The sequence below is a fragment of the Oceanobacillus aidingensis genome, assembly GCF_042654105.1.
GTDB lineage: Bacteria > Bacillota > Bacilli > Bacillales > Amphibacillaceae > Oceanobacillus > Oceanobacillus oncorhynchi.
This window is the reverse complement of sequence record NZ_JBHSFT010000001.1, coordinates 1-57,671: the sequence shown is the minus strand read 5'-3', so window position 1 is coordinate 57,671 and position 57,671 is coordinate 1. Positions and strand designations below refer to the sequence as shown.

General features: G+C 38.4%; 51 protein-coding genes, 1 riboswitch and 1 other annotated feature (1 of these 53 running past the window's edge). Of the genes, 37 read left to right on the top strand and 14 right to left on the bottom strand.

All coding sequences use genetic code 11. From position 1 onward, the window contains the following. From ACFO3P_RS00255 to ACFO3P_RS00160, 20 genes are all read left to right on the top strand, one after another. A protein-coding gene (locus tag ACFO3P_RS00255) for an aldehyde dehydrogenase family protein (RefSeq protein WP_379542135.1) crosses the window boundary here: on the top strand, positions 1 to 219 show its 3' portion. 1,206 nt of this gene lie to the left of the window's left edge; the window shows 219 of its 1,425 coding nt (coding positions 1,207-1,425); its start codon lies off the left edge, out of view; it ends in the stop codon at positions 217 to 219. A gap of 83 nt (positions 220 to 302) precedes the next feature. Beyond that, positions 303 to 1,568, top strand: a complete 1,266-nt coding sequence (locus ACFO3P_RS00250; protein ID WP_379542005.1) for an ester cyclase — start codon at positions 303 to 305, stop codon at positions 1,566 to 1,568. A 68-nt stretch (positions 1,569 to 1,636) separates the two neighbouring features. Further along, positions 1,637 to 2,932 (top strand): ABC transporter substrate-binding protein, encoded by a 1,296-nt coding sequence (locus tag ACFO3P_RS00245; protein ID WP_379542004.1) that lies wholly within the window; start codon positions 1,637 to 1,639, stop codon positions 2,930 to 2,932. 56 nt (positions 2,933 to 2,988) lie between these two features. After that, the gene (locus ACFO3P_RS00240; protein WP_379542003.1) at positions 2,989 to 3,867 is read left to right on the top strand and encodes a carbohydrate ABC transporter permease; all 879 of its coding nucleotides are present in this window, start codon (positions 2,989 to 2,991) and stop codon (positions 3,865 to 3,867) included. After that, positions 3,867 to 4,697: a carbohydrate ABC transporter permease gene (locus tag ACFO3P_RS00235; protein ID WP_379542002.1), complete on the top strand. Its 831-nt coding sequence runs from the start codon at positions 3,867 to 3,869 to the stop codon at positions 4,695 to 4,697. Before ACFO3P_RS00240 ends, ACFO3P_RS00235 begins: the two co-directional genes overlap by 1 nt. A 53-nt stretch (positions 4,698 to 4,750) precedes the next feature. Continuing rightward, on the top strand, positions 4,751 to 6,010 hold the full coding sequence (hisD, locus tag ACFO3P_RS00230; protein ID WP_379542001.1) for a histidinol dehydrogenase: 1,260 nt from the start codon (positions 4,751 to 4,753) through the stop codon (positions 6,008 to 6,010). Between the two features lie 58 nt (positions 6,011 to 6,068). Then, positions 6,069 to 6,680 (top strand): cupin domain-containing protein, encoded by a 612-nt coding sequence (locus ACFO3P_RS00225; protein WP_256705342.1) that lies wholly within the window; start codon positions 6,069 to 6,071, stop codon positions 6,678 to 6,680. A gap of 115 nt (positions 6,681 to 6,795) precedes the next feature. Beyond that, positions 6,796 to 7,524 (top strand): alpha/beta fold hydrolase, encoded by a 729-nt coding sequence (locus ACFO3P_RS00220; protein WP_256705341.1) that lies wholly within the window; start codon positions 6,796 to 6,798, stop codon positions 7,522 to 7,524. Positions 7,525 to 7,547: 23 nt separating this feature from the next. Further along, positions 7,548 to 8,300 (top strand): HpcH/HpaI aldolase family protein, encoded by a 753-nt coding sequence (locus ACFO3P_RS00215; RefSeq protein ID WP_256705340.1) that lies wholly within the window; start codon positions 7,548 to 7,550, stop codon positions 8,298 to 8,300. A gap of 168 nt (positions 8,301 to 8,468) precedes the next feature. Next, complete coding sequence (locus ACFO3P_RS00210; protein WP_332094041.1) at positions 8,469 to 9,803, top strand: amidase; 1,335 nt, start codon at positions 8,469 to 8,471, stop codon at positions 9,801 to 9,803. Positions 9,804 to 10,203: 400 nt separating this feature from the next. Continuing rightward, the gene (locus tag ACFO3P_RS00205; protein WP_256705338.1) at positions 10,204 to 11,205 is read left to right on the top strand and encodes a LacI family DNA-binding transcriptional regulator; all 1,002 of its coding nucleotides are present in this window, start codon (positions 10,204 to 10,206) and stop codon (positions 11,203 to 11,205) included. 172 nt (positions 11,206 to 11,377) lie between these two features. Continuing rightward, positions 11,378 to 12,283: a dihydrodipicolinate synthase family protein gene (locus ACFO3P_RS00200; protein WP_256705337.1), complete on the top strand. Its 906-nt coding sequence runs from the start codon at positions 11,378 to 11,380 to the stop codon at positions 12,281 to 12,283. A gap of 26 nt (positions 12,284 to 12,309) precedes the next feature. Next, positions 12,310 to 13,338 carry a TRAP transporter substrate-binding protein gene (locus ACFO3P_RS00195; RefSeq protein ID WP_256705336.1) on the top strand — a complete coding sequence of 343 codons (1,029 nt, stop codon included), beginning with the start codon at positions 12,310 to 12,312 and terminating at the stop codon, positions 13,336 to 13,338. A gap of 223 nt (positions 13,339 to 13,561) precedes the next feature. Beyond that, on the top strand, positions 13,562 to 14,080 hold the full coding sequence (locus tag ACFO3P_RS00190) for a TRAP transporter small permease (RefSeq protein ID WP_256705335.1): 519 nt from the start codon (positions 13,562 to 13,564) through the stop codon (positions 14,078 to 14,080). Further along, entirely contained in the window at positions 14,077 to 15,345 is a 1,269-nt protein-coding gene (locus ACFO3P_RS00185; protein WP_256705334.1) for a TRAP transporter large permease, read from the top strand. The genes ACFO3P_RS00190 and ACFO3P_RS00185 overlap by 4 nt, the downstream gene beginning before the upstream one ends. Before the next feature lie 23 nt (positions 15,346 to 15,368). Next, on the top strand, positions 15,369 to 16,331 hold the full coding sequence (locus ACFO3P_RS00180; protein ID WP_256705333.1) for a phosphoglycerate dehydrogenase: 963 nt from the start codon (positions 15,369 to 15,371) through the stop codon (positions 16,329 to 16,331). 47 nt (positions 16,332 to 16,378) lie between these two features. After that, positions 16,379 to 17,278: a ribokinase gene (rbsK, locus tag ACFO3P_RS00175; protein ID WP_341173410.1), complete on the top strand. Its 900-nt coding sequence runs from the start codon at positions 16,379 to 16,381 to the stop codon at positions 17,276 to 17,278. A gap of 167 nt (positions 17,279 to 17,445) precedes the next feature. Next, complete coding sequence (locus ACFO3P_RS00170) at positions 17,446 to 18,714, top strand: nickel pincer cofactor-dependent isomerase, group 22 (protein ID WP_256705330.1); 1,269 nt, start codon at positions 17,446 to 17,448, stop codon at positions 18,712 to 18,714. Between the two features lie 47 nt (positions 18,715 to 18,761). Further along, positions 18,762 to 20,573 carry an L-fucose isomerase gene (locus tag ACFO3P_RS00165; protein ID WP_332094045.1) on the top strand — a complete coding sequence of 604 codons (1,812 nt, stop codon included), beginning with the start codon at positions 18,762 to 18,764 and terminating at the stop codon, positions 20,571 to 20,573. Positions 20,574 to 20,620: 47 nt separating this feature from the next. After that, entirely contained in the window at positions 20,621 to 22,282 is a 1,662-nt protein-coding gene (locus ACFO3P_RS00160; RefSeq protein ID WP_379542000.1) for a ribulokinase, read from the top strand. Between the two features lie 268 nt (positions 22,283 to 22,550). Here the strand turns inward: ACFO3P_RS00160 and ACFO3P_RS00155 are convergent, their stop codons facing one another. From ACFO3P_RS00155 to ACFO3P_RS00140, 4 genes are all read right to left on the bottom strand, one after another. Then, positions 22,551 to 23,327 carry a sulfite exporter TauE/SafE family protein gene (locus tag ACFO3P_RS00155; protein ID WP_379541999.1) on the bottom strand — a complete coding sequence of 259 codons (777 nt, stop codon included), beginning with the start codon at positions 23,325 to 23,327 and terminating at the stop codon, positions 22,551 to 22,553. A 124-nt stretch (positions 23,328 to 23,451) separates the two neighbouring features. Beyond that, entirely contained in the window at positions 23,452 to 24,780 is a 1,329-nt protein-coding gene (locus tag ACFO3P_RS00150) for an amidohydrolase family protein (RefSeq protein WP_379541998.1), read from the bottom strand. A 99-nt stretch (positions 24,781 to 24,879) separates the two neighbouring features. Beyond that, positions 24,880 to 25,329: a hypothetical protein gene (locus ACFO3P_RS00145; RefSeq protein ID WP_332094047.1), complete on the bottom strand. Its 450-nt coding sequence runs from the start codon at positions 25,327 to 25,329 to the stop codon at positions 24,880 to 24,882. Beyond that, entirely contained in the window at positions 25,326 to 26,189 is an 864-nt protein-coding gene (locus tag ACFO3P_RS00140) for a DUF3100 domain-containing protein (protein WP_332094048.1), read from the bottom strand. Before ACFO3P_RS00140 ends, ACFO3P_RS00145 begins: the two co-directional genes overlap by 4 nt. 255 nt (positions 26,190 to 26,444) lie before the next feature. Beyond that, a riboswitch (purine riboswitch) is annotated at positions 26,445 to 26,546 on the bottom strand. Between the two features lie 217 nt (positions 26,547 to 26,763). Here ACFO3P_RS00140 and ACFO3P_RS00135 point away from each other — a divergent pair. The 4 genes from ACFO3P_RS00135 to ACFO3P_RS00120 all read left to right on the top strand — a co-directional run bounded on the left by ACFO3P_RS00135 (position 26,764) and on the right by ACFO3P_RS00120 (position 30,784). Further along, positions 26,764 to 27,444, top strand: coding sequence for a sigma factor-like helix-turn-helix DNA-binding protein (locus ACFO3P_RS00135; protein ID WP_256705323.1), 681 nt, complete (start codon positions 26,764 to 26,766; stop codon positions 27,442 to 27,444). A gap of 36 nt (positions 27,445 to 27,480) precedes the next feature. Beyond that, positions 27,481 to 28,053 (top strand): ATP-dependent Clp endopeptidase proteolytic subunit ClpP, encoded by a 573-nt coding sequence (clpP, locus tag ACFO3P_RS00130; RefSeq protein ID WP_332094049.1) that lies wholly within the window; start codon positions 27,481 to 27,483, stop codon positions 28,051 to 28,053. Between the two features lie 358 nt (positions 28,054 to 28,411). Then, positions 28,412 to 29,308 (top strand): macrolide 2'-phosphotransferase, encoded by an 897-nt coding sequence (locus tag ACFO3P_RS00125; RefSeq protein WP_379541997.1) that lies wholly within the window; start codon positions 28,412 to 28,414, stop codon positions 29,306 to 29,308. A 633-nt stretch (positions 29,309 to 29,941) separates the two neighbouring features. Further along, positions 29,942 to 30,784 carry an aldo/keto reductase gene (locus tag ACFO3P_RS00120; protein ID WP_193064444.1) on the top strand — a complete coding sequence of 281 codons (843 nt, stop codon included), beginning with the start codon at positions 29,942 to 29,944 and terminating at the stop codon, positions 30,782 to 30,784. 90 nt (positions 30,785 to 30,874) lie between these two features. Here ACFO3P_RS00120 and ACFO3P_RS00115 read toward each other — a convergent pair whose 3' ends face one another. Continuing rightward, positions 30,875 to 32,302 (bottom strand): amidohydrolase family protein, encoded by a 1,428-nt coding sequence (locus tag ACFO3P_RS00115; RefSeq protein WP_212929212.1) that lies wholly within the window; start codon positions 32,300 to 32,302, stop codon positions 30,875 to 30,877. Positions 32,303 to 32,336: 34 nt separating this feature from the next. Continuing rightward, positions 32,337 to 33,887 carry a Na+/H+ antiporter NhaC family protein gene (locus ACFO3P_RS00110; protein ID WP_193064446.1) on the bottom strand — a complete coding sequence of 517 codons (1,551 nt, stop codon included), beginning with the start codon at positions 33,885 to 33,887 and terminating at the stop codon, positions 32,337 to 32,339. 713 nt (positions 33,888 to 34,600) lie between these two features. On the opposite strand from ACFO3P_RS00110, the gene ACFO3P_RS00105 reads away from it, so the two are divergent. Further along, positions 34,601 to 34,933: a YflT domain-containing protein gene (locus ACFO3P_RS00105; protein ID WP_289584507.1), complete on the top strand. Its 333-nt coding sequence runs from the start codon at positions 34,601 to 34,603 to the stop codon at positions 34,931 to 34,933. 119 nt (positions 34,934 to 35,052) lie between these two features. Here the strand turns inward: ACFO3P_RS00105 and ACFO3P_RS00100 are convergent, their stop codons facing one another. Next, positions 35,053 to 35,484, bottom strand: coding sequence for a pyridoxamine 5'-phosphate oxidase family protein (locus ACFO3P_RS00100; RefSeq protein WP_289584506.1), 432 nt, complete (start codon positions 35,482 to 35,484; stop codon positions 35,053 to 35,055). A 527-nt stretch (positions 35,485 to 36,011) separates the two neighbouring features. Between ACFO3P_RS00100 and ACFO3P_RS00095 the strand changes: the two genes are divergently transcribed. The 8 genes from ACFO3P_RS00095 (at position 36,012) to ACFO3P_RS00060 (ending at position 44,376) form a co-directional block, all read left to right on the top strand. Then, the gene (locus ACFO3P_RS00095; protein ID WP_289584505.1) at positions 36,012 to 37,247 is read left to right on the top strand and encodes an ROK family transcriptional regulator; all 1,236 of its coding nucleotides are present in this window, start codon (positions 36,012 to 36,014) and stop codon (positions 37,245 to 37,247) included. 10 nt (positions 37,248 to 37,257) lie between these two features. Beyond that, on the top strand, positions 37,258 to 38,082 hold the full coding sequence (locus ACFO3P_RS00090; protein ID WP_289584504.1) for a sugar phosphate isomerase/epimerase family protein: 825 nt from the start codon (positions 37,258 to 37,260) through the stop codon (positions 38,080 to 38,082). Positions 38,083 to 38,091: 9 nt separating this feature from the next. Beyond that, positions 38,092 to 39,075 carry a Gfo/Idh/MocA family protein gene (locus ACFO3P_RS00085; RefSeq protein ID WP_289584503.1) on the top strand — a complete coding sequence of 328 codons (984 nt, stop codon included), beginning with the start codon at positions 38,092 to 38,094 and terminating at the stop codon, positions 39,073 to 39,075. Between the two features lie 247 nt (positions 39,076 to 39,322). Continuing rightward, a complete protein-coding gene (locus tag ACFO3P_RS00080) occupies positions 39,323 to 40,585 on the top strand; it encodes an ABC transporter substrate-binding protein (protein WP_289584502.1) in 1,263 nt (420 codons plus the stop codon). A 32-nt stretch (positions 40,586 to 40,617) separates the two neighbouring features. Continuing rightward, positions 40,618 to 41,538: a carbohydrate ABC transporter permease gene (locus tag ACFO3P_RS00075; RefSeq protein ID WP_289584501.1), complete on the top strand. Its 921-nt coding sequence runs from the start codon at positions 40,618 to 40,620 to the stop codon at positions 41,536 to 41,538. A 14-nt stretch (positions 41,539 to 41,552) separates the two neighbouring features. Then, positions 41,553 to 42,365 (top strand): carbohydrate ABC transporter permease, encoded by an 813-nt coding sequence (locus ACFO3P_RS00070; protein ID WP_212929197.1) that lies wholly within the window; start codon positions 41,553 to 41,555, stop codon positions 42,363 to 42,365. Between the two features lie 23 nt (positions 42,366 to 42,388). After that, positions 42,389 to 43,402 (top strand): Gfo/Idh/MocA family protein, encoded by a 1,014-nt coding sequence (locus tag ACFO3P_RS00065; RefSeq protein WP_042529007.1) that lies wholly within the window; start codon positions 42,389 to 42,391, stop codon positions 43,400 to 43,402. Next, positions 43,399 to 44,376 (top strand): Gfo/Idh/MocA family protein, encoded by a 978-nt coding sequence (locus tag ACFO3P_RS00060; protein ID WP_289584500.1) that lies wholly within the window; start codon positions 43,399 to 43,401, stop codon positions 44,374 to 44,376. The genes ACFO3P_RS00065 and ACFO3P_RS00060 overlap by 4 nt, the downstream gene beginning before the upstream one ends. Positions 44,377 to 44,476: 100 nt before the next feature. Here ACFO3P_RS00060 and ACFO3P_RS00055 read toward each other — a convergent pair whose 3' ends face one another. Next, on the bottom strand, positions 44,477 to 45,673 hold the full coding sequence (locus tag ACFO3P_RS00055; protein WP_289584499.1) for a spr1629 family repressor/antitoxin: 1,197 nt from the start codon (positions 45,671 to 45,673) through the stop codon (positions 44,477 to 44,479). Between the two features lie 24 nt (positions 45,674 to 45,697). Further along, a complete protein-coding gene (locus tag ACFO3P_RS00050; protein ID WP_042529014.1) occupies positions 45,698 to 46,441 on the bottom strand; it encodes a spr1630 family ClpXP-sensitive toxin in 744 nt (247 codons plus the stop codon). Between the two features lie 331 nt (positions 46,442 to 46,772). On the opposite strand from ACFO3P_RS00050, the gene ACFO3P_RS00045 reads away from it, so the two are divergent. Beyond that, positions 46,773 to 47,540, top strand: a complete 768-nt coding sequence (locus ACFO3P_RS00045) for a 2OG-Fe dioxygenase family protein (RefSeq protein ID WP_289584498.1) — start codon at positions 46,773 to 46,775, stop codon at positions 47,538 to 47,540. A gap of 55 nt (positions 47,541 to 47,595) precedes the next feature. On the opposite strand, the gene ACFO3P_RS00040 is transcribed toward ACFO3P_RS00045, so the two are convergent. Continuing rightward, entirely contained in the window at positions 47,596 to 48,558 is a 963-nt protein-coding gene (locus tag ACFO3P_RS00040; protein WP_289584497.1) for an L-lactate dehydrogenase, read from the bottom strand. Between the two features lie 214 nt (positions 48,559 to 48,772). Then, positions 48,773 to 49,027 (top strand) — a binding site (T-box leader). A gap of 67 nt (positions 49,028 to 49,094) precedes the next feature. On the opposite strand from ACFO3P_RS00040, the gene ACFO3P_RS00035 reads away from it, so the two are divergent. Beyond that, the gene (locus ACFO3P_RS00035; protein WP_289584496.1) at positions 49,095 to 50,315 is read left to right on the top strand and encodes an MFS transporter; all 1,221 of its coding nucleotides are present in this window, start codon (positions 49,095 to 49,097) and stop codon (positions 50,313 to 50,315) included. 185 nt (positions 50,316 to 50,500) lie between these two features. Here the strand turns inward: ACFO3P_RS00035 and ACFO3P_RS00030 are convergent, their stop codons facing one another. From ACFO3P_RS00030 to pfkB, 4 genes are all read right to left on the bottom strand, one after another. Then, positions 50,501 to 51,004, bottom strand: a complete 504-nt coding sequence (locus ACFO3P_RS00030) for a hypothetical protein (protein WP_042529022.1) — start codon at positions 51,002 to 51,004, stop codon at positions 50,501 to 50,503. Positions 51,005 to 51,182: 178 nt separating this feature from the next. After that, positions 51,183 to 52,121, bottom strand: a complete 939-nt coding sequence (gene lacD, locus ACFO3P_RS00025; protein WP_042529025.1) for a tagatose-bisphosphate aldolase — start codon at positions 52,119 to 52,121, stop codon at positions 51,183 to 51,185. Next, on the bottom strand, positions 52,118 to 54,010 hold the full coding sequence (locus ACFO3P_RS00020; RefSeq protein WP_289584495.1) for a fructose-specific PTS transporter subunit EIIC: 1,893 nt from the start codon (positions 54,008 to 54,010) through the stop codon (positions 52,118 to 52,120). Before ACFO3P_RS00020 ends, lacD begins: the two co-directional genes overlap by 4 nt. Positions 54,011 to 54,027: 17 nt before the next feature. After that, on the bottom strand, positions 54,028 to 54,948 hold the full coding sequence (gene pfkB / locus ACFO3P_RS00015) for a 1-phosphofructokinase (protein WP_042529030.1): 921 nt from the start codon (positions 54,946 to 54,948) through the stop codon (positions 54,028 to 54,030). A 129-nt stretch (positions 54,949 to 55,077) separates the two neighbouring features. On the opposite strand from pfkB, the gene ACFO3P_RS00010 reads away from it, so the two are divergent. Both ACFO3P_RS00010 and ACFO3P_RS00005 read left to right on the top strand, forming a co-directional pair. After that, positions 55,078 to 55,854 (top strand): MurR/RpiR family transcriptional regulator, encoded by a 777-nt coding sequence (locus ACFO3P_RS00010; RefSeq protein WP_042529032.1) that lies wholly within the window; start codon positions 55,078 to 55,080, stop codon positions 55,852 to 55,854. Positions 55,855 to 56,227: 373 nt separating this feature from the next. After that, entirely contained in the window at positions 56,228 to 57,472 is a 1,245-nt protein-coding gene (locus ACFO3P_RS00005; RefSeq protein WP_379541996.1) for a dicarboxylate/amino acid:cation symporter, read from the top strand. Positions 57,473 to 57,671: the final 199 nt, after the last annotated feature.

Here is a 57,671-nt window from a genome sequence, read left to right as displayed (position 1 = left end):
GGACTGCAAGCAGGCGTGTTTACAGATTCACTGGAAAAAGCTTACCAGGCAGTAGATGAATTAGAAGTTGGGGGGGTGATTATCAACGATATTCCATCTTATAGAGTAGATCATATGCCCTATGGCGGTGTAAAAAACAGTGGGACTGGTCGTGAAGGAATCAAGTATTCCATGGATGAAATGTCTGAATTGAAGCTGGGCGTATTTAACTTACTATAGAGCTTTGTATTGTGATATTAGTGTGTGTAGTGATGAAGTGAAAAAACTACTATCCAATTTATTTATAGAAAGGAAGATTTCACATGAAGGAAACAAAAAATAATAATTTTACAGAAAAGGAAGAACCAACAAAACATCTGGAGCGTTCCGATAATAATATAAGTAAAGCTGAAAAAGAAAATCATCAAAATGAACTTTCGAAGCTTGTATACTATGCAGATAGTTCAGAAGTAAATATGGTGGACTCCAAAGATGATGATGACTATTTAAATATAGATGTAAAAAATATTAAAAAACAAAGTATGCAGGGATTTGGAGACTATCATAATATTATCGATTATATTATTCGGATAACACGACAAATTTGGAAGGAAAAAGATATCGGTCTAATTTACGATACGTATAGCCATGGTGTCCAAATCCATCGAGGGCTTATCAATAGCCATGGTGTAAATGAAGTTATTGCAGGAACGCTGCAAACTTTGCAATCTTTTCCGGATCGTACAGGATTGGGGTGGAGTGTTGTATGGTCAGGAAATGATAAAGAAGGGTTTTTTACTTCGCATAGAGGGAGATCCATTGGAACAAATTTAGGTAATACTCTATACGGTCCTGCAACAGGAAAGAAAGTAGTCTTTCGGACAACAGCAGATTGTTTGATACATGAAAATAAAATCTATGAAGAATGGCTGGTAATGGATACTTATCACCTAGTGCAGCAGCTTGGATTTGATCCAGTAGAAATTGCTAAACGTACTGCAAAACAAACGAGCAAACTAGCTCCAAACCTTCAATTTAATATAGCGCAATCAGCAGAAGAGGGATTACAGCCACAAGCTTATAACCCCAAACATGATGGCTTCGAGATCGGGGACTTTATGTTAATGCTCTTTAATCAAGTATGGGATAGGAGATCTATTAATAAAGTCAAAGATTTTTATGATGAGAATGCTGTAATTCATTATGTATGTAATAGGGATATGGTTGGCCATAGTGAAATACAGGGAATGTTTATTAATCTATTTGCTTCCGTTCCAAACTCCAAAGTTATCTTAGAACGTGTAACTTGTAATAAAAGAGATAATGAAAAGGATTGGGATGTTGCGGTTCGTTGGAGAATACAAGGGTTGCACAGTGGTATTGGGTATTTTGGCAATCCAAGTGGAAAACCCATTGAAATCCATGGAATGAACCATTTTAAAGTAAGAAATGAAAAAATCCAAGAAGAGTGGATGCTCTTTGACGGAATGGAAGTACTTCGTCAAATTTATACAGAAAGCGAAAATGATACTGAAAATGATAGTGAAGACAATGGATATGACGATGGGAACTTCACAGGTGTATCTTAAGTAATTTAACGTTTCATATATGATTTAAAGCTAGTAGGGCTCACAATTAAACATATGAGGTGATTCGTTTGAAAAAGAATATTTTATTCATCATGCTGCTAATATTCGTTGTTGTATTGGCTGCCTGTAATAATGATAGCAGTGAAGATTTAGAAGACCAGACTGTAACAGTTGCAGTTACAGAAGGTAATATTGGTCAGTTTAATGCTTGGGAGGAACGTAGCGAACAGTTTACAGAAGAAACAGGTATTGAAGTCGAGTTTATAGGGATTCCATATGATAATTTGTTAGATAGAATAACAGCTGAAGGAATCTCTGGAGACGCATCTTTTGATTTAGTTACTCATTTGGACGTGATGGGACCTTCTATTTCACAATTTTTAGAGCCGTTAAGTGGATATGCGGATGAAGATTTTTTTGAGCGTTTCCCAGAATCAATTGTAGAATTATCAACTTATGATGGTGAAATCTATAGTTTGCCTCTACGTGCTAATGCACAAGTATTATTCTATAGAGAAGATGTTTTCGAGGATTTGGGTATTGAACCACCAACTACATGGGAAGAACTTGAAAACGTTAGCGAAACTATCACTTCAGAAACAGATAAATCTGCTATAACACCGTACTATCAAGCAGGAAATAATGGACAGAATCTTGCGATATGGGCAAGTTATCTATGGGGAAATGGCGCTGAAATCCTAGATGAAAATAATACTCCTGTCTTTAATAGCTCTGAAGGTGTTGAAGCAACAGAAAAATATATAGATTTGCTAAGAGAAGGCTTTGCTCCAGAGGGATCTGTTTCCTTTGCGGAACAAGAATCTAGAACGCATTTTAAGCAAGGAAGATCAGCAATGTGGATAGGATGGTGGTGGGTCTATTCTGACTTTAATGCTAGTGACTCGTCGGCAGAGGAAGTACGAGGAAACGTGAACTTCACCACTATCCCAACATGGGAAGATGGTGAACAAGTTGCAAGTGTATCTACTTTCCCGCTTGGGATGATGGAAAGTTCAAAAAATAAAGAAGCTGCATGGGAATTCATGGAATGGCTCAGTAATCCTGAAAATGAAAAAAGTATTGTTATGGATTCTTTAAATGAAGAAGTACCAATGGATCAGTTCTCTACAGATATTGTTCAGTTGGAAAATCTTAGAGATGAAGAATTAAATGAACTTGGAGACGATTTGTTTAATATCGGTGGAGATAGTTTTGAAAATGCGAAGACGTTTCCTACTATACCAGAATGGCCACAAATATCAGATATTCTTAGCAGGGCAATATCCAATATGGCGACTGGAGAGGATGTACAGAGCCAGTTAGACGCAGCAGCAGAAGAAGTGGAGCTGCTATTACAAGAATAATATCGAAAAATTAAAAAGGTATTTAATACAAAATGTGTATTAGTGGGAGGGTAAGAATGGAAAGTAAATTTTTCAAATACATTTTGTTAGCTCCTGCATTACTGATTATGGCTACAATCACTATTTTTCCATTAGCTAGGTCACTTTGGATTAGTCTTCATGAGTGGAACCTGACAGAAAGTCTTGAAATTGGTTCTTTTATCGGTTTTGATAATTATGTAAGAGCGTTCAATGACCCAAATTTTTGGAATAGTGCATGGGTAACATTAATATTTACAGTTGCTACTGTAATAGTGACAATTGTTTGCGCTATTTTAGTTGCGCTTCTATTAAGTAAAGAAAAAACCTATATTTCTTATTTGAGAGCAGTACTGATTATTCCATTTGCATTAAGTCCTGCTCTCGTAGGTTATTCCTGGAGGTTTATGTTAAATCCTGATTATGGTGTGTTCGCAGCGATAATTGATTTCTTTATCCCTCCGTTATCCGATGTTGTTTGGTTGGGAAATGCTGTAACAGCAATGATTGCGCTTATTTCTATAGCAGTATGGATCTGGCTTCCGTTTATGTCCTTAATGTTTATAAGCGGAATAATGGGATTACCAAAAGAAGTATATGAAGCGGCAAAAATGGACGGTGCTAATGGTTTTCAAACTTTTTTTCGCATCACCTTGCCGATGATTCAACCAATTGTTCTTATCGCAACAATATTAATGACAATGTTTGCATTAAAACAATTTGATCCGATTGTGACACTGACCAGTGGAGGACCAGGGAATTCAACAGAAGTATTAAACTTCTTGGTATATAACACGTCCTTTAGATATTTTGATATGGGGTATGGAGCAGCTCTAGGATATATCTTGGCAATTATTACAGTAGCATTTGTACTGGTCTACATGAGGAAATTGGTAAAAGGAGATGATTGGAACTAATGAATACTATTAAACGCAAAAAAACTATTTATTCTGTTTTAGAATTAATTGGTGTATTATTAGTTGTTACTTTTCTCTTTTTTCCAATTTTATGGATTTTGTTAACGGCATTTAAATCTGGTGAAGACGTTTATTCTATCAGTGTTATTTTTGAGCCGACTCTAGATAATTTTCGCAGATTATTCAGTTCAGCGTATAATTTTGAAAACTATTATATGAATAGTTTAATCGTCGTATTTTTCACGCTTATTATAACCGTACCAGTGAGTATTTTAGCAGCATACAGTATATCAAGATATAGAATACCGGGTAAAACGCTGCTTATGTTTGCCATCTTAGCAACCCAATTTATTCCGTTGATTGTTAATGTTATTCCATTCTTTTCTGCGTTTAGAAATTGGGGATTGTTGGATACCACAGTGGCGCTTATCATTGTCAACTTAGGACATACCATCCCATATGCGATATGGCTGATTAAAGGTTTTATGGATAGTATTCCAAAAGATATGGAAGAAGCAGGAGCAATCGATGGTGCAAGCAGGTTAAGAATTATATGGAATATTGTTTTGCCAATGGCAAAACCAGGGATTATAACAGCAACTGTATTCTGTTTTGTTGTTGTATGGAATGAGTTTATGTTTGCTCTAATTCTTACAAGTCAAGAAGCAGTTACACTTCCTGTAGCTCTGTCCTATTTTGTTGGAGAAAATGGAGTTATTTGGAATGAAATGGCTGCAGCTGGGGTAATTTACGTTATCCCTACTATTATCTTTATGCTTATTGTGCGTAAACAATTTGTAAAAGGAATGAGTGCAGGAGCAATTAAATAAACTGCTATGTGACTAACATATATTGCCTTAAAAAGATTGAAAGGGGAATTGTTTTGGAATTCATTAAAAAGTCGTCTTATGAAAAAGCAGAAACATCAGAGGAAACCGAACAAACTGTAAAAGATATATTAAAGAACATCCGATCACATGGTGACGAAGCAGTAAAGGAATATGAGAAAAAGTTTGGTAAGTCGGAAAGGACTTCGATTCGTCTGAGTGAAGAAGAAATAGAAATTGCAATTAGAGAATTAACAGATGAAGAAAAACATTTAATAGACAATGTCGTAAAGCGCGTTTCTGAATTTGCTCAAGCACAGTTGGATTGCCTACTACCATTGGACAAGGAATTTGGAGATGGAATTCGTTTGGGGCACAAAGTAATCCCAGTGGAAACAGTAGGAACCTACGTGCCAGGAGGGCGCTACCCACTACTTTCAAGCGGGCCAATGGTTGCTGCTCCTGCTAAAGTTGCCGGAGTAAAGAAGATAATTGCTTGTAGCCCAGCTAACTATAATGGCAGTATTCATCCAGCAGTTATATACGGATTGAAAAAATCTGGAGTTAGTGAAATCTATGCGATTGGTGGTGCCCAAGCTATAGGAGCGATGGCGTATGGAACGGAAACTCTTCCACAGGTTGATGTGATATCTGGGCCAGGAAACCGGTTTGTAGCTGAAGCAAAGAGACAGGTGTTTGGAGAAGTGGGAATAGACTTGGTTGCAGGTCCTAGTGAAGTAGTAGTTTTTGCTGATGAGTCCACCAACCCGGAACTAGTGGCTGTTGATTTATTAGCGCAAGCTGAGCATGATCCTAATGCGAGGGCTATTTTAATCAGCACCTCAAAAAAAATGGCTGACAAAACGCTGGAAGAGGTAAACCTGCTTTTAGAGACATTTAACGAAAATTCTCCCGCACACGAATCATGGGAGCGATTGGGAGAAATTATTGTGGTGGAATCGGTTGAGGAAGGAATCAGTGTGTGTAATAAAATTGCAGGGGAACACCTCCATTTACATTTGAAAAATAATAAAGATATTATAGATCAAATATATAATTATGGTTCTTTGTTTATCGGTGCGAATAGTTCTGTTGTATTCTCTGATAAAGTTTCGGGGACAAACCATACATTACCCACTAATAGAGGGGGGCGATACACAGGTGGTTTATGGGTAGGCAGTTATGTGAAAGTGGCTACTTTCCAAGAAATAACCGGAGCAGGAGTTGATTATTTAGCGACACATTCAAGTAGACAGTCTGAAATAGAAGGACTAGAAGGGCATCATTTATCCGCATTTAAAAGAAAATCAAATTAAATTTGCATGGAAGAGAAATAATTCATTTCATTATACAGATATCAAGGAGGAAAAATAAATGAATTCAGAAAAAACAAATTTCACAAAAGAAATTATCGAAAGGGATTGGGTTGTACGTTTTGATGAAATAAAGGATAAAGCCATTCCGTTAATGTTTATTGATAGTATTATTCCAGGGCATAACCGGCTTAATTATGCTTTGATTGGTGACACCGCAAGTGAAAATGAGAATTATAATCCAGTCATTACTGAGCCGCACGGCTTTCAAATTGGTATGGTAAAGGCACCTAAAGGAAATGGGCCAGCTTATCATACGCACGAATATATCGAAACATTTTTTGTATTAACAGGAGAATGGCGCTTTTATTGGGGGAACAGCGCAGATGAGATTGAAGGAGAAACGATTTTAAAACCATGGGATATGATTTCTTTACCTCCTTACATGTATAGAGGTTTTGAGAATATTGCAGAGGAAGATTCGTGGTTATTTTCTATATTGGAACAACATGAAGTTTTCGACCGTCCCGATCCAATCTGGGATCCAAAGGTAGTGAAAAAAGGGGAAGAATATAATTTCCGTGTAGACGATAAGGGTAAAATGATACCACCAGAAAACTTTAGCCAGCTTGAAAAAGAAATGGCAAAAAAGTTGAAAATGGGTCAGAAGTAAACGAAAGCACAACTTTTAGTTTTGGATGGACGTCTGCCTGACCTGCCGGCCGTAGTTTTTATCTGTGCCGGTCAGGCAGATACAATCAAAAATTTTTATAGAGGGGGACATATCCTTGAAACAAGAGGATTATTTAAAACGAAACAATAAAATTCCGCTTCTATTACTTCCAGGAACACTTTGTAATGAAAAATTATGGGAGCATCAGATGTCGTATTTAGCAGATATAGCATCTATTACAGTTGGAGATTTAACACAAAATAATACAATTGAAGGTATGGCATCTAACGTGTTGGATAAAGCACCTGAACGCTTTGCACTTGCAGGCTTATCACTGGGCGGGATGGTTGCAATTGAAATTATGAGACAAGCACCAGAGCGTGTCATGCGGCTGGCTTTACTTGATACCAATCCCAGGTCTCCAACAGATGTTCAAATTGAAACATGGCTTAAATTTATACAAATTAGTAAAGAAGGAAATTTTACAAGTGTAACAAAGGACTACTTAATGCCGGGTTTAATACGGCGAGCTAACCAGGATACATCGCTTGTTCAGAAAGTAATTAATATGGCTGAAGAAGTTGGAGCAGACGCAATGGAAAGACAAATGACCGCATTGATGTATCGACCTGATGCGTTTGAAGTATTGCCAACAATCTCATGCTTCGTAAGCGTAATGGTTGGAGAAGAGGACAGTGTCTGTCCCGTTGCAATGAGTAATGAGATAGTCCATCAAATTCCAAACTCTGAATTGACGGTGATTAAAAATGCGGGACACCTCAGCAGCTTAGATAATCCGTTGGAAGTTTCTCGTAAATTAAAAGTTTGGTTACTGAAAAATTAGCTTAAAGGGAGTATTTGAACTGTATGACAAAAAACTTGAAAGAAAAAATTTTTAATAATGAAAAAGCATTAGGTGGATTTGTAAATTCATATAATCCCTCACTTGTTGAAATGCTTGGATTTAATGGATATGACTTTGTTGTTATTGATAATGAACATGGAGCATTCAGTCAATCCGAAATTACAGAGATGATACGAACTGCAAAACAAGCCAATATGTCACCGGTTGTACGTACCTCCTATGACCCATCATCTATACAAAAAGCTTTGGATAATGGTGCAGAAGGTATCCAAGTGCCGATGATTAGTAATTCGGACCAGGCGAAAGAAGTTGTTTCTAAAGCGAAATACCCGCCAATTGGAATGCGTGGCGTTGCCTATTCAATTCCAGCAGCGCAATATGGAGTACTGAATGGAAGGGATTATTTAGATCAGGCAAACAAGAATAATCTTATTTCTGTACACATTGAAACAAAAGAAGCTGTAGAAAACTTTGAAGAAATCATCACTATAAATGAAATTGATGTAGCTTTTATAGGTTCAACAGATTTAGCTGTAAATTTAGGCTATGACAATCCTAATCATCCAGAGGTACAGAACGTCATATCAAGTATGTTTGAAAAAGCAAAACGACATGATATAAAAATGGGATTGGTAGCATCTGACTCGACTTCAGCAGCAAAAGCTTTTGATCAAGGCGCCAGCTATGTTGCTGTTGTGATAAATAAGATAATAATGGAGGCCTTGAAAGAAGTAGTATCCAATTCTAAAAACTAAGTGAATGAATTAAATGGGAAGTACATCTCCACTTAAAGTGAATGTTTCTAACTTCATTTACAAAAGTAATTAATAATTAGGAGATGTGCTTTTTCTTGTTTTATGGGAGATACAAATGAACGATTAATAATGTAAAATATTTGTGCTTCGGAAAAGAGGGATTTTTCTATGGGATTTACGATAAACGACCTGTTAGATGGATATCAAAAGCGTAAATATACTCCTGTTGAAGTTATCAAGGAATACATACAAAAAATTAAAGAAAAGGATTCAAACCTTCATTCTTATATTACTCTAATGGAAGAAAGAGCGCTTGAACAGGCTAATAAAATAGAAGTTCATCAGGCAAATAAGGAAAAAATGCGTTTGTATGGTATTCCAATTTCATTTAAAGATGCAATCAACATTTTAGGGTTTCCTACAACAAATGGCTCAAAAATAGACATCCAAAATATTGCTGAAAGCAACGCTGAAATAGTAGATTCGCTGGAAATGGCAGGGTGTATTACCCTGGGGAAAAATAATATGTCTGAATATGCGGCAGATGTCACTTCTAAAAATAAACACTTTGGGGATGTACTTAATCCTTTAAATAAAAAAAGAATTGCAGGGGGATCCAGCAGCGGGTCTGCTGTATCGGTAGCTGCAGGTTTATGTGTTGGCTCTATTGGGACAGATACCTCTGGTTCCATACGGATACCAGCAGCATGTTGTGGAGTTGTAGGAATCAAACCTACCTCTGGTTTAATAGCAATGAAGGGTGTTACAGCTCTTTCTTGGACATTAGATCATATCGGAGCCATTGCGAACAATATAGAAGATGCGAAATACCTAATAGAAAATACGATTGATACAAAATATCGCCCATTTGATCATGAAAACGGACTAAAAAATATAAAAATTGGTCTTCCTAACGTTTACTTTAATGAATTTAATGATAGAGTTACGGATTCGATGATGAAATTGGTCATAAAGAATTTGAAACAGTTGGGAGCACAGATTAAAAAGGTTGATGTATCCTTTCTGAATGATGATACGGTAAAGTTGTCCAGAACAATAGGAACCTCCGAAATGACGGTTATTCATAATGATAACTATAAAATTTATAAAGATCAGTACAGTAAAGAGCTGATACAAACTTTTAAAAGAGGAAATGAGATTCTTGCAATCGACTATTTAAATGCCCTTAAGACAAGGAAAGATTGGAAGAGAAAAATGGAGAGCATTTTAAAGGAAGTTGACATTATGATAACTCCGACAATGCCAATTTTACCTCCGTATATTGATGAAGAAATAGTGTTTAAAGGGGCAGGAAATGAAAACATTGGAGATTTTATGGTTCGGTATACTTCGCCGTTTAATTTTACGGGACACCCTGCATTGACGCTGCCATCTGGAATGAAAGAAGATGGTTTGTCACTGGGATTTCAGATGATTGCGAGTTATTATAGAGAGGATATTCTTTTTCAAGCAGGAAAAGTTTATGAACAGTTTGTCAAATAGATTTTTACATTGCTATATAAGTTGAAATAGAGATTTTGTCATCTAGCATTCGCTCCAGAAAAATACTATGCTTTTCATAAGCTTGAGTTCAGTCTCCTCGAAAAAGTTCCCTTTTTCTACGAGCGCCTTCTTACTAAGACAGCAATTGATTGTCTCCATGAAGACAATTGCATTTTTCCATAGGAGTCTGCGTATTATTTTTCCGATAGCGATAGTGTTTAATCCTAAAATAAATGATTTATTACGTTACGCACAAAAGATAGATTTATTAATTCAACTTATATAGTTATATGTTCTAAATAAAAGTAAAAATAACTCATTGACAAACAAATGAAAACGTTCTATTATAATAACATGCTATAACGTTTTAGCAAACATTAAGTAATTTAGGGAGACAAGAATGGCTACAATTCGAGAAATCGCGGAAAAAGCAGGAGTTTCATCAGGAACTGTCTCTTTTATCTTAAATGGAAAAGCAGATAAAATGAGAATCTCAGCTTCCACGCAAAAAAGAGTATTAGAGGTAGCAAGAGAGATGGGGTATCTTCCAAGTATATCAGCAAGAAGACTTAGGAACGAGGGCGAGAAGAACATACCAATAATTACTCTCTTATGGACCTTAGATGCCAGAGCTTCTTTAGTCAGTCGTTTTTTACAAGGGATACAGAACTTATCTTTATACAGAGATGGATTATTTGAACTTTTAATTCAACCTTATGAAAATGGAAAACTGCATGAAGTAGACAGCTTATATACAGGTACAAGGTTTAATGGGGCTATTATAACAAATGCTTCGAATGAGGATATGGATTTTCTAGAAAATAATAAACTGAAGGTTCCTCTAGTGGTATATTTACGTGAAACTAAAAAGTATAGTTCTGTTACAGTTGACGGAAAGCTGACAGGAAATATGGTAGCAAGCTATCTAGCTGATAAAGGCCATAAAGAAGTAGGTATTGTTATTCCTAATATTTCTTCACAAGCTATTGAGTTGCGGCAAGAAGGTTTTTTAAACGGTATAACAGAATATAACTTAAAGAACACGCATACGTTGTCAGGAGATTTTTCCGAAGATGGCGGCTATAAAACAATGCGAGCATTAATAAAACAATCAGGTGAATTGCCCACTGCTCTTTTCTTCTTAAGTGACCCTATGGCAATAGGCGCTTTGTCTGCTTGTAACGAGTTTGGCTTACGTGTTCCAGAGGATATAGAAATTATAGGACATGATAATAATGAACAAGCACCTTATACATATCCTTCATTAACGACAGTTCATCTACCTGTAGAAGAAATGGCAATAGCTTGTGTTCATCAGCTCATGGATACCATAAATCATCAAATTGAATCTCCCGTTTCTTTGCAATTTAAAACAGAGATTATTGAACGACGAAGCTGTTAATCTATAAGTCAGTTAATAACTGACTACCTTTTTACTAGCTATAACGTTTTAGCAATTATTTTTTACCTTTTGCTATAACGTTTTAGCAGTAAAAAATAATTTAAGGAGGTGATTTTACTACAAGATAAATAGAAAGCGCTTTAAGAATAATGGGAATAGAAGGAGATTGTAAATGAAAAAATTATATGGTGTAACAACAGCAATGGTAACTCCATTTGATGAAAATGGAAGCGTTAATCTAGAGAAAGTAGCTCAATTAACAGAATTTTTAATTGGAAAAGGTGTGCATTGTTTATACCCGTTAGGGACAACTGGAGAAATGATTAAATTAACTATTGAAGAGAGAAAAGCAATCGCTGAAACGGTCGTTAAAACAGCTAATAAAAGAGTAACTGTATATATTCATGTAGGTGATGTTCATGTTGAAAACATTTTGGAACTAGCATGGCATGCACATGAGATTGGTGCTGATGGTATTGGGGTTGTTACGCCTATTTATTTCGGTGTAAATGAACGAGAAATGGAGAATTTTTATGTGCGAATTGCTAATAGCTTGCCAGAAAATTTTCCTATTTATCTATACAGTATTCCGCAATGTGCATCCAATGAGCTGGGAATCGAAGTAACAAGGAAGATTGTTGCTCAGTGTAAAAATATTATTGGTATTAAGTTTAGTTATCCTGATTTTACTTTAACAAGTCAATATTTAAATGTAAATAATGATAATTTTGATGTTGTATTCGGGCCAGATCACCTATTTTTACCTGCTTTAGCATTAGGCTGTACTGGCACTGTATCAGGTGTTTCTGGAGTTTATCCTGAACCTTTTGTAGCTATTTATAATGCATATCAAGAAGGTGACATTGAAAAGGCTAGAAAATATCAAAAAATAGCTACTAAATATTGCGACGTACTAAAAAATGGAAGTAATATGTCTTATTTTAAAGAAGCATTAAAAATTCGAGGTTTGGATGCTGGAGTAATGAAAAAGCCACATCTAGACATAGAGTTAGATGAAATTGAGAAATTAAAAGCAGCTTTACAGGATTTAGATAAAGAACTAAGTGTCAATAGTTAAAAAATAAAAGAAAAGAGGTTTTAATTATGAAAAAGCTATTATTAGGAATGGTATTAATCTTAGTATCAATTATTGCTGCGTGTGGCAGCAATGATTCATCAAATGCAAATAGTGAATCAGCAAATGGTGAAGACGATCCAATAACATTTAGAATTGCTGGTGGTTCAGTTGGTCCCGACCATTCACTTACAAAAACATATAATTTTTTAAAAGAGGAGCTTGAAGAAAAGTCTGACGGCAGATTACAAGTTGAATTGAATGTTGCAGGAGAATTAGGAGAAGACAGGGAAATTATCGAGGCAATGCAGATGGGACAAGTTCATTTAGCTGGACCTTCGCCGGCAGCATTAGGCGGATTTGATAGTTCAGTTGTTATTCTTGATATGCCTTATTTGTTTACTGACCGGGAGACAGCATATGAAGCCTTAGATGGAGAACCTGGACAAATGATTTTAGATAACTTAGAAGAACATGGTTTTAAGGGGTTAGGTTATTTTGAAAACGGATTCAGAAATCTAACGAACAATGTAAAACCTGTTGAATCAATTGAAGATATACAAGGTCTGTCTTTAAGAACTATGGAAAATCAAACGCACATTGAGGCGTGGAAATTATTAGGTGCAAACCCAACACCAATGGCATTAGGGGAATTATATACAGCTTTACAACAAGGAACAATAGATGGGCAGGAAAATCCATTTGGTTTAATTTATGCCAATAAATTCTTTGAAGTTCAAGACTATTTAACAGTGACAAAGCATGTTTATGCTCCGAATGTAATGATCACAAATAAAGAATTCTATGACGAATTACCAAGCGATTTGCAAGAAGTTATTTCAGATGCGATTGGTGCAGCTACTGAATATAACCGTGAATTGGCACAGGAAGAAGAGGTTGAGGCAAGAGAAGCACTGGTTGATGAAGGAATGGATATATATGAATTTTCTGATGAACAATTGCAAGAAATGCAGGAGATAACAGAGCCTGTTTATGAAATGTTTAAAGATGAAATTGGTGAAGATGTTGTAGAAACGTTCCTTAATACTCGCCAGTAAAAGAGCAATTAAAAGGAATACAGCAACGCTATATAAATTATGAAATAGTTATCCCGCTAGCTCAGAAGAGAAATAACTTTAGAAGTTATTGATATGAGAAAAACACCAGCTTATTTTTAAACATACACTTGTTTACAATAGCAGAATTTGTTTAGAAAATTATTCTGAGCAAGTGGGATATTATAAACGATTATAATTTTAAGGACCTCTAGGAGGTATTAATATGAATATCATACGAAAATTGAATGAACATATAGAAGAGTGGATTGTAGTTATGCTTCTAGTTATATCTCTATCCGCAATTAGTTTACAAATGTTTATGCGATATTTTTTGAACAATTCGCTAGCATGGTCGGAAGAACTTGCAAGGTACTGTTTTATATGGCTTATTTACATTGGGATTGCCTATGCTGTAAAAAAATCTAGACATATAACACTCGACATTGTATATGACTTAGTACCAGATACACTTAAGAAGATATTTATATTGGTTTCTAATATTTTAGTGGGTATTTTTGCGGTGGTTGTGATTTACTATAGTTATTTTTTGATTGAGCAATTAATGAACTATGGACAAACTAGTGCTGCAATGCGTGTTGACATGGTATATGTGTATCTTTCTGTACCCATTGGAATGACTTTGACCTTAATAAGGTTATTACAAAATACTATTTATATTATAAAACATTGGAGGACGCTTAGTCTAAAAGAAGAGGATATAGAAGGGGGGAGCAGCTTATGATGACATTAATTTTGTTTGGTTCATTTATATTATTTATGGTTGTGAGGGTTCCAATTGGTTTTGCGTTAGGTTTAGCTTGTCTGGTAACTATTTTTTATAGCGGCTCCGTTTCACCAGAATATTTAGTGCAAGGCTTGGTCACATCTGCGGACTCTTTTCCCTTAATGGCTATTCCTTTTTATATTCTTGCTGGGGAAGTCATGGGGCGAGGCGGTATCTCAAAGCGTTTATTTGGATTCGCGAAAATCTTTGTTGGCAACATAACTGGCGGGCTAGCTATAGCTACTGTCATAACTTGTATATTTTTTGCAGCTATTTCTGGTTCTGGTCCAGCAACCGTAGCAGCAATTGGAGGTATGGTTATTCCTTTAATGGTCCAACAAGGGTATGATAAAAAATTCGCGACAGCATTGATTGTTTGTGCAGGTACAATAGGTGTTATCATACCTCCAAGTATACCAATGGTTATTTACGGAATTTCTGCATCTGCTTCTATTGGAAGTTTATTTTTATCCGGTATTATTCCAGGTTTATTAGTAGGAGCTTTACTTGTTTTTTATAGTTATTTCTATGCGAAAATACACGGCTACCAAAAAGATGATCAAAAGTTTTCTTGGAAGTATGTAGGAAAGGAATTCGGTAGTGCTTCTTGGTCATTGGCAATGCCAGTTATTATTCTTGGTGGTATTTATGGGGGTATTTTTACACCCACTGAGGCTGCAGTTGTTGCAACCGTTTATGGCTTAATTGTTGGCGTATTCGTATATAAAGAGTTGAAGCTTAAAGATTTATTTAGTGTATTCAGCAATTCAGCGTTAACAACAGCGATTATTTTAATCATTACGGGAACAGCGACATTCTTCGGAAGGATATTATCGATAGAAAGTATTCCAACTATGGTGGCAAATGCGATTACTAGTATTTCTGATAATCCTATTATCCTTTTATTAATCATTAATTTATTTCTATTATTTATAGGCACATTCATGGATGTTATTGCTTCCATCATTATATTGACGCCTATCCTTTTACCAGTTGCTGTAGAGATTGGAGTAGATCCAGTTCATTTTGGCATTATCATGGTTGTGAATTTAGCTATCGCTTTGATAACCCCTCCAATTGGCGGAACATTATTTGTTGGAGTAGGTATTTCTAGGCTTTCAATATGGGAGGTAAGTAAAGCAGCTGCTCCAATGTTCGTATTAATGGTGTTAGCTTTAATGGTTGTTACATTCTTGCCTCAGATTAACGTATTTCTACCCTGAAAATGAATTTGGAGGAAATTAAGATGAGTCAGCAAAAAAAAGTTTTAGTTACTGCTACTAATTATTCTCAATTGTGTGCAGAAGCCAAACAATTATTAGAAAAAAACAATTTTGAAATTATTGAAAACCCGCATGACAGACCGATGAAATTTGGTGAGTTAAAAGAAATTATTGGTGATATCGATGCAGTTGTGGCAGGAGTTGATACATGGGACGAGTCTATATTTAAGCTTGCGCCTAACTTGAAAGTTATTTCAAGGTTTGGAGTAGGTGTTGATAATATCAATTTGGACCAGGCAAAAGAGTATGGAATTCAGGTTACGAATGCACCGAGACTTAACTCGAATGCGGTTGCGGAATTAACGGTAAATCTTATTTTAAATAGTTTACGTAATACTGTAAATTTACATGTCTCAACCAGACAAGGTCATTGGGAGCGTTTTGTAGGCACAGAATTAAAAGGTAAAAAAGTTGGTTTATTAGGATTTGGAAACATTGCGCAAAGTGTGGCAAAAAAATTATACGGTTTTGATGTAGAATTACTAGCTTATGATAAGTTTCCTAATAAAGAGATTGCTGCTAGATATGATGTTCAATTTACTTCATATGAGGAAATATTACAAGCCAGTGATATTGTTAGTATGCATCTTCCGAACTTGCCAGAGACACATCATTTTATGAATAAGGAAAGATTCAATCAAATGAAGCAAGGTTCCTATTTTGTTAATACATCTCGGGGTGCTCTTGTAGACGAAAAAGCGTTGTATGAAGCACTGGAAACAGGAAAATTACAGGCTGCAGCAATTGATGTTTATGAAAAAGAACCAATCACTCGTGATAATCCACTGTTTCATTTCGATAATATTATCACTACGCCACATACAGCTGCAGAATCTTATGAAGTATACCATTCCGTAGGCTTAATGACGGCTCAAGCTATTATAAGTGTTTTTCAAGAGAAAACACCTGATAATCTATTAAATTAATATACTTATTGAGGCTCATTAAAGAATAGATATGAGGAGTGAGTAACGTGGGACGAGAACCAATTATTACTGTAATTGGAAGTATTAATATGGATTTAGTTGTTTCAGTTGACAGAAAACCGAATCGTGGTGAAACGGTTAAAGGAGAATCATTTGATACCCTGCCTGGAGGTAAAGGGGCGAATCAAGCGATAGCCTTAGCCAGATTAGGAGCAACTGTAAATATGGTTGGCATGGTAGGCGATGATGCATTTGGGTATGAATTGAAAAGCAATCTGGAGAAAGAAAATGTTCAAGTGGAAGCAGTAGGAGTAACAGAGGGAATTTCTACTGGTGTAGCGGTGATTACGATAGCTGAAAATGACAATAGTATTGCAGTTGTCTCTGGAGCCAATGAAAAGGTTACGCCAGCTTATATTCGTGAATATGAGAAAATTATTAAACAAAGCGATATTGTATTAACACAATTTGAGGTTCCGATAAGTACCGTTGAAGAAGCGGCTATGATTTGTGAGAAGCATGGTATTCCAATCGTGTTAAATCCAGCTCCATTTGAAAAATTGTCAGATTCTCTTTTAGATAAAGTAACATATTTAACTCCAAATCAACATGAATATGAGCTTATTAAAGGATATAAAAGATATTTTGAAAATGACTATCAATCTAAATTAATTATAACTAAAGGAGAAGTTGGAGCTGTTTTTTTTGAGAATGAAAAGCCGCAAATAGTATCTGCATTTACAGTTCAGCCAATCGATACAACAGGTGCAGGTGACACCTTTAATAGTGCATTCACTTATATGATGACTAAGACTAATAATATTGAAGAGGCATGTCGATTTAGTAATGCTGCTGCTGCGCTATCTGTATTAAAGAAAGGAGCTCAGTTAGGAATGCCAACAAAAGAAGAAGTCAACAGTTTTCTTTCTGAGCAACAATCTGAGTAAAAAAATTTATTTAGCAAATCATTCAGAAAAAGCTTCGGTAATAGTGGGAAACAGGAATTTAATGAAATAATAAGACTGGAGCAGTGCTACACATAATTAGAAGTGCTTACGGTCTTTTCATTTTTAAATATAGCGCTTAAGAAAATATGCTATTTTGGAGGACTCAAATGTTTAATAATTTGGAAACTCAACTTAATGTAAAAAAGGTAGCATTGCCTGAAATGTATCCAGTTACTCAATTATTTAAAAGCTATAAGTTAGAGAATATAGAAGAAAGGATTCAAAAACAATTCAAAGAAGAGTTGATTCAATCGAAAGTTAAACCTAATTCTTCTGTTGCCATTGCTGTTGGCAGCAGAGGTATTGCTCAACTAAAACAGGTTGTATCGGTTGTGATTGAAGAAATTATAAAGGTTGGTGGAAAACCATTCATTGTTCCAGCAATGGGGAGCCATGGTGGTGCAACAGCTGAAGGGCAGGCACGTGTTCTTGAAAGCTTCGGAATATGTGAACGAACAATGGGTGTGCCAGTTGTTTCTTCAATGGAAACAGTAGGGGTTTGTAATTATAAAAAAGATGTTACATTGCATTTTGATAAGCATGCTTTTAGAGCTGATGCAGTCGTTGTGGTAAACAGGATTAAAGCACATACTGATTTTAATGGCCCAATTGAAAGCGGCTTGTCGAAAATGGTTACTATAGGTCTCGGAAAACATAAAGGAGCTTCATTATTGCATCAGTTGGGCTTCGATAATTTCCATGAAGTGATTCCTGAGGCAGCACAGCTATTGATTGAAAACACTCCAATAGCCTTAGGCGTTGCTATATTAGAAAATGGCTATCATGATGTAGTAGATATTGAGATACTACCAGCAGAAGAGATTTCCGAAAGGGAGCCCTTATTGTGCAAGAAAGCAAAAGAGTTTATGCCCTCTCTTCCGTTTGCTAATTTGGATGTTCTTTATATTGATGAAATAGGTAAAAACATTAGTGGATCAGGTTTAGATACAAATATTGTAGGGAGAAAAGCAGGGATTGTAAAGCCTAAAATAAATAAAATTATTGTAGGTGATATTACTGCTGAATCGTATGGGAATGCAACGGGAATTGGTTTGGCAGATATTACAACGCAAAAATGCTTACAGAAAATCGATTTTATCAGCATGTACTTAAATTGTATTACCTCGACGGATTTAAGAGGTGTAAAAATTCCTTTGGTTGCTGAGTCAGATCAACAAGCCTTAGAAATAGCTTGTCAAACTAGTAATCAAACTAATTTAGAAAAATTAAAAGTAGTTCGAATCAAAAACACATTATCGTTAGAAACTTTTTTTGTTTCAAGAGCATTATTACCAGAAATAGAACAATTAGAAGGAGTTCTGGTTGTTGGAGATCCGACTAAGCTTGAATTTGATCAAGATGGATATTTATCTTGATGTAGTTTAATGAACTGAAAACAAATAACAAAACGGGAGGAATGAACATGTTAACAAACAAAGACAATCTTTCTAAAAGCACCGGAAAAAGATGGGTGGGAGAATTTTCCAAAATTGGGATTCGTCCTGTCATTGATGGTCGGCAAGGTGGAATTCGAGAATCTTTAGAAGAGGTTACAATGAAAATGGCAACAAGTGTGGCAAGTCTTCTAAAGGAGCAGTTGCGTTATCCAGATGGATCTCCGGTAGAATGTGTCATTGCAGATACGACCATTGGCGGCGTTGTAGAAGCAGCTCAAGCACAAGAAAAGTTTAAGAAAGAAGGGGTTGCCGTAACGATTACCGTCTCTCCCTCCTGGTGTTATCCAACAGAAACAATGGATCAAGACCCTCATACGATTAAAGCAATATGGGGATTTAATGGTACGGAAAGACCAGGAGCTGTCTATTTAGCGGCTGCCTCTTCTGCGCATAATCAAAAGGGCTTGCCAGTATTCAATATTTATGGCCGAGATGTACAAGAGATGAGTGATTCTTCCGTTCCTGAAGATGTACAAACGAAATTATTACAGTTTTCCAAAGCTGCGCTTGCAGTCACAACGATTCGGGATAAATCATATCTTTCCATCGGTTCGGTATCAATGGGGATAGCAAGCAGTATCGTCATCGAAGACTTTTTCCAGGAATATCTAGGAATGAGAAATGAATACGTAGATATGAGTGAAATCATAAGAAGATTACAGAATGAAATTTATGATGAAGAAGAATATGAGTTAGCTTATACGTGGGTACGGGAAAATTGTCAAGAAGGAGAAAATACGAATTTACCAGAGGCACAACGAACGGAAGAACAAAAAGAAGAGGATTGGAAAACCGTTGTCAAAATGGCACTTATTGCAAGAGACCTTATGGTTGGAAACCCAAAACTAGCCGAGAAGGGCTTTGGGGAAGCTGCATTAGGACATAATGCGATTGCAGCCGGTTTCCAGGGACAGCGGGCATGGACAGATTTTATGCCAACTGGCGACTTTATGGAGGCAATTTTAAATTCGTCCTTCGATTGGAATGGAATAAGAGAGCCATTTATGATGGCAACGGAAAATGATACATTAAATGGAATTACGATGCTGTTTGGACATTTGTTGACAAATGCAGCACAAATATTTGCGGATGTTCGCACTTATTGGAGTCCGGAGGCTGTTCAACGTGTAACGGGTAAAGAATTAACAGGGGCAGCATCAAATGGAATCATTCATTTGCTGAACTCTGGACCAGCAGCTTTGGACGGAACAGGACAGCAAGAAAAAGATGGTACACCTGCCATGAAACCATTTTGGGAAATCTCAGAGGAAGAGGTCAATAAATGTCTGGATGCAACAAAATGGTGCCAAGCCGTTGATTTCTTCCCCGGAGGAGGTTTTTCGACGGATTACACAACTAAAGGCGGTATGCCTGTAACGATTGCACGAATCAATATCATTGATGGGCTTGGACCTGTTCTACAACTTGCGGAAGGTTATAGTGTAGAGCTAGAACAGGATGTACATGATGTGTTAGATCAAAGAACAGATTCTACTTGGCCAACGACCTGGTTTGTTCCTAAACTAACAGGAGAAGGTGCATTTAAAGATGTTTATTCCGTTATGTACAATTGGGGGTCCAATCACTGTGCAGTAAGCTACGGACATATTGGCGATGATTTCATCACGTTAGCTTCGATGCTTCGGATTCCAGTTTCGATGCATAATGTAGATGAAAGTCGTATTTTCCGTCCTAGTGTTTGGGGTGCGTTTGGGAGTGGAGACTTTACAGGAGCCGATTATCGCGCTTGTCAAACTTATGGACCTTTATATAAGTAATGATAAATCATTTTAAGCTTAATACAGCGATGAAGGAGGGGAAAGGCTTGTCACGAAAATATACCATCGGTGTTGATTTTGGGACAGAATCAGGCAGAGTTCTCTTAGTGGATGTACAGAACGGAGAAGAGATTGCCACACATGTTACGCATTATAAACATGGTGTTTTAGATGAAAGTCTGCCAAATGGGAAAATGCTTCCGCCGGACTGGGCATTGCAGCATCCTGGAGATTATTTAGATGTGCTCTATCAATCTATACCGCAAGTAATTGAAAAGGCGCAGATTGAAAAAAGAGATATTATTGGGGTAGGAATAGATTTTACATCATCTACTATCTTACCATTAGATCAAGCAGGGGAACCGTTATGTTTTCAACAGGAGTGGGAAAGTAACCCGCATAGCTGGGTGAAGTTATGGAAGCATCATGCGGCGCAAAAAGAAGCAGATGAAATAACACAGCTTGCGAAAGAGCAAGATGAAGATTTCTTAAGCTTATATGGCGGAAAAATTTCTTCGGAATGGATGTTTCCTAAAATATTGCAAATTGTTAAAGAGGCTCCTGAAATCTATGAAAAAACAGATTTATTTATGGAAGCATGCGATTGGATTACTTCTAAATTAATAGGAAAACTAATACGAAGCAGTAATACCTGTGGTTATAAAGGATTCTGGAGCAAGAAAAATGGTTATCCGGAAGCATCTTTTTTTAGCATGTTAGATGCTAGATTGGAAGGTGTTTTAGAAACAAAAATGCGGGGGGAAGTTCAATCCATTGGAGGAAAAGCAGGAGCACTGACAGAAGAAATGGCAGAGAAAATCGGTCTCCTCCCAGGAACTTCTATTGCCGTAGGAATTATTGATGCGCATGCCGGCGTAGCTGCAGTTGGTGCGGTGCATCCTGGACAGTTTGTGATGGCAATGGGGACGTCTACTTGTCATATGTTGATTGCTGATAAAGAAGAGAAAATCGAAGGTGTATGCGGGATTGTAGAAGACGGGATTATTCCAGGTTACGTTAGTTATGAGACAGGGCAGGTGGCTGTAGGAGATTCATTTGCCTGGTATGTGGACCATGCAGTTCCAAGCTATATTTTACAAGAGGCAAAGGAACAGGAAACGAATGTACATGCATTATTAGAGGAAAAAGCGTCAATTTATAAACCGGGGCAATCTGGTCTGATAGCTTTGGACTGGTGGAATGGGAACCGTTCTGTTTTGGTCGATGCTCATTTATCTGGGATAATTGTCGGTTTGACACTAGCCACCAAACCAGAAGAAATATACCGGTCCTTATTGGAATCTACGGCCTTTGGAACAAAGAGAATTATTGAAGGGTATCTCCAAGCCGGTATTAAAGTAAATGAAATTTTTGCAAGTGGCGGATTGCCGCAAAGAAATAGATTGCTCATGCAAATCTATGCGGATGTAATTAATAGAGAAATTAAAATACCAGATTCCAGTCAAACTACTGCGCTTGGAGCAGCTATGTATGCAAGTGTTGCAGCCGGAGGGGAGAATGGCGGCTATGATACCATTTTTGAAGCTGCTGAAAAAATGGCGAAAGTAAAAGAAGAAGTGTTTACGCCAATTCCAGAAAACGTGCAGCTTTATGATGAACTTTACCAATACTATCTTGATGTGCATGATTATTTTGGAAAAGAGAATAGTAGCGTGATGCATGGTTTGAAAAGAATGAAATTGGGATAAGAGATAATAAAAGTAGTAAAAAGAAGAAATGTCTCTCCGTCTTTAAATACATAGAAGAAGGGACCTCCTCACCAAAGGTCTCTTCTTCTACCCAATCAAAGACCCCAAACATCATCTCTTTAATTTCTTCCCTTGCATGGCTTCTCTGGTAAGGTATCCCCGAGATTATGCATCCTTAGAGACAGGGAATGCCCTATTAGTGTTGCAAGCAACCCGAATAATTTTATTTTGAAATATAAAAAAGCGGACCTGCACGAGGTACGCTTTTTTAGCCTCCAAATGCTAAACTTCCAAGCATATAAACAGAAGAAATAATGGTAATCACAGCGATAAAGATTTTCAATTGGTCCACAGGAACCTTGTTGGTAAGGCGGGACCCGGCTAAGATACCAATCGTTGTGCCAATCAGGCTAAAGAGTATAAATAAATGCATGTCGTCGATGCTTGCATACGTGAAATAGCCAAATATAGACGGAAGGGCGATGATAACAGAGTTTAACAATCCCACGCCGACTGCTGTCCGGATATTTACACCAAGGCTTGCGAGCAATGGTACAACTAAAATGGGACCGCCTGCACCTGTTAAAGCGCAAATGGCTGCGGTCAGAATCCCAAGCAGTATAACCCATACGGGCTGCCGTAAAATAAGTGATTTGCTGTCGTCTGCTTCGTTGGCAGAGGCAGCTTTGTTTTTCTTAAGTATAATCGAAAGGCCGGCGAACAAAACAAACAAGTAAAGCAGCAGCTTCGCCAGGGTTTCGGAAATAAGCACATTGATTTGTACACCGAGGAAGGCCCCAGGGAGGCTGCCGATGCTCAAATAAAGTGCTAATTTAAAATCCATATATTTCAGCTTCCAGTAGGAATAGGCCCCGATAACGCCTGCGACGAGAAATGCCAGAAAGCTGAGCGCCAGGGACTCATATACGGGAAGACCTAACAAACCGACATAAATAATTGGCAGCAGAAAACCGGAAACGCCGGAGAGGCCTACTAATACGCCGATAATTAAATTTGCTATAAATACAATAAAAAACGTTAACATAGAAGTGACCTCAACTCTCTAATAACTTTTCTTCCTGAATGCGGGAGGGAGCTCCTCATAAAAACAAGGAGAAGAGCGCTTCAACATGACGCTGTTAAACCGCTCGTATGCTTTGGTACAATATCTAAATTTTAGCACGAACGATGAGATCGTCCATAGCTTTTTTACTTTCATATTTTATTCTTTCTTCATCCAGAGTCAATACTTCTCTATTTTTCATTAAAATACGCCCATTTACAATCACATCTGCAACGTCATTGCTGTTCGCGGATTCAATTAATGTATTTGTCAGCTGGTGGGTCGGTTCGATATGCGGCTGATCGGTATTGATTAAAATCATATCCGCTTTTTTGCCGACTTCAAGACTTCCAAACTGTTCCTCATGCAGCATGGCTTTTGCACCGCCAAGTGTCGCCATCTCCAGAATATTTTTAGATGGCATCACAACCGGATCAAAAATCGGAACGCCCCAAAAAGCGCGCATGAGGGATTTGAAAACCTTCATTTGATCGAATAAGCTTAATCCGGAATGGGCAGAGCCGTCTGTTCCTAAGCCAATACTTACGCCCTTTTGCATGAGGCTTGGAGACTTGGTAAATCCTTTTCCTGCATTACTGATAGGGCTGTGAGCTACTTTACTGTCGTATTTCTGAATGAGATTCATCTCATTCTCGGATAAGAGGATACTGTGCGCACCTAAGAAATTTTCGTCCAGCACGCCTAATGATTCTAAATATTCATATGGACGCATTTGAAAGTTTTCTAAGCAATAGCTGATTTCATTTGGATATTCATTCATATGTGTCTGCATGCCTGTTCCGGCTGCATTTGCTGTTTCATAGACCTTCTGAATTAATTCAGGTGTACAGGTAATAAGCGATCGTAAAGAATACCACACGTGGATTCGCCCATCTGCTTTTCCATGATAAGCATCAAACAGGTTTGTATTTCTTTGAATATTATGTTCCATCGTTGTTTTCATCGATTCTGGAATGGCGGCGCCTGTATCCATTGTAGAGCAGGTAAGCACACCGCGTAATCCAGAGGCTTCCACAGCTTCTGCCACCTTATGCATATAGCTTCCGCCTGCATCAACAAAGCCTGTCGTACCAGCCTTCAGCATTTCTAAGCAGCTCAGTTCTGCACTGATTGCTACATCTTCTTCCCGGAGGTTACTTTCAAATGGAACCATGATACGTGTCCAAATCATTGGATATTCATCTGAAATTCTGCCCCGCAGAAGCTGTTGATTTGTATGCGTATGTGCATCAATCAAACCTGGCATGACAAGTTTACCTTTTCCGTCTATGGTTTCTTTCGCATCATAGGTTTGTGTAAGTTCTTTTTCGATAGCAATAATCTTTTGATCCTTGATAACGATATGTTGCTCGTGAATTACTTCAAAATCTGGGGTTAACATAGAACAGTTTTTAATCAGTATATCTGCATGCATTGTTATTTCTCCTTTAGGACACGTTGAAAAAGACTGTGTGAACAGCCTTCTCAACATGGTTAGTATAAGTGTAAATAGATTTTTAAGTTTTCTTTTAGCTTAAAAAGCGTTTGTAACTGTTAAAAATACTTGAGCAAAGACTGCTTGAAGCAGGAAAGTTCCAGTAAATACAAATACGGCGATAATGACCATTTTCCAGCTTTGACTCATAAATGCTTTAAAATCAAGTCCAATTCCAGCCAGTGTACCCACAACAGTGATGGGTGCTGTAAAAGAAATTAAAGAGGTATAGTAAATAATCGGGTCCGAAATCGGTGAAATCGGGCTGGCTAACAGTAAACCAGTTAAAGCAACATACACCACGGCAGGTATTTTTAAAGGAATGAGCTTGGCGATGAATATACCGATAAATGCAATGCTGGATAAAATCAATACACCAGGAATGGACTCTAAAATGGAAATATCATTTTGAAAAAAGTTCGCAATAATGGTTGTCAGGACGGATGTGAATAAAAGGGAAATCGTCCAGTCTTTCATGCTCATATTCATTGTGAAATCCTGCTTTCTACAGATGTTTTAGGGCTGTGATTTTTATTTCTCCGTCCAATTTTAGGCTCTAACCAGCCATACATTTTGTTGACAAGCGGCAAGGAAATAAACAGCGTAAAGTAAATTCCGGTAATTGCTGATAGCATATCGCTCATCCCGGCCAGCATGATGATTTGATCCGCATAGGCCGGATAAATGGTCGCCAGCGTACTGGAGGCGGCGGCCATCATTACACCGCTGCCGATACCGCATGCCATTGCCAAGGCTAATGGGTGGAAGAAATCAAATGATGCAACAATACTTGCTAATAAACCAAGATAGGTTGTACCAATCAGAAATCCAATAATATAGATAGAAAGGGAGCCGCGGGCTTCGGGAGAGTTTGCTCCATACTTACTGCAAATCAGTCCATAATCCTTATCACGGTTGGTAGAGCTTGTTGCGCCGATGGATTCTCTTTTAAGACCAAGGAGCAGCGCAATTGGAAGAGCAAATAACATCGTTCCAATGGTTCCGAATTCCTGAAAAACGAGTGCTGGGCCAACGTTAACAAGCTCAGGGAGGTTAGACCCTGCCATGACCCCGATTTTTGCCATAAATGGAGAGATGGCAACAAGAACGAGCTGCGATGCTTTTTTTGCTTCTTTCTTTTTAAGGAATTTGAGTACATCTTTACCGAATAGGATACTGATAATAATGGCGAATAACATGGGATAAAGCACGATTAATGCTGAACCGACATTAAATTGGATTGTCCCGATAAGTTCAGCGATAAGGACTATGCCAAATGCAATCGCATAGAGCCGGTAATTTTCCTTGAGATGTCCAATGATCGTTGTTTTTTGAGGTGCTTTCTCCATAGTGTGTTTTCCTCCTTAGATGTAATGCCAAATCAATGCTGATGCAAATAAAAAAACGCTAGTAAGCTTCTTCTACTAGCGTTCCAGTTTGGCATATGAAAAACACAAAAAAGACCAACGTAAACAGGTTAGAACACGCACTTCGGCAGATTTCCTGAGAAGGGGACGCTTCCGATGCTGAAAAAGAATGAAAAGCATCCATTATTTTATCAGCAACGGCTACCTGTTAGATGAAAAAGATAATTCTTATCTGATTGATCATTTGTGATTTTCCATAGTCAAACCATTTACGGTAGTTTGGTAGAAACTTTTGGACCATATTTCCAACTTTATATGGATAATCAAAATACGAATGTTAAATTGTTTTCTTTGTTTAATGTTCGTGTATTAGTAACTTACCTCAATATGATAAGAATGTCAAAGGTTTTTTTATGGGAAATAGATTGAAGTTTTACATTTCATCACAAAAATATAGAATAAGATTAGTTAGAGAAGAAAAAAATTTAAATCCCCCGTATCTTTTTACCGTAGAAAATCGTTTATATTATTGAGAAGCGTAAAAGGAGTGAGTGGCATGTGCGCTAGGCCTAGCACAAATCGAAATGAAGAAGATATAATCGTTCACACGGTGTATCCTCAGCTTTCCCATTACTGCTTTTTCCTGTCTCCAAACAAGTGGGATGGAGAAGAATTAGTGCAGGAAAGTCTGAAGAAAGCACTGATAAGCTATGGAGACCCGAGTTCCTGGAATGTTACGTTGCTGAAGAAAATAGCTTATCATGTCTGGATTGATACAAAGCGAAGGAAAACAGCTGAAACAGAGCATGTCGTGAAAGAGAAATCAGAACAAGAAAGTCATTATGAGGAAATCGAGGCGTTGGTGACAAAACTGCTTTCTTTCATGACAGTAAAACAATGTATGGTGTTTCTGTTGAAGGATGTCTTCCAATATCAGATCAACGAAATTGCTGAGAATTGCGGTATGTCTGATACAGCAGTAAAGGCGATGTTGAACAGGGCTAGAAAACAGATACAGAACATGAAAGAGGAAGAAGCGTTGGTTTCCGCCGATGAAATCGCTTATGAGAATACCGCAGAAAGCTTTGTTCAAGTAGTTGTTTATGTTATTAAAGCAAATGATCCTGCTAAATTAATGGAGTTGATTCCAGGCATCTTTATGTCAGGTTATCCGGCACATAAATTGCGTCATCAAACACATCGCCCTTCTTCTTGCGCTCTCTCGTTGGCAGCGTAGTCTGTCATTATTCATACGTTTACAGGGAGGATGCAGATGAATACAGTTCCTTATGTTATTGAACAGTCAGGCCGCAGTGAGCGGTCTTATGATATCTTTTCCAGGTTGTTAAAGGACCGGATTATTATGATTAGTGATGAAGTGAATGACCAGATGGCAAACAGTATTGTTGCACAGCTGTTATTTTTAGCTGCAGAGGATGCGGAAAAGGATATTTCTATATATATCAATAGTCCTGGAGGCTCTACTTCTGCAGGCTTTGCCATTTTTGATACGATGCAGTTTATAAAACCGGATGTGCGTACGATCTGCACAGGTTTAGCTGCTTCGATGGGAGCATTGCTATTGCTGTCTGGAACGAAAGGGAAACGTTTTGCACTTCCAAACAGTGAAATCATGCTTCATCAGCCGCTTGGAGGAGCGCGCGGGCAAGCGACCGAAATTGATATTTCAGCGAAGCGGATTATCAAGCTCCGGGAAAAATTGAATCATATTATTGCGCAGCATTCCGGCCAGCCTGTGGAGAAGGTGGAGGCGGATACAGAAAGAGATTATTTCTTAAGTGCAGAAGAGGCAAAAGAATACGGTTTGATTGATAAAATTATTTAAATGAAAAGCGGGCTGTCCATGGAAGTTATGGCAGCTCGCTTTTGCTATGCAAGCATAAATCAATACGTCAGGGAGGATGTTGCGAATCAACCATCGTTATGCTAGGATGAATGTAATTAATAGGGAGGAGGGATTCTTTTGATCGATAACCAATCTTTGCATCGCTAATGCAGAAGCTTCAGACTCGAGACACGATATGTGCCCAGATGAAGGATTGGTCTATCTTTTTTTAGAATCCCTATACGGTTAAAGGTAAGTGTAGGGGTGGAATCTGTCTGCCCCTGTTTTTTTAGTTTTAAGAGTATTCTTCACTGACGGGCATGTATAAAAGTAGAATAAAAAGAAGGATGTGGCAGATGTGGATAAACAAACTGTATCAGAATTAGCTCACAAATACGGGTTAGAATTGAAAGAGGATTCTATCCGCTTTAATGAATCCGGATTGGATTTTCTCGCTGCTTTTGCAGAGGATTCAGATGGAGCGGAATGGGTCTTAAGAATACCGAGACGCGATGATGTGATGGGAAGAACAGTCGATGAAGGGAAAGTGTTAGAGTTCGTTCATCAGCATGTATCCTTTCAGGTTCCTGTCTGGTCCATTTATGAAGAGGATGTAATCGCCTATAAAAAATTGAGCGGGGTTCCAGCAGGCACGATTGATCCAGAAATTCAAAACTATGTCTGGGAAATGGATATTGAAAACATACCTGAAGCCTTTCACCAGAGCCAGGGAGCGGTTTTAGCATCTTTACACACAGTTCCTGTAAAAGACGCAGAAAAAGCTGGAATTCCTGTCCAAACGGCAGAGGAAGCAAAGGCCTCCATGAAAGAACGAATGGAAAAGGTAAAGAAACATTTTGGCGTGGCTGATGCCCTTTGGAATCGCTGGCAGGACTGGTTGAATAATGATGAAGTATGGCCAAAGCAAACAGGATTGATGCATGGTGATATGCATGCCGGCCATATGATGATCGATAACGATTCAAGGGTTATTGGTTTAATTGACTGGACAGAAGCGAAAGTAACAGATGTTTCCAATGATTTTGTCTTCCAATATAAAGCATTTGGAGAAGATGCGCTGGAGAAGCTTCTTCATCACTATAAAGAAGCTGGAGGTATTTACTGGCCAAGAATGAAGGAGCATATCATAGAGCTGGATGCTGCGTATGCTGTAGCGATTGCGGAGTTTGCGATTGTTTCTGGTGTGGAGGAATATGAGCAGATGGCGAAGGAAGCGTTGGGTGTTGGAAGATAAATATAAGGATAATCACGTCTAACTTTGAGCGATAGATTCATTTTAACCCGAAGAACTGAATTTATTTCGCTTCCATAGTAATAAGGTTATTCATGTGAAAATGACTTGTTTTTAAATATGTAAATAGGGTATACTATCAGTAGAAAGACATATAATTAAAAGACCGTTCCATGCTGGTACATGAAACGGTCACAATAGACTGAACCCCATCAAGAGGGGCTAGGTAGCGGGAAAAATAATCCCTCACTTTCCTACGACAAGGCATGAGGGATTATTTTTTATGGTCTTTATCAGACATGATGAACGCTATTAACATCCCAAAAGATATCATTAGCGTTAACACGCTTTCTAGATCCATAGGCAAACACCTCCCTCCCTAGGAAGTCTCCTAATAAAGACTACCGACAGGACGACAAGTGCTACCATAACCCTCATGTGAAGCCAGCTTATTGATGCAACTATTATAACACAAATTAATTATCTAACAGATAGAATGGTTATATTTTTAATAAGGAATAGTATAAAAAACTGTAAGTCTGATAACTCTCGGCGGAAGCAAGATGCTTCGTCGTTTATTTGCATTTTCATAAGGGAATATTAAAAATAAACGAAAGCGAAAAGAGGTGCTGCTGAATGGTTCAATTAGGAAAAAAAGAATTGTTTCCAATTGGAATGGGAACCTGGCATATGGGAGATTATCCAGAAAAAAGGAAGCAAGAAATAGAAGCCCTAAGATACGGAATGGAAAGCGGCATTGAAGTAATTGATACGGCGGAAATGTACGGGGAAGGAAATTCAGAAAACCTTATTGGCGAGGCGATTCAAGATGTAAAGAGGGAGGATATTTACCTGATTTCCAAGTTCTATCCGTTTCATGCACAGGAGCCGGATTTGGAGCGCTCGCTGGAGAATTCATTGAAACGGCTAGGTACAGATTATCTGGATTTATATTTATTGCATTGGAAAAGCAGTACACCACTGGAGGAAACAATCGAATCACTTGAAAAGTATGTAAAGGACGGGCGCATTCGTGCGTGGGGTGTTTCCAATTTCGATACAAAAGACGTTGAAGAAATGAGGCAGACTGCTGGCGGGGAAAACAGTACTGCGAATCAAGTATTATATAATATAGCGAGCAGAGGGATTGAATATGGTTTACTGCCGATGCAGAGAGAAAAGGGATTGCCAACCATTGCCTATTCCCCAACTGCGCAAGGGGATACGAGAGGCGATAAAATCACATCGAACAAAGTCCTGCAAAAGATAGCAAAGCATCATGATGCAACTGTATTTCAGGTGATGCTGGCATGGACGATTCGTCACGATGATGTACTGGCTATCCCGCAATCCAGTGATAAAAAGCATATTCAGGAAAATATAGATGCCGCATCGATAAAGCTTTCTGAAGAAGAGCTGCAGCTCATTGAAAAAGAATTTCCTGCGCCGAAGCGGAAGATGCCGTTAGATATTATCTGAGGCCGGCTGCCCGTTCTTTAATGATGATAGGAAAAGAAACCAATGAAAAACCCGGATAAGTTCGGATTTTTTCATTGGTTTCTATTTTCACTATAATAATCCATCTCTGACCATTTGTAAGATGTCGCTGTCTGCTTTAAGTATATCTTCTTCTGCGCGGGAGGCGATATTCTCTGCTGTTTGTTGCGCCTTCGAGATTTCCTCTTTTTCATGGATGGTTAAGATTTGTTTATTTTCCATAATTACTTTCCCATCAATGATGGCTGTATCTACTTCGTCTCCTCTTGCGGAATATACCAGGTTTGGAACGATATTACGAATGGGCTTGGTTAGCACAGGATAGAAGGCAGGAGCAGTTAAATCTACTAAGATGATATCTGCTTTTTTCCCGCTGCGCAGACTTCCCACTTCATGATCGATGCCCATGACTTTAGCAGCTTCAATGGTAGCCATCCGAAGTGCTTGTGTGGCATGGAAGGCTTGCGGATTTTTATATTTTACTTTGTTCAATATGGCTGCAAATTTCATTTCGTTGAACATGTTATTGCTGTTGTTTCCTGGTGCTTGATCTGATCCTAAGCAAGCTGTTCCTCCGGCATCTAGAAAATGCTGTACGGGCGGGACCATTCCATCGATGATGCCAATACTTCCAGCACAGTAAATCATACTGGCACCGCTTTTGGCTATAAATGCAGTCTCTTCGTCTGTGGCCTCGGTAAGATGTACCGCAATTAATCGCTCATTTAAGAAATCATGCTCATCCAGAAATTCAATACTTCTTTTTCCATAACGTTTTTCCATCTGATTGATTTCCCGGTCACCCTGGGCTACATGCATGTGCAGCTTGGTGTCTAATTTCTCTGCGTGATTTTTTACTTCCTTCAACAACTCTAAGCTCATCATATCCGGACCATGCGGGCCAAGAATAACCGTAATGCGTCCGTCTTCTGTATCATGGTGTTTCTCATATAATTCAAGGTTTCGATTTAATTTTGTCTCCCCAATAGACGACTCAAATGTATATAATTCTCCTACTGGGAGGTCGCCGATGTTATCCGGGATTTCATTGACCAGCTCAGCGACTCGGGCACGGGCGCCGATTTTTTTATAGTTGTTTACGATGAGGTCCATTCTTCCGTCATAGTCACAAAATGTTGTGGTGCCTGCTTTTATCCCCTCGATAATATTCACCATAGAACCGATAGCACTTTCGTCAGGGCGGAGGTGTTTTTGGAATGGCCACAGGCCCTTCTGCATCCAGTTTGACATATCCTGTGCGACTCCTCTAAAGATAGCAATGCCTGTATGGATATGCGCATCAATAAAGCCTGGCATAATTAACTTGTTTGCAGCATCAATATGTCTTTCAGCTGTATATTCCCGTAAAATTTCCTGTGTTTGTCCGACTGCTTCGATTTTATTATGTTTTATGGCAACTGCTCCGTCCGCAATATAGCCGACTCCTTTTCCTTCCATTGTCATCAGGTGTCCATTGTGAATGATAATATCGACTTTCATGTGAGCAACTCCTTGTACCGTATGATTTTATGCCTTAGGAGGTCTTCTCTAAGGAAACTTTCAAATTCTCTTTCTTCGCTTTCCGATTTAAGAAATATAGAATGGATAATAATACTGCTGCCGTAATAACCATGCTTACAATGGCATTTTGTGTTAATCCTGCAGAAAGAAAACCGGTTGCAGCTGAGATTCCAATAATAATAGCATATGGTAACTGGGTTTTTACATGTTCAATATGGTCTGCCGCAGCTCCTGTTGAAGCCATGATAGTTGTATCTGATATGGGAGAGCAATGATCTCCCATTAGTCCGCCGCTTATAACCGCACCAATAGCTATTGGCAAACTGATGTCTATCGCAGCAGCCATTGGCAGGGCAATTGGCATCATAATAGAGAATACTCCCCAAGAACTTCCGGTAGCGAAAGCAATGAAAGCTCCAACCAGAAAGATAATTGCCGGGACGATAAAGGATGGCAGGTAGCTGCCGGTAATATGAGCGATATATTCTCCTAATCCCATCGTAGTGGCTATGGAACCAATCGACCAAGCCATAATAAGAATTAATGTTACAATCATTAATTTTAAAAGGCCATTGGTGAAATCTTCAAATAAATTCACTAAGGATTTGCCGTAACGCAGTCTTGCATAGATAATGCCGCCAGCAGAACCGCAAATAAATCCGCTAATGATACCAAGTACAATATCTGCATTTAAAAAGGCGCCTCTAAACCCATTTTCTCCAATATTGCCTGTCCAGAAAATAACTGAAAATATGGTTCCCAGCAACAGTATCATCGGAATCAAAAAGCTGAATATATCTGCATCGTTCCTTTTATTCCCCTTTTCTGTTCCTTCGTCTTCATCCATCATCAATTTATCATGATCTCCATACAATTTCCCGGTTGTTATTGCTTTTTTCTCTGCTTGATACATGGGGCCGATATCTAAATTTAAGTTAATGACGAACAGCACGCCAATCATCGCAAAAACGCCATATAAATTAAAAGGAATCATCTGTATGAACATCCCCCATGGATTATCGCTCAAGCTTAGTGCAGCTAATTGTGTGGCGATTAATCCTGTAATAAAAGGTCCGTAACTGCTGATGGGAGACATGGCGGCCATCGGGCTTCCCATGGAATCGAGTATGTATGCCAGCTTTACTCTCGAAATTTTTATTTTATCGGTAATGGGCCGGGTGACTGCTCCAAGAATTAGGACTGGTTCTGTATAAGAGAAGAGAAAAGAACTTCCCCAAACAAAATTTTGAGCCTTCCTTCTGGTATTGATTTTTTTCGTAGCAGCTTCGGCAAACGCCTGCGCAGCTCCGGTCGTGCGAAGGATATTAACAAATCCTCCTGTCGTTGTAACTAGCAGTAACAGGCTAGCATTCCATGGATCTGCGATAGAGGGAATCATGGTGTCTGTAATGGTATATGTAAAACCCACAAGCGGATTCCAACTATTGATGATGGTTGCTCCAAGCCAGACACCGATAAATAAAGATATAATCGTTTGCTTTGTTATGATGGCAATAATAATTGCGAGTATCGGAGGTAACAGCGATAAAAAACCATATTCCATATGTTCCATCTCCTTTTTGTTTATTAGCGCTTTCAATTGAGTGGTGAAACAAGCAACTGCCAGAGAGTTCAGCCAATATAACATGAAAAATGTTTGGCGTAAGCGCTTTATTTGTGCGATTGGCTGTTTGTAGAGAACGGATGTGGTTTTCCATTTTCTATAATAGTTTATAACCTTTATCTATCAGCACAAAACCTTGCGTTTGAATCAGCTTTGACCATGATTCTTTCGATTCGGCGAATCAAGAGAGTTATTTGATATGGATAGGTATGGAAGAATAATATAATCACTTCAACCAGATTTTAATCAAAAGTAAGCATTTCATTTATGTGCCTGCTGATAATCTTTCTTCATTCTCCGTTCCCCAAAGCGTATATTTTATAATTATATAGGAGGCGTAATTGATTGTATAGTGTTTATTTTTTGAATATTTATTAATTATTTTAGGTAAATCATATTTTAATTGAAACAGTGAACGCAATGTGATAGTCAATGGGAGCGACTAAACATTCAGTTGAAGGGCAGAGAGGCAAGTTTTTAAATAACATAGTAAAAAGTATTTCAAGAGCATTGCAGCTGATTAAAAACCTTTGCTGAAGCGGAAAATGTCACTAGAAATGATGTAGGCTTTAAATTTTTTTCAAAAAAAATGATTAGTTTTATGTGAGTCGGGAAGACATCTAATGTAGCATTTTATAGGAGGTAGTTAAGATATGACATTCGTAAAATCTTATACAAACGATGAAATGTTAGAAAAAGATGTGAACAAGCTAAAGGATAATAACATCAGCTCCAATAATATTTTCATCCTCTCTCACGATGATGATCGCACTGCACGCATTGTAAATAATACGGAAGCATCCGGTATTGATTACAATAAGCAGGATATCGGAGGAGATTTTGAAAAACCAGGTGATGAGTTAAGAGAAAAACTCCGTGAACTGGGAGTTGCTGATGCAGATGCCCATGAATATGAAGAAGATATGGATGAAGGAAAAGTCTTTTTAATTGTAAAAGATGACGCAGCAGAAAGTATTGTGGGTTAACTGTAAATCAAAATAAACGAAGCAGTTAAGCAGAAATCCGGACCAATCCTAATCTCTATGGAGAGAAGGAGGGTCCGGATTTCGGTGTGTTTAAAAGGAGATTTTCTATGTGATATTTCTTAAATATCTTCCATGTTAATGACTTCAGGCGTATCAAAGTTATCACTATTCATGATTTTAATTTGTTCAGGAATCAGTTTGAGAACAGTTAAATCAGGGTCATTTTTAGAGTCAAAGTACACTTTATCCTGCGTTTCCCATAACCAGTCAATGGTTTCTTGGTCGTTAATAACTTCAACCTTGGCTTTGATTTCTAAGAAGCTTTTATTTTTTGTTTCTTCGTATCCCAGCAAAATATGGGCTTGCGGGTTGCTTTCCACTTCTTCTACTTTTGGGGAATCCTCATCTGTTTTGGTGTATAATACCGCTTCATCATGGTAAAAAACCATATATCGGCTGTTTGGCACATGATTATGGGAAGTGGATAGAACGCCGACCTTTGAAATATCTAAGATCTTTTGAATTTCTTTTGTTACTTTTGCTTTAGTCATGTTGTCACCTCATCTTGTTATTATCGACATCGATTTAATCATAAACGTATGTACATAGCTTCTCCGTTTTTTGCATAATTATTTCCTTTTTTCTTGAATTTGCACAAAACTATAGATTAATTTTGAAGGCGTTTAGAAAGGGAATGTAGATAGAAGAAAGGATAGTAATTGGTTAGGGTTAGTGAATAAAGTAGTTATTCTAATATGATTACTATTGTATTTGTTGAGTGGAAGTAAGAAAGGCGAGAAAACACTGATTATCGCTACGGGGAGCATATTGGTGGAAGTTTTAATCCCTTAAACTAATCAATTAAAAAATTCTAAAATTTAATTGACAACGCTTACAATTAAATGCTATAGTTTCTATACTTAATAATTCCATTGGAAAAAGTAATGTTTGTTCATATATTTAAAGTGAATTTATTCTTAAGGGTTTTTAAAACAATAGCATTTAGCTTAGATGAATTTTGGGGGAATTCAAATTTATAAAAGTGATTATTTCAATATAGATAGGAATGTGAATAACTATGAAGAGGACTGGAGACCTGAAGCTGATACAAGAATTAAATCGTTCTATCATCTTAGAAACAATTCGAAAATATGGCTCTATATCGAGAAGTGAAATTGCTAAAAAGAACGAGCTCAGCCCTACCACTGTCACATCTGCTGTAGCTGAGCTCATCAATGAAGGCTATGTAGTAGAAGGTGGCACGGGAACGTCCAGTGGTGGGAGAAAGCCGATTCTTTTGAACTTTTCACCAGATAACCACTATTTAATCGGTGTATCTATTTCTTATTCTAAAATAACAATTGCGGATATGAATTTGGAAGCAAAGATAAATATGAAAAAGGTATATCCTACTAACGGTTATACAGGTACTGCTTTAATAAATTATCTGCTTCAATTATTGGAGGATTTCCACGCTGTACAGCAGGACGATAGACAATGTATTGGTATTTCGCTGATTATTCAAGGAATTGTTGATTCTAAAAAAGGTGTAGTCCATTATAATCCAGTTTTGTTATTAGAGGATGTTTACCTGCGGGATTCGGTTGAAGCGCATTTTAATCTGCCAACTTGGCTTGATAATGATACAAATGCATACGTTTTAGCTGAGAAGAATTTTGGTCATTTTCAAGAGGTGGAGAATCTCATTTATATAACGATTGGCGAAGGTGTTGGTTCCGGCGTTATTGTAAACAACATGCTATCCCGCGGTGAAAGTGGAGGAGCTGGTGAATTTGGCCATACCAGTATTGATTATCAGGGAGAGCTTTGCAGCTGTGGAAATAAAGGATGCATCGAAAATTATATAAGCTGGCCAGCTACATCGAAGAAAATAATGAAAGAGATTGAGGCAGGAAAAGAAACTATTTTAACAACTTATTTAACAAGTGACAAGCTGTTTATTACCCCGTCTGAATTTGTTGAGGCAGTGAACACTGGAGATAATTTGGCTGTTGCAATTAATGATGAAATTGCTGAGTACCTATCAGCTGGAGTAGTTAATTTAGTTCACCTCTTTAATCCAGAAGTAATTATATTAGGTGGAGATGTTACCAACCAAAATCAAATACTGATAGACGCTGTACAGCAAAAAATCAAAGACAAAACGTTAAAAACACTTTATCAAGATGTGGATATTACCACATCATCATTAGGAAAAGAATTTGAAATGGTTGGCGCTGCTTCTGTTTTACTTCAAGATAAATTTCAATTTAAGCTTACGCATGACAAGCGTGGATTAAAAACAAATTTGTAGGAGGAATCGTATGTTAAAGGGTATTAATCAATGGTGTTATCCGGAAGGGACTAGTTTGGAGAAAGTACTGGAATATAGCAAAGAAGCTGGTTTTGAAACAGTTGAATTAAATGTGAATCCCTCAGGTGGAATTGGTTTAACGGTGGACTCAAGTGCAGATGATGCGAAAAAAATTAAAAGTATCATAGAAGCTTATGATCTGGAAATTAAAAGTATATCTACAGCATTATTATGGCAGTTTCCGTTATCTTCACCAGATGAGGCTGTCAGAGCACGGGGTAGAGCCATCGTTGAAAAGCAAATTGAATTAGCAGCTGCAATGGATGTGGATACAGTACTTGTTGTACCAGGCATTGTATCTGAGGAAGTTACTTATGATCAATGCTATCAACGAAGTCAAAAGGAGCTTCGGAAAGTGTTGCCGCTGGCAGAAAAGCACCAGGTACATATAGGGATTGAAAATGTGTGGAATAAATTTTTACTTTCTCCGCTAGAGATGTCCCGTTATGTGGATGAATTAGATTCTGAATATGCTGGCGTATATTTTGATATAGGAAATGTTCTTCAGTTTGGTTATCCAGAGCAGTGGATACGAATCTTAGGCAGCCGCATCTGTAAAGTTCATGTCAAAGATTTCAACACAAGCGTGGGAAATATTACAGGATTTGTTCCGTTATTAGCTGGAGATGTTAACTGGCAGGCAATTAGCAAAGCATTAAAAGAATTAGGTTATAAGGGTCCGCTTACCGCAGAATTATCTCCATATAAGCTGGATACGAAAGCATTAGCAGTCGATACTGCTAAACACATTGAATTAATTATTGATGCAGGTTGATAGGAGGAGATGAAAATAAAAAAATTAAAAGCAGGGTTTATTGGAATGGGAGGAGTTGCAGCTACTCATTTAAAGATTTTGAAAAAGCACAAAAGCGTAGATATTGTTTCGGTCTGCGATATTGCCGAAGTAAATGCAGTCAGGGCAGCTGAAGGAATAGGAGCAAGAGCTTATACGGATGCAGATGATATGTTAGAAAAAGAAACGTTGGATGTTGTTTTCCTTTGTGTTCCACCATTTGCCCATAAAGACTTGGAGCAAAAAATAGTTAGAAAAGGAATTCATTTAATGGTTGAAAAACCTGTCGGGCTAAATATGGAAGAGGTATACGCGAAAGAGGAGATTATTCGGAAATCAGGTGTTATTTGTGCCACAGGTTATTGCTTACGATACTTGGATACTGTACAGAAGGCCAAAGAATATTTAACAGGTAAAGAAATAGCTATGGTACGCGGGCATTACCTATCTTCTTTTGTGGAAACTCCCTGGTACCGTACGATGTCAAAGTCAGGAGGACAATTGGTAGAGCAGGCTACGCATATCGTGGACCTTATTCGTTACTTAAACGGAGATTTTAAGAAGGTTTATGCCAATATGGCATTAAGAGTATCAGAGGATATTGAGAATATTGATATTCCAGACGTAAGCTCCGTCAATTTTACATTTGAAAATGGTGCTATTGGACATTTAGACTGTTCCTTCACTCAAAAGGATCATCGTATGGGCGTAGAATTACTAGGGAAGAATTTTCGCGTAATGATTGATGGAACAAAGCTTACTATCTTTGAAGAGGAGAACGTAATCACCTATAGTTCAGAAGTTGATTTCTATGAAGAACAAGATAATGCGTTTATTGAAGCGATTTTGACTGGAAGGACAGAAAACATTCTATCAGATTATACGAATGGCTTGAAAACTTTAGAGGCAACTCTGGCGGCTAATGAATCTCAAAAAACAGACAATGTAATTCCAATCACTAAAACAGGAAGCTGAATAAGTAATTCTGTTTTATCGAAGTGATAATCAATAGAGGCTGTCACCATGTTAAAAGATTTTGAAAGAGTGATTTAAAAGGTTATAAACGTATTTTGAAAGCGCTTCACAAAAGCGTGTGAATTTGCTATGAAGGAGGACATTCATTTTTTTCTGTCGAAGGCTGTGATTTGAAAATGCTGTCAAGCAAGTTGTGGCTCATTATATTCCTGGCAAAACATTATTAAACCCTTTTGGAGGAGATAGAATGGGGAAAAGAGTATGCACCATATTTCTAATGATTACATTAGTCGGTATCTTAACAGGTTGTGGAAATGATACAGAAGGCGGCAGTAAAAAAACGCTGGAAGTAGCCTTGTGGGATGAAAACATAAGCGGTGCAGTGGATGCCTCTATTGAAGAATTTAATAAGGAGCATCCAGATGTTGAGGTGAACGTAACCTATACACCTTATGCCAACTATTTCACGAAATTACGAACCAGTATAGGGGGAGGGAGCGGACCAGATGTCTTTTGGATGAATGGACCTAATTTTTCTGAATATGCCTCTTATGGGCTAATCAAAGATTTGGAGCCATTTATTGAAGAAGATAGTGATTTTTCCAAGGATGCCTATTTCGATTCTATGATAGATTTATATTCTCATGAAGATCACTTATACGCTGCACCATATTTCTCGGATATTGTAGGTTTGTTTTATAATAAAAGACTATTTGATGAGGCTGGTCTGGAATATCCGGATGAAACCTGGACATGGGAGGATATTGAAGAAAAGGGAGATATCTTGGCTGATCAGGAGGAGGGAGTTTATGGATATACAGCCTATGTTGTAAGTAACCAGGCTGGCTATTATAACTTAATTCCACAGGCTGGCGGCTACATGATTGATGAAGACAAGACCCATTCAGGATTTAATTCACCAGAAGCGCAAGAAGCACTTACTTTTACACAGGATTTGATAGATAAGGGGATTTCACCATCTGTCCAGACACAAATTGAAAACCATCCCCGCGATATGTTTATGTCAGGAATGATAGCAATGCATCCTGAAATCTCTGTGAACGCGGAGATGTTTTACAGTGAGCTTGGGGATGATTTAGGAGTAGCTCCATTACCGGCAGGAAAGGAAGAGGGATCTATTGCACATGGGATTGGCTGGGCTATGAATGGGGACACCGAGCAAGAAGAGTTGGCTTGGGATTTAATCAAGCATTTGACTGGCGAAAAAGGGAATCAGTTTATTGCTGAATCAGGCTTTAGTATCCCTGCGCAGGAATCCATGAGTGATTTATGGGTAGATTCCATGCCTGAATTGGATTTACAGGTATTTATCGACGCACAGGAAGTTTCGTTTCCCTACCCTGTCTCCCAAAACACAATACAGTGGCAGGATATTGAGCAGGCAGAAATTCAAGGAGCATTTTTGGGCTATAAATCAATGAAGGAAGCTTTGGACAATGTTGCCAGAGAGATGGATATCATCTTGGAATCAGAACAGATAAATGAATAAAAATCTTTCTGTAAGAAGGGAGTTTCTAATGAATGAGTGATTCAAACGTGCTTACTAAACCGAAAAGAAGCAGGCGTAAGCGTAAGGAAGCGATGTGGGCTTATCTATTTATCGCTCCTGTTGTACTAGGGCTCTTCCTATTTTATTTGATGCCGGCTCTTGCTTCTTTTGGCTTGTCTTTCACTAGCTGGAATGGGATTAACCCTCCCGAGTTTATTGGTTTGGACAACCTGATAAGGCTGGTTCAAACAGATTCTTTTATCAGAAGCATGGTTAACACACTCGTATTTACGCTGGTTTCCGTGCCGTTAGCGGTGATGCTGGCCACGGGGATTGCCATATTGCTGAATCAAAAAATTAAAGGAATGATCGTCTATAGAACCCTTTATTTTCTGCCGGTGGTGACGATGCCCGTTGCTGTTGGAATGGTTTGGAAATGGTTATATAACACAGATTATGGTTTGCTTAATTATATATTAGGCTTACTCCATTTACCGCAGCCTGCATGGCTGTTCAATCCTAATATTGCGTTAATATCGGTTATTGTTGTGTATGTTTGGATGACAGTAGGAAACAACATTATTTTAATCCTGGCAGGTTTGCAGGGGATTTCAGAAACCTATTATGAAGCTGCGGAAATGGATGGTGCATCAAAATTAAAACAATTATTTACGATCACCATTCCTCTGTTAACACCGACCTTGTTTTTCGTATTTATCACTGGAATAATCAGCTCTTTACAAGTGTTTGATTTGATATTCATCATGATCGGCGACAGCCATGTCTTATTGGAGCCATTGCGTACACTTGTATATGGTGTTTATGAGTCAGGATTTGAGTATTCGCAAATGGGCTATGCTTCTGCACAAGCATTCCTGCTGTTTTTAATGATATTAGTCATCACTATTTTCCAGTTTGCGTTTCAAAAGAAATGGGTGCATTATGACGGATAATAAGGAGGAAGCGTATGAATAAAAAGTGGTTGATTCATTTGGTGCTGATTATTGGTGCAGTGGTCATGGTTACGCCATTTCTTTGGATGGTGTTAACTTCTCTAAAATCATTTGGAGAAGCAATGCAAGTGCCGATTACCATTTTTCCTGAAGAGTGGCTAGTAGAGAATTACCTTGACGTTTTTGCAAGTATCGATATGATGAGATATTACTTTAATACGCTGATGGTCACCTTAGGAAGAACATTGGGACAGTTAATTTTGTGCTCATTGGCTGCATTTGCCTTTGCAAGAATGGATTTTCCGGGAAAAAATGTCATATTTATTGTAGTCCTATCTGTTTTGATGGTGCCAATGCAAATTATTCTAATTCCAAACTACGGAATTTTAACGTCTCTGGGCTGGATTGACACCTTCTATGCTTTGATTGTTCCTGGTATGTTCAGCGCATTCGGCGTCTTCCTGTTAAGGCAATTTTTCTTAGGAATACCGAAAGAGCTGGATGAGGCGGCAACGATTGATGGGTGTTCCTTTTTTGGAATCTATTGGCGCATTATTTTGCCGAACGCGACACCAGGATTAATTGCATTAGGTATATTTACGGTCCTCGCTTCTTGGAATGATTTTCTTTGGCCTTTAGTTATGACGAATTCAGAAGAAACGAGAATGCTGTCAGTAGGTATTGCAGCATTTCAGGGGCAATATTCGACGGATTATCCATTGCTGATGGCGAGTGCTGTACTGTCTACTATTCCGATGCTGATTATGTTTGTTCTTTTACAGAAACATCTAGTTTCAGGAATTGCTTTACAAGGCGTTAGAAGATAATTAATAGAAAGAGGTGCACAAAAATGAATATTTTAGTTTTAGGTGCAGGGACAATGGGAAATGCCCACGCTGCTGCTTATACAGAAATGAAAGATGTAACATTATGTGGAATTGTTGATGTGAATTTTGAAAAGGCTGCTCAATTGGCTGACAAGTGTGGGACTAAAGCGTTTTCTTCTTATGAAGAAGCGAAGCAGCAGATTGTAGATATTGATGTCATATCTGTTTGTTTGCCTACCCCTTTACACAAAGAGACAGTCTTGCAAGCGGCGAGAGATAAATTTCACGTTATTTGCGAGAAGCCTTTGGCCCGCCATCTGGCTGATGCCAGAGAGATGATCGATTTCTGTGAACAGCAGGGAGTTCGCTTATTCGTAGGCCATGTGGTACGCTTTTTCCCAGAATATGTCCAGGCAAAAGAAGTAGTCGATTCACAAAAAATAGGCCAGCCGGTAATTGCAAGAACAACGAGAGGAGGAGCATTTCCAAATGCCTCCAATGATTGGTATGCAAACTTTATTAAAAGCGGCGGTTTGATTTTAGACACAGTTATTCATGATTTTGATTTTTTAAGATGGTGCTTTGGAGAAGTAGAGCGTGTATATGCAAAAACAAGCAGAGGAAGAGCGGCTGGAAAATTAGAATATTCCTTAATCACACTTCGGTTTGAGAACGGGGTGATTGCTCATGTGGAAGGCACCTGGGCACATCAGAACTTCCATACGAAGTTAGAAATTGCCGGAAAGGAAGGGATTATTCAACATGATAGTACTTCAGCCAGCCCTGTTGTAGTAGAGAAAAGCGCATCAGTTGATGAGGTTGTAGGGGTAGCGGTTCCATCCAGCCCAACGCAGCATAGTCCATATTATCTTGAAATAGAGCATTTTATTTCTTGTATTAAAGAAGGAAAGGAAGCGAGAGTGACCGCAGAAGACGCCTATAAAGCGCTAGAGATTTCATTAGCTGCTTTACAATCGATTGAGTCGGGAGAGCCGGTTTATCTTAAACAATATTCCAGTTTGGAGGGAGTAAAATGAAGGTAGGTATTATTAGTTTTGCTCATGGACATGCGTATAGCTATGCAAATGCTTTAAACAATTTGCCGGAGATAGAGTTATATGGTATTGCTGATGAAGAGGAAGTGAGAGGGAAAGACGCAGCAGAACAGTTTAATACCAAATACTTTTCGGATTATCATGACTTATTAAAGGAACCGATTGATGCTGTAATTATTACATCAGAGAATCAAAAACATTTTGAACACGTCAAAGCTGCAGCGAATCATAATAAGCATGTACTATGCGAAAAACCTTTGTCTTCTAATGTGAAGGATGCGGAAGAAATGATTAAGATTTGCCGGGAAAAAGGCGTGATTTTACAAACTGCATTCCCGGTAAGGTTTAATAAACCAGTGCAAAATGCGAAACAAACGATAGACACGGGTGATTTAGGTAATATTATTGCTGTTAAAGGTACAAATAGAGGAACTAATCCTGGAGGATGGTTTGTGCAGAAAGAGAAATCTGGCGGAGGGGCAGTTATCGACCATACTGTTCATGTAGTTGACCTTATTCGTTGGTTTACCAACGCAGAAGTAACAGAGGTATATGCTGAAATAGATGATAAACTATCCGATGGGGAGATAGATGATACTGGGCTGTTAACCATGGAATTTGATAACGGTATGTTTGCGACATTGGATTGCAGCTGGTCTCGTAATAAGGATTATCCAACTTGGGGAGACGTTACCTTAGAAATAATAGGGACGAAAGGAACGCTCTCTGTGGATGCTTTTGCCCAGAAGCTGGATGTATATAGTTCAGACGGCGTTAAATGGAATTTCTGGGGAGATGATATGGATGAGAGATTGATTGCTAATTTTATCCAAGCTGTCAAGGAAAACAAAGATCCATTTATTACAGGAGAAGATGGATTAAGAGCTTTGGAAGTAGCTATGGCTGCCTACCACTCATCCGCTAGAAAAGTCGCAGTAATGCTAAGTGAATTATGATTTTAATGCTGGCAAGACCTCACACATTCATTTTGTATGAGGTCTTGTTTCACTTTAAGGAACTATAGAGAATTTCAGAAATTATAGACCTTATCAAGGATTATCTTGTATGCGACGTAATCTCAGCAACATCAGCCAATTCAAAATCCTGCTTCTTCTGCAAGTACTGACTAAAAAAGCTTTCTTCCATCCCTGTTAGCTGGTAAAAGAAACCTATTTCAGCCATCCAATCGATATCCATCATACGCTGTATATCAATGATACTGTTCTTCACAGCGTAATCCATAATGGATTTGATTTTCTGGGGTTTTTGGATAGGCAGTTCCTCATCCAGCGGTTCTTGCTTTAAATAACCTTTTCGATGAAGCGCGGCATAGAAGTTACGATGTTTTTTTGCATCTAGAAAGCCTAAATTCAATGCCTGATATCCTAAAACTTGAATAGATACAAGCCATTTCTTCTTTAAATCGATATAAGCATCTGGGTTTGTTGGTCTAGCAATTGTCTGGAATTCTCCTTGCATTACATGTTCAGGAAGCAGAAAGGCTCCTGCAAATTGGTTGGCTTCATTCTCTATCGCCTTATACTCTGTACGATCTAAGTTTGTAAACTCTACACGATAATGAAGTAATAAATGACCAAGTTCATGAGCAATATCAAAATTACGACGAGCAGCAGAACGTTTTAAATTTCCCAAAATAATAAAAGGCCTATCCTGTTTCGTCCATAAGCTATAGGCATCAATTTCTTTACCGATGGCTTTTTCAAAAATAAAAACACCACTTTTTTCAATTAGGAACATCAGGTTGTTGTTCGTCATCTCATCAAGCCCTAGTTTTTTGCGTGCCAGATTAGCTGCTGCAGTTATTTGTTCTTGTCTACTCTCCGTTGCAGTATTTAAATCGTGAATAATCTCGTTTCTTAGCTTAATGATTTTCTGGGTTGGATAAGAAATCTTATTGGATAAATAGTCTACGAATTGATCAAGAAACTCCATATGTTTTGCTTCGGTTTGTGTTTTGGACATCAGATTGATTTCTTTTGACCGATAAGCAATATTCATCATGTTGATATTTGGCTGGTTATTCGCGTTTTGGAGTACATCCGTTTTATAAAAATATTTACTTTTCACGTGAAATATATTCTTTAAGTCATTAACTATCTGCATTTTTGGTGACGTATAATTATTTTCGTATTGCCACACTGCCTGCTCCGTTATACCTAACATATCAGAGAGCTGTTTGCGTGAATATCCATGCATCATACGTAAATTGGTTAGATTTTCACCCTGAAACATCTATTGCCCTCCTTGTCGTAAAAATTATTCTTGATCCTCTTCTAAGATGCCAATATCAAATGCTGCCGGGTCAATTATATCATTATCCTGTTCCGGGGCAATGATGTCTCTTTCTTCATCCGTTAATTCAGCTCCTGAGATATATTGCGAAAGGTCTTCTATGAGATAAGCCCTGTTATCGTTAGGGTTTGGAAGATAGTGCATTATCTCAGATATTTGATAAGCTTCATCAATTTTATAAGTAAGAATATGAAATTCATTATAAGATGTTTGTAAGTGGGTCAACTCATCCTTTGCTTGGGTATCGGGTATAAATAAAGAAAGTTGTTCACTCATTTCATTTGAATAGTACGTAGTCTTAGATGTATCCGCAAAATCGAGATGCTTATTTATTTTTGAAAGCTCATGAAGGTAAGTTCTCTGTGGTTTTTTATGATTGATGTTCCCTGGAAGTACCGCTTGAGAAAAACGATCTTTATTAAAATAGGCTGCATTTTTAATTAAGAAGAGTTTTTTTGTATCCCCATGAATGAATTGTAAATAATCCCAGGTCAAACCTGCTTTAGCACGTCTATATGATAAGTGAAGGCTCCCACTATTTTCAGCAAGTTTGCTTTCTATAAAGTTTCCTTTTGTCCAAGCGAAAGCAGAGCTGATTTTCATATTGCGATGTCGTTCTTTCCGGTGGTCGACATAATCTCGGTAACCTTCTACAATAGCTTCTACAATAAATAGACTGTCATTTGAATCAAATTTATGCTGCTCCATTAAATCACCCCTAAGACATAATTTTAAATAACATCTAACTCTATAATAATAGAGTAATTAAAATAAATCTATGATAAAACGAATATTTTTTAAAGTAAATATGAAAATATATTTATACTTTGAAGGATGATTAAGATACTTGGTTTTTAATTCTTTTTATTGTGTAAAGGTGCTAATAGTCCTTTTATGAATTCGACGCTTTCTTTTTGTGCCACCATACATAAACCTACATACCCCTTACTCCATTTGTCTTTTCAACCCAAATCATCTAAAATAATAACTTGGATTCCATTTTTTAAGCAAACCGATGAAGATAAAAGGAGTAATATAGATGAGCAATTTAAAAAAGAATGGCTATGCGCGGTATGATTTAATGCAGCAATTAGACTATGAAGGAATAGAAGCAGATTACCAAGCTTTATTGGATTATTTCGAGGATCTGCCTATCGATGAATATGCAAAAGACTTAAATCGTTATAGAAGATATTCACGCGCTTTGGTATTGCCAACTTCTGGTCAGATTGAATGGCTGCCAACGCTGACGAAGGATGGGGAGGAATACGCTGCGTACTTCCAAGGGAAATTTAATCCGGAATATCCGGGTTCCTATCGGGAATTCCCTTGTATAGATAAGGAAATACAGAATAATAAGCTATTGGAAAAAATTATTCTGTTTGATTATCATGAAACGTTTTGGAAGGAAGAAGACCGGATTATGCCGATTCATGCCGGCGTACATTTTGTAAAGCTGTACGTACAAAATGATACGGATAAGGCTGTTTCTTCCCCGAACTGCTTTCATCAGGACGGAGAACCATTTACCTTTGCCCATTTAATTAAAAGAGAAAATGTCAAAGGCGGTACGAACGCTATTGGTATTCCTAAAGCGGCAGGAGAAACGTTTGATACAGTCAATCAGGATGATGTGATAGAGATTTTTGAGATTACCAAGCCTTTGGAATCTTATGGTGTGGAGGATTCGGCAGTTTCGCATTATGTCAGCCCGATTGAAAAAGGGGACGCGGAAGAAGCTGGAGTACGTTCTGTTATTTTAATTGATTATCAGCAAACTGTTGTTGCTGATGTAGATGATGAGTAAATAAAAAACGTAATGTGAGGCGGGAAAACCTTTCTCACATTACGTTTTTTAAACTTTATATGCGCTTAATCGCAGGCTCATAAATAGATTTCAACGTTTGAACACTATGAGCAAATTTTTCCTGTTCTTCTTCATTCATTGGCACTTCAATAATTTCACGGATGCCAGAACGGTTAATGATAGATGGAACACCGATGCATACGTCTTCTGCACCATATTGACCTTGTAAATAACTGCTTGTTGTCAACACGATATTTTCGTTTCTTAGAATGGCTTCGGTAATTCGTGCTAAGCTCATGGCAATACCATAGAAGGTAGCGCCTTTTTTCTCAATAATGTGATAAGCTGCATCCCGAACCTCTACAAAAATCTGGTCAAGGTCTTCTGCGTTATAATCGTCATGATTATCTAAATACGTTTGCAGGGGAACAGGACCAATGGTTACTCTGCTCCAAAGCGGGAGCTCTGTATCCCCGTGTTCACCGACAATATAGGCATGAACTGCTTTCGGAGAAATATCGAAATACTCTCCAAGCTTATAACGAAGACGGGAAGAGTCTAAGGTTGTTCCGCTTCCGACAACACGGTGAGCAGGGAAACCGCTGAATTCAATAACTGCTTGCGTTAAGACATCTACAGGATTGGTTGCAATGAGGAAAATACCGTCGAAGCCGCTCTCCATCACATCATCCACAACCCCTTTAAATATCTTCATGTTTTTTTCAACGAGGTCTAAGCGTGTTTCACCCGGTTTTTGGTTTGCTCCTGCACAAATACAAACAATATCTGCATCTTTACAGTCTTGATATTCTCCCAGCCAAACATTGGTTGGAGATGGGGCGAACGCTTTCCCGTGGTTGAGATCCCACACATCTCCAAGCGCTTTATCTGCGAATAAATCAATAATAGCTAATTCCTCTGTAATACCCTGGTTTATAAGTGAAAATGCATAACTGACACCGACAGACCCGGCTCCAATCAATACAACGCGATTTACTTTTCCATGATTTGCTGTCATTTTTAACACATCCTTTAAAGTAGTATACGAATCATTCTATACTTAAACAGTGAGCCATTACACAATTTAAGTCAATAGTTTTATAATATTTCGGAAATAGAAGTTTGAAACGAAACTTCGTTCAGTCGGAGTTTTTGTTCTTCTCTGTGATAAAATAACACTTGTCATTTTTATGGAACCATGTATAATATTTCTAAACTCGAGATACATCCTATCAAAAGCGTTGAAGAGAAGAGTAAATATAAGGGAAGCATAACAGAGAACTCCGGAAGCTGAAAAGGAGGATGCGGAACTATATTGAAGCAAGCCTCGTAGCTGCACATTGGATTGTTATATGATGATGTGCCGGTGCTCCCGTTATCGAGAAAAGCAATGATTTGCTGTTGCTTATGGAGGTTTCTGCAGCGATGCAGAAACAGAATGAGGTGGCACCACGATCTTCTGTGATATAAGAAGTCCCGTCCTCAAAGTTGAGATAACTTTGAGGGCGCGGGCTTTTTTTATTTTATAAAAAAGCTTAAAAAAGGAGAGATGGAATGGAAGGGACTTGGGAAAGGTGGAAAAACACCTCATTATTGTTAACGGGAATTGGTGTATCTAATCTGGGAGCATGGATATACCTGATTGCATTAAATTTAATTGTTTTGGAAATGACGGGCTCTCCGCTTGCGGTTTCTGTGTTATATATTTTGATACCGTTGGCAGCAATGTTCACCAATTTTTGGGCCGGTACCATGATTGACCGTTGGAATCAAAAGAACATGATAATCGGATTAGATGTATTTCGGGCAGGCCTTATAGGTATACTTCCTTTTTTAGATTCCTTATTGCTCATCTATGTGTTGGTATTTGGAATTAATGTAGCCAGTGCGGTGTTTGAGCCGGCCTCTATTGTCTACATGACCAAATTGGTTCCAAAAGGAGACCGTCAGCGGTTCAATGCCCTTCGTAACTTTATTAATTCCTGCGGGTTTATTTTAGGACCGTCGATTGCAGGGGCATTGTTTATGGTCGGCAGTCCTTCCTTTGCTATATTTATAAATGCTGCTGCATTATGTATTTCTGCCATGATAATCCTTTTCCTTCCCAATTTGCATGAACAGGGAAAAATAAGTGATAGAATCGATATCCATTCTGTCATCCAGGATTGGAAGAAGATTCTTGCATATAGCGGCAATCATAAATATATTACCTTGATTTATATTCTGTTTGGGGGCGTAACAGTTTTTATGACAGGGCTGGACTCGTTAGAGGCAGCTTTTGCAATAGAGGTGCTATTGTTGGATGAAAGCACCTATGGCTTTTTAGTTAGTATTGCGGGCGCAGGGATTATAGCTGGTTCTTTGATAAATGCAATGTTTGCGAAGTACTTAAAAATTAATATGCTGATGGGGCTAGGGGTAATAGGTACGCCCGCTGGTTATTTGTTTTTTGCTTTCTCAACAGATTTTACAACAGCAGCAATCGGTTTCTTCCTGCTGACATTTGCGCTTTCTTTTGCCAACACGGGCTTCCTGACCTTTTATCAAAATAATATTCCTGTAGAGATTATGGGGCGTTTTTCAACGATTTTTGGACTAATCGAAGCGGCATGTATTATATTGTTGACATTAATTATTGGAATAGCAGCTGAAATGATGGACATTAGATTGGTTTATATCGTGGGTTCGTTCTTGTTTTTAGGTCTGGGTCTATTCTCCAATATGCTGGTGCAAGGAAAGAAGAAAAGAAAATATTATCAATTAAATGAAGGGTAATATATTTGTTTTTTCTGCAAGTAATGGTGTACGAGGTAATTAAAATAACATTATAATTACCTCGTACAAAGAGGGGAAACCTGTATAAACATATCATTATTTGCTTATGCAGGGACCTTCATTCGATATATTCAATAAGACTGGTCACAGAAAAGAAGACATCGATTATGCCGCAGCCGAGCAAACTAGCCTTCGTCTTCTTCAAAGAAAGCGTGAAAATAGGCATAAACAGCATTTTCCGTATCCAATACTTTGTATAGCCTTCCTTCCTGATCTGACGGAACAACCCGTATGTATTCATTGGAGAGGTATAGATAGAGCGTATCTCCATCAGACAGGTTCATTTCTGCGGTATATTCCGGGCTGTCGCTTGTAATCCGTCCGCCCTGATAAATATGGACATCTTCAATCAGCATTCGGGTGATATCATTTGATTGATCCAATACAATTTCTTTCTCATTCTCTGATTGTACAGGCTCATCGCTATCTAAGTGACTGGAGTCTGATTTTGTAAGACGAATCGAATCAACATGTCTCCGTTCCCCTTCCGTGGTCAGAACTTCTGTTAAAACAACGGGCAGATTTGTTGGCAGGGAAGTAAAGGATATTTTAAAGAAGAAAATAAGTGCAAGCAGGATAATGATGATAACAGCAAGGATGCTGCTGATAATAATGTATTTTTTAGGCATGGATTCCGCTCCTTATAATAGGAAGTTCAAAAATCAAAATGATCCGTTTAACACGTGCGATAATATCGTTCCATCGTTAGTAGCATGCAACAAACTGAATAATAACATACTATCAATAAGAAGCAGAAAGGATATGACGAAAAAACCCAGTGTGCACACTGAGCTTTTTCTACCTTTGTTAGGAAATAGATGTAGCTGTTTCTTGAACCACTTTATCCAGTTCCTGAATATTTTTAATGCCTTCTGTCTGCAGCCATTTCGCAGCAGCTTCTCCATCCACGTTTTTGAATTCAGATGTTGCGCCGCTCCAAGTTGCTCTGCCGCATAGAACACCGTTAAAGGCAGATTCCGCTTCTTTGGCAAAACGCAATGTTTCCTGGAATAATTCCGGTGTAACGCCTGCACTTAAAAAGATGAATGGCAGGCTGGTCGCTTCAGACTGTTCTTTGAAAACAGCTTTTGCTTCCGCTTGGGTTTGAGCTGTATCTCCTTCTGCATAGCCTTCCACAAAGTTCATATTGACAGGAACCTCTACTTTTAACACATCCACGTTAAATCTTGACTCGCTATAGCGTTTCATTGCTTCAATCACTTTTTTCGGTTTTACTTTAGCAAATTCCAATCCCTTTTCATTGCCAATCGAATCATCATAGGTAAGAATTTCTAAGAAAAATGGAATCTCCTCTGCGACACATTCACTGCCGACGCGTTCTACAAAAGCTTCTTTAGCTTCATTGATTTCTTTACTTTCATCTACATCCACATAGATCAATAATTTAATTGCGTCAGCGCCTGCAGCTTTCAGGTTTTTGACAGAGCAATTCGGAATTAAATCCGGAAAACGTCCAGGCTCTTGTTTGTCGTAGCCTGTTTGTTCATAAGCCAATATTAATCCGCAATTTTCATCTCTTTTCCTTGCTGCTGCTAATCCATATTCAGGGTCAAGCAGGATAGAAGAAGCGTAAGGAGTCAGTTCTTCAGAAACAATCTGTTTGAAGGCTGAAATCTGCTCGCCGGAAATATCCTCGCCCATCATTCTTCTTAGTGCACCACGCTGGTCAATAGCAAGTGCAGAAATAATCCCCTGATCATTTATGAGTTTTTTTAAATTTTTCATTTTTTAACGCCTCCAAGTAATAATTCTTTTATCTCCGCTTCGGATTGAGAAGCTTTTAGCTGGTTAATAAAATCTTGATTCATCAGTTTTCTGGAAAGAGCCGATAAGATATCTAAATGTTCGTTGCTGCTTCCATCTGGTACGAGAATACTGATAACAAAGTCTGTTGGTTTTCCGTCCATTGCAGGCCAATCAATGCCTTCTGTCAATTGAACGACCATTAATTTTGCTTGTTGGATTACTTCACTTTTCACATGAGGAATAGCGATTCCGTTTTCCATACCTGTCGAGCCTTCTGCTTCTCTTTTTTGCAGACCGCTTGCTACTTTTTCTGCATCTGTTGCAATATTTAATGCTGCAGCTTTATCTGCTATAAACGCCAGAACCTCCTCTTTTGAGTGAAGCTTTTGCTGCAGATGAATTTGGTTTGTTTCTAAAAGCTCCCCCTGTTCACGTGGCGCAGGTGTTTCTTGTTGTACTGGCGCAGCCGCTTGCTCAGGATTGCTTTTTCGTTGATGTCTTTTTTGTTCTAATGCCATTAAGAATCCGGAAATCAGCGCACCAATCAGAATTGCCAAGACCCATAAGAAGGCATGAGTGACCACAGGCAGAACGATAAATCCGCCATGCGGTGCAGGGACTTCTACTTTAAACATATACGTCAGCATGGCAGCGATAGAAGAACCTACCATGATAATTGGGATAATGGTAAACGGACGTTTTGCTGCAAAAGGTATCGCGCCTTCTGTAATATGCGTTGAACCTAATAGAAAGTTGACATAGCCGGCACTTGCTTCTGCCTGGTTATAGCTGCGTCTCGCAAATAATACCGAGAATCCGGTTGCGAGCGGCGGAACGATACACGCCGCAGAAACACCTGCCATAAATAAGAAATTACCTTGTGCCAGAAGTGCTGTACCTGTTACATAGGCCGCTTTGTTGACGGGGCCGCCCATATCAAATGCACTCATAATACCTACAATCAACCCTAATAAGATCGGGTTAGAATCCTGGAAACTGCTTAGGAAGTCCATCATTCCCTGGTTGATTGCTTCCATCGGAACAGACAGATACCACATCGCAAATCCGCCGATAAAGATACCGAGAACCGGAATTAAAAAAATAGCTTTTAAACCATCTAATGATTTTGGCAGGTTCTTTAGTGCTTTCATAAGCAGTAAAACAAGGCCTCCAGCTAAGAAGCCGCCAACAATTCCTCCTAAAAATCCGGTGCCGTTTGTATCAGCAATCATACCGACAATAAAACCAATAATAAGGCCGGGTCGATTACCAATGGATTGTGCAATATAAGCACTTAAAACAGGAACCATCAATCCCATTGCTAATCCGCCGATGGTATTCATTTGTTCGGCAATAACATTATATTGAGACGATTCAGGGTCAGCTGAATAAATTCCAAACATAAAGGAAACAGCAATCATCACCCCGCCGGCAACAACTAAAGGAAGCATATGGCTGACACCATTCATCAGATGTACATAAAGCTGATGCCATATGCTGGCTGATTCTTGATTGCTGTCGTCATTCGATTGCGCCGCTTCACCCGAACCTTTATAGGCTACATTCCCTGATATAGCTCTATCTATTAATTCCTCAGGGTTTTTAATACCTTTTGAAACGGAAACATTGATTACTTTTTTGCCATGAAAACGGTCGATATCCACGTTTTTATCTGCAGCAATAATAATGACTTCTGCGTCTTTGATTTCTTGAGCAGTAAACTGATTTTCTGTTCCTCTTTGTCCATGTGTTTCGACTTTGATGGAAACGCCTTTTTCTGCTGCTGTTTTTTCAAGTGCTTCTGCAGCCATAAACGTATGCGCAATTCCTGTTGGACAGCCAGTAACGCCTAAAAAACGATATGTCATGATGTTCATCCTTTCTTTTAAATGGTTACTACTTGTACTTTTAAGTTTTGCATCAATTGATCGACATCCTCAAAATCGGTTAATCCAGAGCGGAAAGCCGTTGAAGAACCTGCCGCTACAGCTTTTTTCAATGCTGCTTCGGGGGAACTGGTCTGTAAGGTGCTGTAAAAGGTAGCCAGCATCGTATCGCCAGAGCAGGCGGTATTCACGACCTCCCCTTTTGGTGCTGGACAGTAGAGCATTGTGTCTTTATTAACAAAGTAAGCACCTTCGCCTCCCAGAGAAACTAATATATTTTGACAGCCTTGATCTACTAATTTTTGAGCTGCTCTCAATATTGCTTGTTCTGAGTCGAGTTCCTCCTCTGGAAACAAGGCCTGCAGCTCTTCGTCATTCGGTTTGATCAAGTAAGGCCGGTAGTGAACTAATTCACTTAAGATCGGATGACTTATATCTAAAATCAATCGAAATCCAATATCAGAAGCATGCTTTGCGATGGAAACCAGAATGGATGGATTTACGCCCTTCGGCAGGCTGCCTGACACAAATAACACGTCATCCTTTGTAAATCCGGCAATTTTAGTTATTAATTCATCAATTTTTACATCTGTAATTTCCGGACCGCCATTAACAATTTTGTACTCACCCTGATTGGATTTTACAAATGCATTAATTCTTGTGACACCATCAACTTCCGTAAAATCAGTGTCGATATTCATTTGGTTTAGTTCATCCTGAATATAATGCCCGCTGAATCCTGCTATATAACCGATAGCTGTCGAGGGGACGCCAAGCTTTTTTAAAATAATGGATATATTGACTCCTTTGCCATTTGGCTGGAATTCATCGTATATGCTTCGGTTCACCTTATCCGGAAGAAAATCTTCCATTTCGATGAACATGTCAATCGCTGTATTTAACGTGCATGTATAAATCATGGTTCACCATCCTTCCTTACTTAAAGTATGACACGTCATGAAATGAAAATGTTTGCATTATATGTGGTATAGTTAGAAAATAGATGAAAAAGATTTCAAAAGGATATTCGAAAAGGGCGGGTGTTAAGCGTGAATTTCCAACAGCGGATTCAGCATTATTACAATGAATTAAGCAGCAGTGACAAGCATTTATTGGATTATATTGAATCACATCATGCGACAATGGGGGAGATTTCCATCACCCAGTTAAGTGAGAAAGCAAATGTTTCCACATCCACGATTGTCCGATGCATGAAAAAACTCCACTACCGGGGGTTTACAGATTTTAAATTTCAATTTGTTTCTGAGAAGTCACAGCAATTCCCGGGAGCATTGGAGAAAATAAAAAATATTGATTCTCAAATCCAATCTGCTATTTTCAAGAATCAGGAGGAAGTAACGAATACCATTAATTATCTGGATTCCTCCATTATCGAAGATGCTTTAGTTGCAGTGAAATATAGTAAAAAAATTACGATATTTGCCAGAGGCTTCTCGGAGCATATCTCCAATGAGATGGCGGTGAAACTGCAGCTGCTGGAAAAGCATTGTGAAGAGCATACCGACCCGAATATTATTCGTATTAAATCAAAAAAGTTTACGCGTGATGATTTAGTTATCTTTGTATCGCTAAATGGGGAAACAGAAGAATTAGTAGAAGCGGCACAATTTTGCAAGCGAAATAATGTAAAAACGATTTTGCTGACGACAAATAAGGAAAGCAGTCTGTTTCAGTTATGTGATATTAATTTGCTGGGCTATAAGTCGAAGCAGAGCTTTTTCCCGGACTATGAGGTGCGTTCGCGTCTGCCGCTGCAGGTGCTGGCCCGGATATTTCTGGATGCTTATGTGATTCGGTTTAAGTAGTTTTTTGGGGGGGAACTGGAGTAGTAACAATCCAGTATAAGCTGAATAATTTAAAAAACTCGTGAATCAGATTGGTTAATGTTTTATATTAATAAAAACCATTGGAGAGCAGATAAGCATTTTCTAAATGTTAATGATTAGAACCGGAATATATGACAAAAGATATTCATAAAATGTAGAAACACTCGTCATCTAGAGTGGGGCTACATTTTTTTGGTTATATGGAAACAAATTTTAATACTTTATGTAGTTATTAGTTGAACCTGGCAGCGACCGTTTCAGGTGATAGGCTTTAAATGGAATCATTTAGCTTTTTATTTTATGATAGCGCTTTCTTTTTTGTGGAGTTCAATTTGATTAGAGAGGGTGTCTGATGATGAAAGCTAACAACCTAACCAGAAATATACTTATCGCATTAGTAGCTGGTGCCGTGGCCGGGATGGCTCTGACATTTGCTCCTGAAAGTTTTTTTGGTCCTTTGGACAGATATGTGCTGGACCCGGTTGGTCAAATATTTATTAATCTCATTATGATGCTGGTTGTCCCGTTGGTATTTGTGTCCATTGTTTTGGGGACGGCAGGTCTTGGCGAGCCGGCAAAATTGGGGAGAATCGGTGTTTTTACGATTACTTTCTTTTTAACAACTACGGCGATTGCCATCAGTATCGGTTTAGCATTAGCTTACCTGGTAAAGCCAGGGAGAACGGGTATATTTGAAACATCTAACCTGGGTGACTTTACACCGAGCGAGGCACCGCCGATTATGGAAACATTAGTTAGTATCATTCCGGCTAATCCGATAGCGGCTATGTCTGCTGGGGAGATGCTGCAAATTATTGCCTTTGCCGTGTTTATCGGGGTGGCCTTAGCTTATTTAAATGAAAAGACAAAAGGTATTTTTAACTTATTTGAACAAGCAAACGATATTTTAGGCTGGCTTGTTATGCTGGTAATGCGATTTGCTCCATATGGTGCTTTTGCGCTTATTGCATCAGCAATTGGCGGTGCCGGCCTGGATGCAGTTGATTCCATGTTAAGTTATATGTTAACCGTTATTGCAGGGCTGCTTCTACATGCGTTGCTTATTTACTCTCTGGCTATCTGGTTCTTGGGGCGAAGGAATCCAATTACATTCTATAAAGGCTTCTTTCCTGCGATGACAGTAGCATTTAGCACAGCCAGTTCCAATGCAACGCTTCCTGTATCGTTGAAAGCTGCACAAGAAAATCTTGGTGTAAAAAAAGAAATCAGCAGCTTTGTCCAGCCGCTGGGAGCAACCATTAATATGGATGGTACGGCAATTATGCAGGCTGTTGCGACCGTATTTATTGCCCAGGTATATGATTTGCCGCTTACGATGGTTGATCTATTAATGGTCGTGCTTGTTGCTACCTTAGCAAGTGTCGGTACGGCTGGTGTGCCGGGAGTTGGTTTGATCATGCTGGCCATGGTGCTGAATCAGGTCGGTCTGCCTGTGGAGGGTATCGCATTAATTATTGGTATCGACCGTATTCTTGATATGCTGCGAACATCTCTTAATATCTCTGGAGATGCGGCATGTGCGTATATTTTATCTGAACGGGAAAAGCGGAGAGAGAACAAGCAAGTGAAGGGCTAGGAATATAGAATAAAACCTTCTTCACTTATCTGTATCTTCTCAGGAATTGTTTTAAGAAGAAGTATTGTGGAAAAACAGCGTACTCCCAATAGAGTGAACTGTGCCCCGTCAAGTAGACAGTAAAAAAACAAAAACTCTATGCAACAGCCTGGTCCCGATATTCCAACGGTGTCAGGCTGTTTAATTTCTCCTGGTAACG

Coding starts and splice junctions, on each gene's coding strand:
- ACFO3P_RS00045 (WP_289584498.1), top strand. CDS start 46,773: ATGAGCAATTTAAAAAAGAATGGCTATGCGCGGTATGATTTAATGCAG.
- ACFO3P_RS00165 (WP_332094045.1), top strand. CDS start 18,762: ATGTTAACAAACAAAGACAATCTTTCTAAAAGCACCGGAAAAAGATGG.
- ACFO3P_RS00190 (WP_256705335.1), top strand. CDS start 13,562: ATGAATATCATACGAAAATTGAATGAACATATAGAAGAGTGGATTGTA.
- ACFO3P_RS00235 (WP_379542002.1), top strand. CDS start 3,867: ATGAATACTATTAAACGCAAAAAAACTATTTATTCTGTTTTAGAATTA.
- ACFO3P_RS00055 (WP_289584499.1), bottom strand. CDS start 45,673: ATGTTTCAGGGTGAAAATCTAACCAATTTACGTATGATGCATGGATAT.
- ACFO3P_RS00080 (WP_289584502.1), top strand. CDS start 39,323: ATGGGGAAAAGAGTATGCACCATATTTCTAATGATTACATTAGTCGGT.
- ACFO3P_RS00105 (WP_289584507.1), top strand. CDS start 34,601: ATGACATTCGTAAAATCTTATACAAACGATGAAATGTTAGAAAAAGAT.
- clpP (WP_332094049.1), top strand. CDS start 27,481: ATGAATACAGTTCCTTATGTTATTGAACAGTCAGGCCGCAGTGAGCGG.
- ACFO3P_RS00155 (WP_379541999.1), bottom strand. CDS start 23,327: ATGTTAACGTTTTTTATTGTATTTATAGCAAATTTAATTATCGGCGTA.
- ACFO3P_RS00205 (WP_256705338.1), top strand. CDS start 10,204: ATGGCTACAATTCGAGAAATCGCGGAAAAAGCAGGAGTTTCATCAGGA.
- ACFO3P_RS00185 (WP_256705334.1), top strand. CDS start 14,077: ATGATGACATTAATTTTGTTTGGTTCATTTATATTATTTATGGTTGTG.
- lacD (WP_042529025.1), bottom strand. CDS start 52,121: ATGAAAAATTTAAAAAAACTCATAAATGATCAGGGGATTATTTCTGCA.
- pfkB (WP_042529030.1), bottom strand. CDS start 54,948: ATGATTTATACATGCACGTTAAATACAGCGATTGACATGTTCATCGAA.
- ACFO3P_RS00240 (WP_379542003.1), top strand. CDS start 2,989: ATGGAAAGTAAATTTTTCAAATACATTTTGTTAGCTCCTGCATTACTG.
- ACFO3P_RS00250 (WP_379542005.1), top strand. CDS start 303: ATGAAGGAAACAAAAAATAATAATTTTACAGAAAAGGAAGAACCAACA.
- ACFO3P_RS00085 (WP_289584503.1), top strand. CDS start 38,092: ATGAAAATAAAAAAATTAAAAGCAGGGTTTATTGGAATGGGAGGAGTT.
- ACFO3P_RS00150 (WP_379541998.1), bottom strand. CDS start 24,780: ATGCATGCAGATATACTGATTAAAAACTGTTCTATGTTAACCCCAGAT.
- ACFO3P_RS00035 (WP_289584496.1), top strand. CDS start 49,095: ATGGAAGGGACTTGGGAAAGGTGGAAAAACACCTCATTATTGTTAACG.
- ACFO3P_RS00060 (WP_289584500.1), top strand. CDS start 43,399: ATGAAGGTAGGTATTATTAGTTTTGCTCATGGACATGCGTATAGCTAT.
- ACFO3P_RS00030 (WP_042529022.1), bottom strand. CDS start 51,004: ATGCCTAAAAAATACATTATTATCAGCAGCATCCTTGCTGTTATCATC.
- ACFO3P_RS00180 (WP_256705333.1), top strand. CDS start 15,369: ATGAGTCAGCAAAAAAAAGTTTTAGTTACTGCTACTAATTATTCTCAA.
- ACFO3P_RS00040 (WP_289584497.1), bottom strand. CDS start 48,558: ATGACAGCAAATCATGGAAAAGTAAATCGCGTTGTATTGATTGGAGCC.
- ACFO3P_RS00215 (WP_256705340.1), top strand. CDS start 7,548: ATGACAAAAAACTTGAAAGAAAAAATTTTTAATAATGAAAAAGCATTA.
- ACFO3P_RS00140 (WP_332094048.1), bottom strand. CDS start 26,189: ATGGAGAAAGCACCTCAAAAAACAACGATCATTGGACATCTCAAGGAA.
- ACFO3P_RS00095 (WP_289584505.1), top strand. CDS start 36,012: ATGAAGAGGACTGGAGACCTGAAGCTGATACAAGAATTAAATCGTTCT.
- ACFO3P_RS00210 (WP_332094041.1), top strand. CDS start 8,469: ATGGGATTTACGATAAACGACCTGTTAGATGGATATCAAAAGCGTAAA.
- ACFO3P_RS00200 (WP_256705337.1), top strand. CDS start 11,378: ATGAAAAAATTATATGGTGTAACAACAGCAATGGTAACTCCATTTGAT.
- ACFO3P_RS00120 (WP_193064444.1), top strand. CDS start 29,942: ATGGTTCAATTAGGAAAAAAAGAATTGTTTCCAATTGGAATGGGAACC.
- ACFO3P_RS00225 (WP_256705342.1), top strand. CDS start 6,069: ATGAATTCAGAAAAAACAAATTTCACAAAAGAAATTATCGAAAGGGAT.
- ACFO3P_RS00100 (WP_289584506.1), bottom strand. CDS start 35,484: ATGACTAAAGCAAAAGTAACAAAAGAAATTCAAAAGATCTTAGATATT.
- ACFO3P_RS00020 (WP_289584495.1), bottom strand. CDS start 54,010: ATGACATATCGTTTTTTAGGCGTTACTGGCTGTCCAACAGGAATTGCG.
- ACFO3P_RS00075 (WP_289584501.1), top strand. CDS start 40,618: ATGAGTGATTCAAACGTGCTTACTAAACCGAAAAGAAGCAGGCGTAAG.
- ACFO3P_RS00005 (WP_379541996.1), top strand. CDS start 56,228: ATGATGAAAGCTAACAACCTAACCAGAAATATACTTATCGCATTAGTA.
- ACFO3P_RS00195 (WP_256705336.1), top strand. CDS start 12,310: ATGAAAAAGCTATTATTAGGAATGGTATTAATCTTAGTATCAATTATT.
- ACFO3P_RS00050 (WP_042529014.1), bottom strand. CDS start 46,441: ATGGAGCAGCATAAATTTGATTCAAATGACAGTCTATTTATTGTAGAA.
- ACFO3P_RS00110 (WP_193064446.1), bottom strand. CDS start 33,887: ATGGAATATGGTTTTTTATCGCTGTTACCTCCGATACTCGCAATTATT.
- ACFO3P_RS00135 (WP_256705323.1), top strand. CDS start 26,764: ATGTGCGCTAGGCCTAGCACAAATCGAAATGAAGAAGATATAATCGTT.
- ACFO3P_RS00070 (WP_212929197.1), top strand. CDS start 41,553: ATGAATAAAAAGTGGTTGATTCATTTGGTGCTGATTATTGGTGCAGTG.
- ACFO3P_RS00145 (WP_332094047.1), bottom strand. CDS start 25,329: ATGAATATGAGCATGAAAGACTGGACGATTTCCCTTTTATTCACATCC.
- ACFO3P_RS00065 (WP_042529007.1), top strand. CDS start 42,389: ATGAATATTTTAGTTTTAGGTGCAGGGACAATGGGAAATGCCCACGCT.
- ACFO3P_RS00090 (WP_289584504.1), top strand. CDS start 37,258: ATGTTAAAGGGTATTAATCAATGGTGTTATCCGGAAGGGACTAGTTTG.
- ACFO3P_RS00115 (WP_212929212.1), bottom strand. CDS start 32,302: ATGAAAGTCGATATTATCATTCACAATGGACACCTGATGACAATGGAA.
- ACFO3P_RS00170 (WP_256705330.1), top strand. CDS start 17,446: ATGTTTAATAATTTGGAAACTCAACTTAATGTAAAAAAGGTAGCATTG.